This window comes from Nitrospirillum amazonense (assembly GCF_007828045.1).
Taxonomy (GTDB): Bacteria; Pseudomonadota; Alphaproteobacteria; order Azospirillales; family Azospirillaceae; genus Nitrospirillum; species Nitrospirillum amazonense_C.
The window spans coordinates 1-57,129 of sequence record NZ_VITN01000025.1; the positions used below are offsets into that span (position 1 = coordinate 1).

At 67.3% G+C, this 57,129-nt stretch carries 49 protein-coding genes and 1 tRNA gene (1 of these 50 only partly in view); 16 read left to right on the forward strand and 34 right to left on the reverse strand.

From position 1 onward, the window contains the following. From FBZ89_RS25900 to rpsL, 4 genes are all read right to left on the reverse strand, one after another. Nucleotides 1-149 (reverse strand): GTP-binding protein (locus tag FBZ89_RS25900; protein ID WP_246172597.1); only part of this gene is annotated, 149 nt, incomplete at its 3' end. Nucleotides 150-181: 32 nt separating this feature from the next. Next, complete coding sequence (gene fusA, locus FBZ89_RS25905) at nt 182-2,251, reverse strand: elongation factor G (protein ID WP_145753482.1); 2,070 nt, start codon at nt 2,249-2,251, stop codon at nt 182-184. A gap of 30 nt (nt 2,252-2,281) precedes the next feature. Beyond that, a complete protein-coding gene (gene rpsG / locus FBZ89_RS25910; protein WP_088871760.1) occupies nt 2,282-2,752 on the reverse strand; it encodes a 30S ribosomal protein S7 in 471 nt (156 codons plus the stop codon). 11 nt (nt 2,753-2,763) lie between these two features. After that, nucleotides 2,764-3,135: a 30S ribosomal protein S12 gene (gene rpsL, locus FBZ89_RS25915; RefSeq protein ID WP_004274236.1), complete on the reverse strand. Its 372-nt coding sequence runs from the start codon at nt 3,133-3,135 to the stop codon at nt 2,764-2,766. Nucleotides 3,136-3,673: 538 nt separating this feature from the next. Between rpsL and rimO the strand changes: the two genes are divergently transcribed. From rimO to FBZ89_RS25930, 3 genes are all read left to right on the forward strand, one after another. Continuing rightward, nucleotides 3,674-5,029: a 30S ribosomal protein S12 methylthiotransferase RimO gene (rimO, locus tag FBZ89_RS25920; protein ID WP_145753493.1), complete on the forward strand. Its 1,356-nt coding sequence runs from the start codon at nt 3,674-3,676 to the stop codon at nt 5,027-5,029. A gap of 252 nt (nt 5,030-5,281) precedes the next feature. Then, nucleotides 5,282-6,958 (forward strand): M28 family peptidase, encoded by a 1,677-nt coding sequence (locus FBZ89_RS25925; RefSeq protein ID WP_145753495.1) that lies wholly within the window; start codon nt 5,282-5,284, stop codon nt 6,956-6,958. Nucleotides 6,959-7,131: 173 nt separating this feature from the next. After that, nucleotides 7,132-8,808, forward strand: a complete 1,677-nt coding sequence (locus FBZ89_RS25930) for a M28 family metallopeptidase (protein ID WP_246172587.1) — start codon at nt 7,132-7,134, stop codon at nt 8,806-8,808. Nucleotides 8,809-8,888: 80 nt separating this feature from the next. On the opposite strand, the gene FBZ89_RS25935 is transcribed toward FBZ89_RS25930, so the two are convergent. The 4 genes from FBZ89_RS25935 to FBZ89_RS25950 all read right to left on the reverse strand — a co-directional run bounded on the left by FBZ89_RS25935 (nt 8,889) and on the right by FBZ89_RS25950 (nt 13,212). Next, entirely contained in the window at nt 8,889-9,893 is a 1,005-nt protein-coding gene (locus FBZ89_RS25935) for an LLM class flavin-dependent oxidoreductase (protein ID WP_145753497.1), read from the reverse strand. A gap of 110 nt (nt 9,894-10,003) precedes the next feature. Beyond that, entirely contained in the window at nt 10,004-10,936 is a 933-nt protein-coding gene (locus tag FBZ89_RS25940) for a phosphorylase family protein (RefSeq protein ID WP_145753499.1), read from the reverse strand. Between the two features lie 105 nt (nt 10,937-11,041). Continuing rightward, the gene (locus tag FBZ89_RS25945; protein WP_186457590.1) at nt 11,042-11,809 is read right to left on the reverse strand and encodes a class I SAM-dependent methyltransferase; all 768 of its coding nucleotides are present in this window, start codon (nt 11,807-11,809) and stop codon (nt 11,042-11,044) included. Between the two features lie 149 nt (nt 11,810-11,958). Further along, entirely contained in the window at nt 11,959-13,212 is a 1,254-nt protein-coding gene (locus FBZ89_RS25950; protein ID WP_145753501.1) for an MFS transporter, read from the reverse strand. Nucleotides 13,213-13,304: 92 nt separating this feature from the next. On the opposite strand from FBZ89_RS25950, the gene FBZ89_RS25955 reads away from it, so the two are divergent. Continuing rightward, nucleotides 13,305-14,228, forward strand: a complete 924-nt coding sequence (locus FBZ89_RS25955; RefSeq protein WP_145753502.1) for a LysR family transcriptional regulator — start codon at nt 13,305-13,307, stop codon at nt 14,226-14,228. 15 nt (nt 14,229-14,243) lie between these two features. On the opposite strand, the gene FBZ89_RS25960 is transcribed toward FBZ89_RS25955, so the two are convergent. Beyond that, nucleotides 14,244-15,461: an FAD-dependent oxidoreductase gene (locus FBZ89_RS25960; protein ID WP_246172588.1), complete on the reverse strand. Its 1,218-nt coding sequence runs from the start codon at nt 15,459-15,461 to the stop codon at nt 14,244-14,246. A 195-nt stretch (nt 15,462-15,656) separates the two neighbouring features. Beyond that, nucleotides 15,657-15,732, reverse strand: a tRNA-Ile gene (locus FBZ89_RS25965). Between the two features lie 611 nt (nt 15,733-16,343). On the opposite strand from FBZ89_RS25965, the gene FBZ89_RS25970 reads away from it, so the two are divergent. Next, nucleotides 16,344-18,014 carry an MFS transporter gene (locus FBZ89_RS25970; protein ID WP_145753504.1) on the forward strand — a complete coding sequence of 557 codons (1,671 nt, stop codon included), beginning with the start codon at nt 16,344-16,346 and terminating at the stop codon, nt 18,012-18,014. Between the two features lie 117 nt (nt 18,015-18,131). On the opposite strand, the gene FBZ89_RS25975 is transcribed toward FBZ89_RS25970, so the two are convergent. Together FBZ89_RS25975 and def are read right to left on the reverse strand one after the other, a co-directional pair. Beyond that, nucleotides 18,132-18,845 (reverse strand): COQ9 family protein, encoded by a 714-nt coding sequence (locus tag FBZ89_RS25975; protein ID WP_145753505.1) that lies wholly within the window; start codon nt 18,843-18,845, stop codon nt 18,132-18,134. A gap of 111 nt (nt 18,846-18,956) precedes the next feature. Beyond that, nucleotides 18,957-19,496 carry a peptide deformylase gene (gene def, locus FBZ89_RS25980; RefSeq protein WP_145753507.1) on the reverse strand — a complete coding sequence of 180 codons (540 nt, stop codon included), beginning with the start codon at nt 19,494-19,496 and terminating at the stop codon, nt 18,957-18,959. 330 nt (nt 19,497-19,826) lie between these two features. On the opposite strand from def, the gene rpsU reads away from it, so the two are divergent. Beyond that, entirely contained in the window at nt 19,827-20,030 is a 204-nt protein-coding gene (gene rpsU, locus FBZ89_RS25985) for a 30S ribosomal protein S21 (RefSeq protein ID WP_012567245.1), read from the forward strand. A 105-nt stretch (nt 20,031-20,135) separates the two neighbouring features. Here rpsU and FBZ89_RS25990 read toward each other — a convergent pair whose 3' ends face one another. Next, the gene (locus FBZ89_RS25990; RefSeq protein ID WP_145753509.1) at nt 20,136-20,459 is read right to left on the reverse strand and encodes an HNH endonuclease signature motif containing protein; all 324 of its coding nucleotides are present in this window, start codon (nt 20,457-20,459) and stop codon (nt 20,136-20,138) included. 63 nt (nt 20,460-20,522) lie between these two features. Further along, on the reverse strand, nt 20,523-20,723 hold the full coding sequence (locus FBZ89_RS25995; protein WP_244909245.1) for a hypothetical protein: 201 nt from the start codon (nt 20,721-20,723) through the stop codon (nt 20,523-20,525). A 522-nt stretch (nt 20,724-21,245) separates the two neighbouring features. Here FBZ89_RS25995 and FBZ89_RS26000 point away from each other — a divergent pair. Genes FBZ89_RS26000 through FBZ89_RS26010 form a run of 3 tightly spaced genes read left to right on the forward strand, consistent with a single transcriptional unit; the run spans nt 21,246 to nt 24,334 of the window. After that, nucleotides 21,246-22,475: a Re/Si-specific NAD(P)(+) transhydrogenase subunit alpha gene (locus FBZ89_RS26000; protein ID WP_145753510.1), complete on the forward strand. Its 1,230-nt coding sequence runs from the start codon at nt 21,246-21,248 to the stop codon at nt 22,473-22,475. A 5-nt stretch (nt 22,476-22,480) separates the two neighbouring features. Beyond that, the gene (locus FBZ89_RS26005; RefSeq protein ID WP_040848625.1) at nt 22,481-22,909 is read left to right on the forward strand and encodes an NAD(P) transhydrogenase subunit alpha part 2; all 429 of its coding nucleotides are present in this window, start codon (nt 22,481-22,483) and stop codon (nt 22,907-22,909) included. A gap of 15 nt (nt 22,910-22,924) precedes the next feature. Continuing rightward, nucleotides 22,925-24,334 carry an NAD(P)(+) transhydrogenase (Re/Si-specific) subunit beta gene (locus FBZ89_RS26010; RefSeq protein WP_145753512.1) on the forward strand — a complete coding sequence of 470 codons (1,410 nt, stop codon included), beginning with the start codon at nt 22,925-22,927 and terminating at the stop codon, nt 24,332-24,334. Nucleotides 24,335-24,444: 110 nt separating this feature from the next. Here FBZ89_RS26010 and FBZ89_RS26015 read toward each other — a convergent pair whose 3' ends face one another. From FBZ89_RS26015 to FBZ89_RS26025, 3 genes are all read right to left on the reverse strand, one after another. Then, entirely contained in the window at nt 24,445-24,900 is a 456-nt protein-coding gene (locus FBZ89_RS26015; RefSeq protein WP_145753514.1) for a DUF29 domain-containing protein, read from the reverse strand. A 78-nt stretch (nt 24,901-24,978) separates the two neighbouring features. Beyond that, nucleotides 24,979-26,007 carry a S66 peptidase family protein gene (locus FBZ89_RS26020; RefSeq protein ID WP_246172589.1) on the reverse strand — a complete coding sequence of 343 codons (1,029 nt, stop codon included), beginning with the start codon at nt 26,005-26,007 and terminating at the stop codon, nt 24,979-24,981. Nucleotides 26,008-26,020: 13 nt separating this feature from the next. Next, on the reverse strand, nt 26,021-27,085 hold the full coding sequence (locus tag FBZ89_RS26025) for a LysR family transcriptional regulator (RefSeq protein WP_246172590.1): 1,065 nt from the start codon (nt 27,083-27,085) through the stop codon (nt 26,021-26,023). A gap of 41 nt (nt 27,086-27,126) precedes the next feature. On the opposite strand from FBZ89_RS26025, the gene FBZ89_RS26030 reads away from it, so the two are divergent. From FBZ89_RS26030 to FBZ89_RS26040, 3 genes are all read left to right on the forward strand, one after another. Further along, nucleotides 27,127-27,897 (forward strand): SDR family oxidoreductase, encoded by a 771-nt coding sequence (locus FBZ89_RS26030; RefSeq protein ID WP_145753515.1) that lies wholly within the window; start codon nt 27,127-27,129, stop codon nt 27,895-27,897. A gap of 131 nt (nt 27,898-28,028) precedes the next feature. Next, nucleotides 28,029-28,409, forward strand: coding sequence for a nuclear transport factor 2 family protein (locus FBZ89_RS26035; RefSeq protein WP_145753517.1), 381 nt, complete (start codon nt 28,029-28,031; stop codon nt 28,407-28,409). 6 nt (nt 28,410-28,415) lie between these two features. Beyond that, nucleotides 28,416-29,516 (forward strand): alkene reductase, encoded by a 1,101-nt coding sequence (locus FBZ89_RS26040; protein WP_145753519.1) that lies wholly within the window; start codon nt 28,416-28,418, stop codon nt 29,514-29,516. A gap of 526 nt (nt 29,517-30,042) precedes the next feature. Here the strand turns inward: FBZ89_RS26040 and FBZ89_RS26050 are convergent. The 6 genes from FBZ89_RS26050 to pepF all read right to left on the reverse strand — a co-directional run bounded on the left by FBZ89_RS26050 (nt 30,043) and on the right by pepF (nt 38,155). Next, on the reverse strand, nt 30,043-30,597 hold the full coding sequence (locus tag FBZ89_RS26050; RefSeq protein WP_145753521.1) for a helix-turn-helix domain-containing protein: 555 nt from the start codon (nt 30,595-30,597) through the stop codon (nt 30,043-30,045). A gap of 26 nt (nt 30,598-30,623) precedes the next feature. Further along, a complete protein-coding gene (locus tag FBZ89_RS26055; RefSeq protein ID WP_145753523.1) occupies nt 30,624-31,451 on the reverse strand; it encodes an alpha/beta fold hydrolase in 828 nt (275 codons plus the stop codon). 906 nt (nt 31,452-32,357) lie between these two features. Continuing rightward, nucleotides 32,358-32,555 (reverse strand): hypothetical protein, encoded by a 198-nt coding sequence (locus FBZ89_RS26060; RefSeq protein ID WP_145753525.1) that lies wholly within the window; start codon nt 32,553-32,555, stop codon nt 32,358-32,360. A 45-nt stretch (nt 32,556-32,600) separates the two neighbouring features. Next, nucleotides 32,601-34,646, reverse strand: a complete 2,046-nt coding sequence (locus tag FBZ89_RS26065; RefSeq protein ID WP_145753527.1) for an aminopeptidase P family protein — start codon at nt 34,644-34,646, stop codon at nt 32,601-32,603. 507 nt (nt 34,647-35,153) lie between these two features. Further along, complete coding sequence (locus FBZ89_RS26070) at nt 35,154-36,014, reverse strand: 50S ribosomal protein L11 methyltransferase (protein ID WP_246172591.1); 861 nt, start codon at nt 36,012-36,014, stop codon at nt 35,154-35,156. A gap of 254 nt (nt 36,015-36,268) precedes the next feature. After that, the gene (pepF, locus tag FBZ89_RS26075) at nt 36,269-38,155 is read right to left on the reverse strand and encodes an oligoendopeptidase F (protein ID WP_145753531.1); all 1,887 of its coding nucleotides are present in this window, start codon (nt 38,153-38,155) and stop codon (nt 36,269-36,271) included. Between the two features lie 213 nt (nt 38,156-38,368). Here pepF and FBZ89_RS26080 point away from each other — a divergent pair, with 213 nt between their 5' ends. Continuing rightward, the gene (locus FBZ89_RS26080) at nt 38,369-39,964 is read left to right on the forward strand and encodes a tetratricopeptide repeat protein (RefSeq protein ID WP_145753532.1); all 1,596 of its coding nucleotides are present in this window, start codon (nt 38,369-38,371) and stop codon (nt 39,962-39,964) included. On the opposite strand, the gene FBZ89_RS26085 is transcribed toward FBZ89_RS26080, so the two are convergent. Beyond that, complete coding sequence (locus tag FBZ89_RS26085) at nt 39,961-41,061, reverse strand: 2OG-Fe(II) oxygenase family protein (RefSeq protein ID WP_145753534.1); 1,101 nt, start codon at nt 41,059-41,061, stop codon at nt 39,961-39,963. The two genes, FBZ89_RS26080 and FBZ89_RS26085, sit on opposite strands and share 4 nt — an antisense overlap. 96 nt (nt 41,062-41,157) lie before the next feature. After that, the gene (locus tag FBZ89_RS26090; protein WP_145753536.1) at nt 41,158-41,802 is read right to left on the reverse strand and encodes a TetR/AcrR family transcriptional regulator; all 645 of its coding nucleotides are present in this window, start codon (nt 41,800-41,802) and stop codon (nt 41,158-41,160) included. Nucleotides 41,803-41,958: 156 nt separating this feature from the next. Between FBZ89_RS26090 and FBZ89_RS26095 the strand changes: the two genes are divergently transcribed. Further along, on the forward strand, nt 41,959-42,600 hold the full coding sequence (locus FBZ89_RS26095) for a YbhB/YbcL family Raf kinase inhibitor-like protein (RefSeq protein WP_211115361.1): 642 nt from the start codon (nt 41,959-41,961) through the stop codon (nt 42,598-42,600). Nucleotides 42,601-42,618: 18 nt separating this feature from the next. Here FBZ89_RS26095 and FBZ89_RS26100 read toward each other — a convergent pair whose 3' ends face one another. Then, nucleotides 42,619-44,949 carry an ATP-dependent helicase gene (locus tag FBZ89_RS26100; protein ID WP_145753608.1) on the reverse strand — a complete coding sequence of 777 codons (2,331 nt, stop codon included), beginning with the start codon at nt 44,947-44,949 and terminating at the stop codon, nt 42,619-42,621. A gap of 316 nt (nt 44,950-45,265) precedes the next feature. Here FBZ89_RS26100 and FBZ89_RS26105 point away from each other — a divergent pair, with 316 nt between their 5' ends. Next, nucleotides 45,266-45,622: a hypothetical protein gene (locus FBZ89_RS26105; protein ID WP_050898563.1), complete on the forward strand. Its 357-nt coding sequence runs from the start codon at nt 45,266-45,268 to the stop codon at nt 45,620-45,622. A 185-nt stretch (nt 45,623-45,807) separates the two neighbouring features. Here the strand turns inward: FBZ89_RS26105 and FBZ89_RS26110 are convergent, their stop codons facing one another. From FBZ89_RS26110 to FBZ89_RS26135, 6 genes are all read right to left on the reverse strand, one after another. Next, nucleotides 45,808-46,854, reverse strand: a complete 1,047-nt coding sequence (locus FBZ89_RS26110; RefSeq protein WP_145753538.1) for a GGDEF domain-containing protein — start codon at nt 46,852-46,854, stop codon at nt 45,808-45,810. Nucleotides 46,855-47,196: 342 nt separating this feature from the next. Then, nucleotides 47,197-47,544: a methyl-accepting chemotaxis protein gene (locus FBZ89_RS31985; RefSeq protein ID WP_004273812.1), complete on the reverse strand. Its 348-nt coding sequence runs from the start codon at nt 47,542-47,544 to the stop codon at nt 47,197-47,199. A gap of 265 nt (nt 47,545-47,809) precedes the next feature. Then, nucleotides 47,810-49,393 carry a phosphoglycerate dehydrogenase gene (gene serA, locus FBZ89_RS26120; RefSeq protein ID WP_145753540.1) on the reverse strand — a complete coding sequence of 528 codons (1,584 nt, stop codon included), beginning with the start codon at nt 49,391-49,393 and terminating at the stop codon, nt 47,810-47,812. A 114-nt stretch (nt 49,394-49,507) separates the two neighbouring features. Next, nucleotides 49,508-50,677, reverse strand: coding sequence for a phosphoserine transaminase (locus tag FBZ89_RS26125; protein ID WP_145753541.1), 1,170 nt, complete (start codon nt 50,675-50,677; stop codon nt 49,508-49,510). A gap of 305 nt (nt 50,678-50,982) precedes the next feature. Further along, nucleotides 50,983-52,689 (reverse strand): hypothetical protein, encoded by a 1,707-nt coding sequence (locus FBZ89_RS26130; RefSeq protein WP_246172592.1) that lies wholly within the window; start codon nt 52,687-52,689, stop codon nt 50,983-50,985. Between the two features lie 385 nt (nt 52,690-53,074). Further along, a complete protein-coding gene (locus FBZ89_RS26135; RefSeq protein ID WP_145753544.1) occupies nt 53,075-53,881 on the reverse strand; it encodes a PhzF family phenazine biosynthesis protein in 807 nt (268 codons plus the stop codon). A 118-nt stretch (nt 53,882-53,999) separates the two neighbouring features. On the opposite strand from FBZ89_RS26135, the gene FBZ89_RS26140 reads away from it, so the two are divergent. Next, on the forward strand, nt 54,000-55,388 hold the full coding sequence (locus FBZ89_RS26140; protein WP_145753545.1) for an aminotransferase-like domain-containing protein: 1,389 nt from the start codon (nt 54,000-54,002) through the stop codon (nt 55,386-55,388). Here FBZ89_RS26140 and thiD read toward each other — a convergent pair. Together thiD and glmM are read right to left on the reverse strand one after the other, a co-directional pair. Next, nucleotides 55,385-56,197, reverse strand: coding sequence for a bifunctional hydroxymethylpyrimidine kinase/phosphomethylpyrimidine kinase (gene thiD / locus FBZ89_RS26145; protein WP_145753547.1), 813 nt, complete (start codon nt 56,195-56,197; stop codon nt 55,385-55,387). The two genes, FBZ89_RS26140 and thiD, sit on opposite strands and share 4 nt — an antisense overlap. A 4-nt stretch (nt 56,198-56,201) precedes the next feature. Beyond that, nucleotides 56,202-57,129 carry the 3' portion of a phosphoglucosamine mutase gene (gene glmM / locus FBZ89_RS26150; RefSeq protein ID WP_145753549.1) on the reverse strand. It continues 452 nt past the right edge of the window, so the window shows 928 of its 1,380 coding nt (coding positions 453-1,380); the start codon falls outside the window, past its right edge; it ends in the stop codon at nt 56,202-56,204.

The window sequence follows — 57,129 nt, forward strand, 5'->3', positions numbered from 1 at the left end:
ATCTGGTCGTACGCGGTGAACGTCGCGCCACCGGTCTCAGCCAGCACCTTCGTGATCGCAGCCGTCAGCGACGTCTTGCCATGGTCAACGTGACCAATGGTGCCGATGTTGCAGTGCGGCTTGGTGCGCTCGAATTTCGCCTTCGCCATGGTTACTCTTCCTTCTCTTGACTTCTGCCTGATCAGGCCATCTTGGCGCGAACGACATTCGCGATGGCAGCCGGCACCGGCTCATAATGGTCAAATTGCATCGAGTACTGCGCCCGGCCCTGGCTCATCGAGCGCAGGTTGTTCACATACCCAAACATGTTGGCCAGCGGGACCCTGGCAATGATGACGCGCGCATTGCCCCGCTGATCCATTCCTGTCACCTGTCCCCGGCGGCTGTTCAGGTCGCCGATGACATCACCCATGTAGTCGTCGGGGGTGACTACCTCGACCGCCATCACCGGCTCCAGGAGAACGGGCTTGGCTTTCGCCATCCCTTCCTTGAACGCGGCGCGAGCGGCCTGCTCGAACACCTCGACGGAGCTGTCGACATCGTGGAAGCCACCGTCGACCAGCTCTACCTTCAGATCGATCACCGGGAACCCGGCGATCACCCCACTGTCCTTGGCGGCATCGACGCCGTTCTGGACCCCGTGGGCGAATTCCTTGGGCAGATGGCTGCCCGCCTTGTTCTCGAACCGGAACCCGCTGCCGGGCTCTGACGGCTCGAAGGACAGCGTCACCTGGGCGTACTGCCCCATGGCGCCGACCTGCCGCTTCAGCGTGTGGGCCGCCTCCGCCTTCTGGGCGATGGTCTCCCGGTACGCCACCTGCGGCGCGCCGACGTCGGCTTCCACCCGGTATTCCCGGCGCATGCGATCGACGATGATCTCCAGGTGCAGCTCGCCCATGCCGCCGATGACGGTTTGCCCCGTCTCGGAGTCACGGCCGACGCGGAAGGACGGATCCTCCGACGCCAGTCGCTGCAACGCCATCGCCATCCGGTCGTGGTCCGCCTGGGTCTTAGGCTCGACCACCACCTCGATCACCGGCTCCGGGAACTCCATGCGTTCCAGCACCAGGGGCGCTTCCGGATCGCATAGGGTTTCACCCGTCGTCGTGTTCCGCAGCCCCGCCAGGGCGACGATGTCGCCCGCGCAGGCCGCCTCGATCTCTTCCCGGGTGTTGGCGTGCATCAGCAACATCTTGCCGACGCTCTCCTTCTCACCCTTGCTCGCGTTCAGCACGCGATCGCCGACCGCCATCCGCCCCGAATAAATCCGGACGAAGGTGAGCGCGCCGACGAAAGGATCGTTCATCACCTTGAACGCCAAGCCGGCGAAGGGCGCCGCGTCGTCCGTCCGCCGGCTGGCCGGTTCCCCGTCCAGCGTCACGCCGGCGACATCGGCGATGTCGAGCGGCGAGGGCAGAAAGTCGACAACGGCGTCCAGCATCGGCTGAACGCCCTTGTTCTTGAAGGCCGAGCCGCACAGCACCGGAACCAGGCGCAGCGCGATCGTCCCCTTACGGATCAGCGCCTTGAGCGCCGCCTCGTCGGGTTCCTCACCCTCGAGGTAGCGCTCCGTGGCATCCTCATCCATTTCCACCGCCTGCTCGACCAGGCGGGCGCGGTATTCGCTCGCCTGTGCGGCCAGGGCGGCCGGAATTTCCATCTCGAAGAACTCGGCGCCCAGCGTCTCTTCTTTCCAGACGATGGCCTTGTTCTTCACCAGGTCGACGACGCCGGAGAAGCCGGCTTCCGTCTTGATGGGAAGCTGCAGGACCGCCGCATTGGCGCCCAGCCGCTCCCGGATCATCTGGACGGTGCCGAAGAAGTCGGCGCCGACCCGGTCCATCTTGTTCACGAAACACATGCGCGGCACGCGGTACTTGTCCGCCTGCCGCCACACGGTTTCCGACTGGGGCTCGACCCCGGCCACAGCGTCAAACAGCGCCACCGCACCATCCAGAACCCGCAAGGACCGCTCGACCTCAATGGTGAAGTCGACATGCCCCGGGGTGTCGATGATGTTCACCCGGTGGTCACGCCAAAAACAGGTCGTGGCCGCCGAAGTGATGGTGATGCCGCGCTCCTGCTCCTGCTCCATCCAATCCATCGCGGCGGTGCCCTCGTGGACCTCGCCCATGCGATAGGATTTGCCGGTGTAGTACAGGATCCGCTCGGTCGTCGTCGTCTTGCCGGCATCAATGTGGGCACAGATGCCGATGTTCCGGTAACGATCGAGAGGATGGGAGCGCGCCATGATTCTTTAAGGCCTAAGCTGGTCCCAACCTTACCACCGGTAGTGCGAGAAGGCCTTGTTGGCCTCCGCCATACGGTGGGTGTCTTCACGCTTCTTCACGGCAACGCCGCGCTGGTTGGCCGCGTCCAGCAGCTCACCCGACAGGCGCTCGGTCATCGTGTTCTCCGACCGGCCGCGGGCGGCGGCGATCAGCCAACGGATGGCCAGGGCCTGGGCGCGGTCCTGACGGACCTCAACCGGCACCTGGTAGGTCGCACCGCCGACGCGGCGGGAACGCACTTCCAGGTAGGGACGGACGTTGTTCAGGGCATCGTGGAACAGCTGAATGGGATCAGCCTTCACCTTGCCCTCGATACGCTCCAAAGCGCCGTACACGATCTGCTCGGCGACGGACTTCTTACCGTCGTACATCAGGCAGTTCATGAACTTCGTCAGCACGGTATCGCCGTACTTGGCATCCGGCAGGACTTCACGCTTCTCGGCGCGACGACGACGGGACATGAGATAACTCCTTACTTCGGACGCTTGGCGCCGTACTTGGACCGACGCTGGCGACGGTCCTTCACGCCCTGGGTATCCAACGAACCGCGGATGATGTGATAGCGCACGCCGGGAAGGTCCTTCACACGGCCGCCGCGGATCATCACCACGGAGTGTTCCTGCAGGTTGTGACCCTCGCCGGGGATGTAGCTGATGACCTCGTGGCCGTTGGTCAGCCGCACGCGGGCGACCTTACGCAGCGCCGAGTTCGGCTTCTTCGGGGTGGTCGTGTAGACGCGCGTGCAGACACCGCGCTTCTGGGGGCATTCCTGCAACGCCGGGACCTTGTCCCGCTCCGGCACGCCCTCACGGGACTTGCGGATCAACTGGTTGATCGTCGGCATCTACCGCTCTCGGTTCACAGTTCCAACAACAAGGCACCCAAACGCATGCCCAGAACGACGAAAGTCCCGTCACGAAGCACCAACTGGCTCCGCGCGGGCCTTGCAAACGCCGTCCGAACAAGGACTCGGGTGCGGCTATACAGATTTTCGAGGGGGTCTTTTTGAGAGACAGCGTCTAGCCCGCAAGGGCGGCCTACAGCCTGCCCCTCGAAAAATGTGGGCGGACTATATGGAGGTCGGCCCCGCCCGTCAAGCGCCCTGGACTCAAAAATCCAGGGTAAGCCGTGCGTCCAGGACAGGGGGCGGCCCCACAATTGCGGGCCCCTCCCCTGCGTGCCTGGCACGCGCTCCGGACAGCGCGGGGGATGGGCAAACGGCCCCGGTGCCGCTATATACCCGGCCAGACGGGCGGCGGCACCACCAAGGTCGGACGCTCACCTTATAGTATAGTGTAAGCGCGCTTTCGAGAGTGACCCGGCCGACCGCATGCGGCACAGGGTTCCCCTGCTGGCGCCCTTTTGGATTCCCGAGCGCCGCCATGAGCAAGCCCACCCTCATCACCAACACCCCGTCCCCCACTGGTGCGCCGAAGGTCGGCATCGTCAGCCTGGGCTGCCCCAAGGCGCTGGTGGACAGCGAGCGCATCCTGACCAAGCTGCGCTCGGAAGGGTATGAGGTGTCGCCCAGCTATGACGACGCCGATGTGGTGCTGGTCAACACCTGCGGCTTCCTGGACAGCGCCAAGCAGGAAAGCCTGGACGCCATCGGCGAGGCCATGCGCGAGAACGGCCGCGTCATCGTCACCGGCTGCATGGGCGTGGAAGAGGGCCGCATCCGCGAGATGTACCCCAATGTGCTGGCCGTCACCGGCCCCCACCAGTATGAGCAGGTGGTGTCGGCGGTGCATGACCATCTGCCGCCGGTGCACAACCCCTACACCGACCTGGTGCCGCCCGAGGGCCTGCGCCTAACGCCGCGCCATTACGCCTATCTGAAGATTTCCGAGGGCTGCAACCACCGCTGCAGCTTCTGTATCATCCCCTCGCTGCGCGGCGACCTGGCCAGCCGGCCGGCCGGCAACGTGCTGCGCGAGGCGGAGCGGCTGGTGAACGCCGGCGTGCGCGAACTGATGGTCATCTCGCAGGACACCAGCGCCTACGGCCTGGACCTGCGCCACGCCGAGAGCGAGTTCAAGGGCCGCAAGGTCCGCGCCCACATGACCGACCTGGCCCGCGAGCTGGGCGGTCTGGGCGCCTGGGTGCGCCTGCATTACGTCTACCCCTACCCGCATGTCGACGAGGTCATCCCCCTGATGGCGGAAGGCCTGGTGCTGCCCTATCTGGACATCCCCTTCCAGCACGCCAGCCCCAACGTGCTGAAGGCCATGAAGCGGCCGGCCAACCAGGAGAAGGTGCTGGACCGGATTCGGGGCTGGCGCGACATCTGCCCCGACCTCACCATCCGCTCCACCTTCATCGTCGGTTTCCCCGGCGAGACCGAGCAGGATTTCCAGTTCCTGCTGGACTGGCTGTCAGAGGCCAAGATCGACCGGCTGGGCTGCTTCAAGTATGAGGCCGTGGACGGCGCCCCCGCCAACGCCCTGGACGGCGCCGTGCCGGAGGAGGTGAAGGAGGAGCGCTGGAACCGCCTGATGGCCCACCAGCAGGCCATCAGCGAGGAGCGCATGCAGGCCAAGGTGGGCCGTACCATCGATGTCATCATCGACGAGGTCGACGAGGAAGGCGCCATCGGCCGGTCCGCCGCCGACGCGCCGGAGATCGACGGCAGCGTCTTCCTGAACGGCGACACCAGCGTGGCGGTGGGCGACATCGTCCAGGTGACGGTGGAACACGCCGAGGAATACGACCTGTGGGGCACCCGCGTGGACGCCTAAGTCCCCTCCCCTATTCCGTCCCCACCATAAAGGGTTCGGCCAGCGATGGCCGGGCCCTTTTGTCTTGGGATGGGCCGGAGCCGACGGCAACCTGCCAGCCACCCGACGCCCCATATCCAATATCCAACTTTCGTAAACCTCCCCACCCGGGGCTTGGATTCCCAGCCGCTGCCCCCGTATGCTCTCGCCCCAAGCGGCGCTATCGCGGGGTAACCGCCGGCGACACGACCAAGACAATGGGGATTCGCACTTATGGGAGCCAGACTACGCACAGGGACCACGGCGCTGATCGCCGCGGCCCTCGCGCTTGATGTCGGGGCCGCGGCGGTGGGGCAGGCCAAGGACGCCGCCCCGGTAACGCCCGAGGCCTTGTCGGCCCACGTCAAGATCCTCGCCTCCGACGACTTCCAGGGCCGCAAGCCCGGAACCGTGGGCGAGGAGAAGACCATCGCCTACATCCAGGAACAGTTCAAAAAGGTCGGGCTGAAGCCCGCGGCCGGCGCCAAGGACTACCTGCAGGACGTGCCCATGACCGAGGTCACCAGCACGGCCGATGGCCCCATGGTGTTCACGGCCACGGGCAAGGACGGCCAGGCCAAGAGCCTGTCGTACGAGTACTTCAGCCAGATGATCGTCTGGAACCGGCAGCGCACCACCCATGCCGAGGTGAAGGACAGCGACCTGGTCTTCGTCGGCTACGGCATCACGGCGCCGGAATTCGGCTGGGACGACTATGCCGGCGTGGACGTGAAGGGCAAGACGGTGGTCATCCTGGTGAACGACCCGGGTTTCGCCACCGGCGACCCCGCCCTGTTCGGCGGCGGCGCCATGACCTGGTACGGCCGCTGGCCCTACAAGTATGAGGAAGCGGCCCGCCATGGCGCCGCCGCCGCCATCATCGTGCATGAGACGCGCGCCGCCGGTTACCCCTGGGGCGTGGTCGCCAACAGCAACAGCGTGCCCAAGCTGACCCTGATGCCCGCCGATGGCGGGCTGCAGAGCCGGTCGGCCGTGGAAGGCTGGGTGCAGCTGGACGTGGCCAAGGAGCTGTTCGCAGCCGCCGGCCTGGACTACGGCACGCTGAAGGACAGCGCCGCCCGGCGCGGCTTCAAGGCCGTGCCCATGAACGCCAGGATGTCGGTGGGCATCACCCCCGTTGTGCGCGACGTCGTCTCGCACAACGTGGTCGGCATCGTCCCCGGCACCAAGCACCCGGACGAGGTGGTGCTGGTGGGCGCGCACTGGGACCACCTGGGCGTGGGCCCGACGGTCAACGGCGACACCATCTACAACGGCGCGCTGGACAACGCCACGGGCGTCGCCGGCCTGATCGAGATGGCCAAGCGCTACACCCACGGTCCCAAGCCGGACCGCACCCTGATGTTTATCGCCTACACGGCCGAGGAACAGGGCCTGCTGGGCTCGGAGTACTATGCCCAGCACCCGCTGTACCCGGCGGGCAAGACGGTGGCCGGCTTCAACATGGACGGCCTGGGCGTGCTGGGCCCCGTGCATGACGTCGTGCTGGTCGGCGGCAAGAAGTCCGACCTGGAGGAACGACTGAAGGCCTGGACCGATGCCCACGGCATGGTCGTGAACCCAGAACCCTTCCCCGAGCGCGGCTATTACTACCGCTCCGACCACTTCAACCTGGCCAAAGTCGGCATCCCCGTCATCGACGCCGGCATGGGCATCGACAGCGTGGAGCACGGCGCTGAATGGGGCAAGGCGAAGGAGGAGGAGTACACGCGCCTGCACTACCATCAGCCGTCCGACGAATGGTCGCCGGCCATGGACCTGCGCGGCGGCGCCCTTCAGGTCAACATGTGGTACGACATCAGCCGCGACCTGGCGTCCAGCGACGCCTGGCCCCAGTGGTACGATAAGGCCGAGTTCAAGGCCGCCCGGGACAAGTCCCAGGGCAAATGAACGCGCGGGCCGCCGGCCCCTGGCAGAAGGGGATCCGGCGGCCTTTTTTCAGTCGGGAACGCGGCCGCCCGGTCGCAACCCCGCCGACACCCATGACCCCAGGCAGGGGGCATGGGCGGTTTGAGGGGCGCCAATGGACGCACCCCGGAAAAGATAAGGAACGCAAGAACCCCATGCGAACCCACAACAGACGCGCCCGTCTGCTGAAAGGCACGGCGGCGCTGGCTCTCGCAGTGGCCATGGCCCTGCCGGCGGTGGCGGCCGACACGGTCACCAAGGACGTGGCCCCGGTGACGGCCCAAGCCCTGTCCGAGCATATCCGCATCCTGGCGTCCGACGAATTCCAGGGCCGCAAGCCCGGCACAGCGGGCGAGGACAAGGCCATCGCCTACATCCAGGACCAGTTCAAGAAGATCGGGCTGAAGCCGGCGGTGGACGGCAGCTACCTGCAGGACGTGCCGCTGACGGAGATCGTCAGCAAGGCCGACGGCCCCATGGTCATCACCGGCCCCAAGGCCGCGCCGCTGTCGCTGAACTATTTCAGCGATATGATCGTCTGGACCCGCCAGCGCACGCCCCATGTCCAGGTCAAGGACAACGACATGGTGTTCGTGGGCTATGGCATCACGGCGCCGGAATTCGGCTGGGACGACTATGCCGGCATCGATGTGCGCGGCAAGACGGTGGTCATCCTGGTGAACGACCCCGGCTACGCCACTGGTGACCCCGCCCTGTTCGGCGGCGGCGCCATGACCTGGTACGGCCGCTGGATCTACAAGTTCGAGGAGGCAGCCCGCCACGGCGCCACCGCCGCCATCATCGTGCATGAGACGCGCGCCGCCGGCTATCCCTGGGGCGTGGTCGCCAACGGCGGCAGCATCCCCAAGCTGAACCTGATGCCGGCCGACGGCGGGCTGAAGACCCGTTCCGCCGTGGAAGGCTGGATGCAACTGGACCAGGCCAAGGCCGTGTTCCAAGCCGCCGGCCTGGATTTCAACACGCTGAAGGACAGCGCCGCGCGGCGCGGCTTCAAGGCCGTGCCCCTGCCCCTGAAGATGTCGGTCGGCATCACGCCGACGGAGCGCGACGTCATTTCCCATAACGTCATCGGCACCATCCCGGGCGCCAAGCACCCGGACGAAATGGTCCTGGTCGGCGCGCACTGGGACCACCTGGGCATCGGTCCGGCCATCAACGGCGACACCATCTACCACGGCGCCATGGACAACGCGTCCGGCGTCGCCGGCCTGATCGAGCTGGCCAAGCGCTACACCAAGGGGCCCAAGCCCGACCGCACCCTGCTGTTCATCGCCTACACGGCGGAGGAGCAAGGTCTGCTGGGGTCCGAGTACTATGCCCAGCATCCCCTGTTCGCGCCCAACAAGACGGTCGCGGGCTTCAACATGGACATGCTGAGCAGCGTGGGGCTGACCCGCGACATCGTGCTGGTGGGCGGGCGCAAGTCCGACCTGGAGGACAGGCTGAAGGCCTGGACCGACGCCCACATGATGGCCCTGAACCAGGAGCCCTTCCCCGAGCGCGGCTACTACTACCGTTCCGACCATTTCAACCTGGCCAAGATCGGCATCCCGGTGATCTACGCCCACAGCGGCATCGACAGCGTGGCCAACGGCGCCGAGTGGGGCAAGACCAAGGAGGACGAGTTCACCCGCCTCCACTACCACCAGCCCTCCGACAAATGGTCGCCGGACCTGGACCTCAGCGGCGGCGCCATGGAGGTCAACATGATCTATGACCTCAGCCGCCCGCTGGCCTTCGGCACCGACTGGCCGAAATGGTACGACAAGGCGGAGTTCAAGGCCGCCCGCGACAAGTCCATGGGCAAGTAAGACAAAAGGCCGCCTCTCACCCGGCGGCCTTTTTCTCTGCGCACTTGCCCACGCCAGGCGCGGGCCAGGCTTCCTCGGCTTCAATCCAGGCGGGGCGCCAGCCCGGCCACCTGGGCCGTGATCTGGAAGGATCGCCGCCGGGCAGCATGGTCGTGGATGGCGGCGGTCACCATGATCTCATCCGCGCCGGTCTGTTGCAGGATGGCGCCGAGGCCATGGCGCACCGTCTCCGGCCCGCCCACAACGGAGTAGCGCAGCGCCCGGTCGGCCCAGGCGCGTTCCTCCGGGCTCCACTGCACATCCGGCTGCGGCGGGCGCAAGGGGCCGGGATTGCCGCGGGCCAAAGCCACGAACCGGTCCTGCAGAGAGGTGAACAGCACCTCCGCCTCCTGATCGGTCTCGGCGGCGAAGACGTTGACGCCCACCATGGCGTGGGGCTTGGGATTGGCGGCGGTGGGCTTGTAGTACTGGCGGTAGACGTGCAGCGCCTCCAGCAGCTGGTCGGGCGCGAAGTGGGAGGCGAAGGCGTAGGGCAGCCCCAGCTCCGCCGCCAGCCGGGCGCCGAAGGTGCTGGACCCCAGAATCCAGAGCGGCACGTCCAGGCCGGCGCCGGGCACGGCCCGCACCACCTGCCCCGGCTGGGCCGGGCGGAAATAGGCCTGCAGTTCCTGCACGTCGCGGGGGAAGTCGTCGCCGTTGTCCGAGCGGTCGCGCCGCAGCGCCCAGGCGGTGCGCTGGTCGCTGCCAGGCGCGCGGCCCAGGCCCAGGTCGATACGGCCGGGGTAGAGGGATTCCAGCGTGCCGAACTGTTCCGCGATCACCAGCGGGGCATGGTTGGGCAGCATGATGCCGCCGGCGCCCACGCGGATGCTTCGGGTGCCGCTGGCGATGTAGCCGATGACTACCGAGGTGGCGGCGCTGGCGATACCGGTCATGTTGTGATGCTCCGCCACCCAGAAGCGGCGGTAGCCCAGCGCCTCGGCATGGCGGGCGAGGTCCAGCGTGTTGCGCAGGGCCTGGGCGGCGGTGCCGCCCTCGACGATGGGGGAAAGGTCCAGGACGGACAGGGGAATGGGAAGCGACACGGGGGGACCGGCCTTTCTTGAACCGCGACGGAACTGCCAAGGGTTACCTAAGCACGCCCGCGCGGCTTTTTGAGATGAGGCCGATCACAGGCGCCCTGCCCCCAGTACGCTCAAGGGGTGGTCACCGCCGCCACCGCCACCTTGAACGCCGCCAGTTCCAGGGCGTCCAGGTCGCCGTCCCATAGCGACTGGTGCAGGCGCCCGCCGTCGTCGACCAGGCGGTCGGACCCCACGACCACGCTGGCCGCCTTCAGACCCATCAGGGTGGCCAGCGTGAAGAACGGCCCCTCCTCCATCTCCACGAAGGTGGGCTTGTCCGGGCCCTTGATGGCCAGCAGGTCGCGCAGGATGCTGCCCGGCTGGAAATAATAGATGGGCATGGTGTAGCCGATGCCCCGGGCGCTGGGCAGGCCGGAGCGGGCGGCGGCGGCGCGCACCCGGGCGGTGAAGTCCCGGTCCGGCCGCGCCACCTGTTCCCGCGCGTCGGGCGCCAGCAAGAAGGCGCCGCCATCGCGGTAGGAACCGTCCGACACGATGATCTGCCCATAGGGCACGTCCGGCGACAGCAGGCCCGCCGTGCCGACATGGATGATTCGGCGTGCCCCCAGGGCCTGCAACTCCGCCACCTGGGTGGTGATGCCGCCGGCGCCGGGCAGGCCGCGCGCCACGACGAAGGGCGCGGCGCCGGCCTTGCGCACCACCCACAGGTCGGTGGGGTCGGTGAAGCCGTAGGACAGGTGGGTGTAGCTGCCCTGGAAGCCCGCCTGGTCCAGGTAGGTTTCCACGTCCACCCGGTGCAGCACGATGGCGTCGGCGGGGAAATCGTCCAGTTCGCCATGCACGAAGCGGTTCTTGCGCAGCCAGTCGACCTCATCGGCCGGGGTGTTCAGCCGTTCCTGGTGGCCGTGGCGGGCATAGCCGTCCAGCACCCGGTAGGGGGCCTCGGCCGTGCCGGCCAGCGCCAGGCCCGTCATGCCCGCACCGGTCATCCCAATGGCGGCCATCACCAGACCAACGGCCAATGCCGCGATTCCCTTCGCCATGCCCCGTCCCCCTTCGTGGTCTTGATGGCCAAAGGGTCCGCAAAAACAAAGGGCTGCGCAATGGCCAAAACGGCCCTGGCGCAGCCCTTGTCACGGATGGCGCTTCTACTTCGGCTTGCGGAACCTGAAGACGAACTGGTCGGTGTGGCCACGCAGCGCCGGATCGAAGACCTTGAGCGTGTGGTTGTCCGCCGTGTTGCGCAGGGCGTCGTCCTGGCCGTCGAACACGAAGCCCGCCGCCTCCACCTCCTTCTTCACCGTTTCGGGATCGATACGGTGCAAGGTGTCCGTGTCGCGCAGGCCCGAACCCGCCTCGCCGGCATGGTCCAGCACGATATAGACGCCGCCGGGCTTCAGCGCGCTGAAGATAGCCTTGTTGAAGGCCGCCACGTCCGCCGGGCCCAGGAAGGCGTCATGTAGGTCGTGGTAGTTCTGCGAGGTCCAGACCACATCGACCTTTTCCGGGATGGACGGGGCGTTCACCGCCTGGATCAGCGGAACGATGTTGCCGTAGGCCTTGTCCTGGGCCAGGGCCTTCTGCCCATCCACCGCCTTTTGCGAGCGGGTGGCCAGCTCACCGGGCAACAGGCTGTAGACCCGCCCCTTGGGGCCGACCGCCTTGGCGAACAGACGGGTGAAGTAGCCGGCGCCCGGCATGAAATCCACCACCTTGTCGCCCGCCTTCACCCCGGCGAAGGCCAGCATCTCGGCCGGCTTGCGGTCGGCGTCGCGATCCTTGTCCGCCTGGGGCCGGTTGCTGTCGGCGACGGCGGCGGTGATCGCGGGTGACGGTGCGGTGGCGGCGCTGGCGGCAAGTGCCAGGCTGGACGCGGCCAGCCCCAGGGCCAGCGCGATGACGGAGACGCGAGACATTGTTCCCTTCCCTCCCTGGATGTCAGCCTTTGGCCAAGGATGGGTCCCCGATCAGGTCCCTTGCGGCCGGCTGCCGCTAGAAAGTGCGGAGCCGGCGCCATAAATCAATCCCGCGTCTCTGAAAAAACGACGGAATTGCAACCGCCGGGTCATCGCGCCGCAGGGCAGGCGGCCGGGGGTTGGACAGTCCTGGTGGCGCGTGCCTCGGCGCCTGAAGCGCTCGCCACGGCGCGCCGCCGCCGGGTGGCGGCCAGCAGACCCAGGCCCACGGCCATAAGACCAGCCGACACCAGGGGCAGCATGCCCACGCCGGCCAGGGGCTCCACCGCGCCGGCGGTGAAGGAGCCGGCGGCCATGCCCACATAAAGGGCCGACGAATTCAGGGCCAGCACCAGGCCGCGCGCGTCCGGCGCCAGTTCCACCATGCGCCGCTGCTGCGAAGGCATGAACAAGTCGTTGGCCAGCGCCCACAGCACCAGCAGGGCCAGGGCGGCCCACAGCCGGGCCGGGGCGCCGGCCATGGCCAGGAACATGGCGGTCAGGCCGCCCAGGCTGACGGCCACCAGCCGGTCGGCGGACCACAGATCGGCCAGCCAGCGGGCGAGATAGTTGCCGGCCAGCCCCGACAGGCCCAGCACCATGAGGGCCAGCGAGGTCTCCGCTGTATCAGCACCGAAACGATCCCGCAGCAGCGGGTTGATCAGGGTGACGGTGGTGAACAGCCCCGCCATCTGGCAGACCATGAGGGCGACGCCCCCCGCCACGCCCGGCCGCCGCAGGACGGCCACCAGTTGCCCCAGGCGCACGGCATGGCCCCGCCCCCGGTCCTTGACCCCGAGCGCCACGGCCAGCGCCACGCCCCAGGTCCACACACCCAGGCCGACGAACAGGGGCCGCCAGCCGATCTGTTCCCCCAGCCAGGCGGACAGCGGCAGGCCGACGACTGACGCCATGGTCATGCCGCTGAAGACGATGGCCAGGGCCCGGCCCTGCCGCTGGGGCGGCACCAGGGTGCTGCCCAGGGCCGACACCACCGGCCCGACGCAAGCGGCCCCCACGCCCGAGAGGATGCGCAAGATCAACAGCAGGGGGTAGCTGCCCACCCCGGCCGACAGCAGGGTGCAGGCGCCCAGGATGCCCAGGCCGGCCAGCAACAGGGTGCGGCGCGGCAGGTGCCCCGCCACCATCTGCACCACCGGGGCGGCGACGGCGAAGGTGGCGGCGAAGGCGGACACCATCAGCGCCACCGCACTGGGGGACAAGGACAGCGAGGCGGCGATGGGGGGCAGCGCCCCGACCACCGCCAGGGTGCCGGTGCCCATGGTGAAATAAGCCAGCGCCAGCAGGCGCAGGGGCCAGGCGGGCCAAGCGGCGGCGGCATCCGGAGAGCGGGATGGGGACATGATTGCTCACTAACAGGGTTAGGCGATGCCCTGGTGAGATAGTTCCCGCTTGGCTATAATTGAAATCGATCATCAATATTAGACCCATAACCATGATCGATCTCAGGGGTGTGGACCTGAACCTGCTGGTCTCGCTGGACGCGCTGCTGGACCAGGCCAACGTCACCCGCGCGGCAGCACGCTTGGGCATCAGCCAGCCGGCCCTGTCGGCGCAGCTGGCCCGGCTGCGCGACCTGTTCCACGACCCCCTGTTCGTGCCCTCGGAAACCGGGCGGGGCATGGTGCCCACCCATCGCGCCCTGGAACTGCAGGCGCCCTTGCGCGCCGCCTTGCAGGAGCTGGAGACGGTGGTGCGCCGGCCGCCGGCCTTCGACCCCCTGACGGCCACGCGCGATTTCGCCATCGCCGCCAGCGACAACAGCACGGTGGCGGTGGGGTTGGGCTTGATGGAGCGCTTGCGCGCCGTGGCGGGCGCGGGCATCCGCCTGTCCTTCCGCGCGCCCAGCGCGGAACGCATCCTGGGCCAGATGCAGCGGGGCGAGGTCGATTTGCTGATCGGCTCGCAGAACATGGTCCAGACCGGCATGACGGTGCGCCGCCTGGCGGGGGAGCGCTATCTGGTGGCCCAGCGCAAGGGCCATCCGCGCGGCGCCGGGCCCCTGGACCTGGACGGCTATTGCGCCCAGGAACACATCCTGGTGTCCACCAACGGCGGCGGCTTCGTCGGTTTCGTGGATGAGGATCTGGAGCGGCTGGGACGGCAGCGGCGGGTGGCCCTGTCCATCCACCAGTTCATGCTGGCCGTGCCCATCCTGCTGGCCACCGACTATCTCTGCGTCCTGCCCAGCCGCCTGGCCCGCCGCTATGCCGAGAAGCTGGACCTGTTCGACCTGCCCCTGCCCAACCGGCGCAGCTATGATTTCATGGCCGCCTGGCACCCCCGCCACCAGGCCGATCCGGGCCATATCTGGCTGCGCCAGCAGGTGGCGGCGGTGGCGGAGGGGATGGGCTGCTGAGGCCTGGCTGCCGCCTTAGCCAAACGCCGGCGGCGGAAACAGGCCGGCGATGATGCGCACTGACTGTTCCGCCAGCGGGCGGTCGGGCTCGATGCTGTCGTCGTTGTAGCCGTAATAGTCGTCCGGCCCCACCGCCTGGAAGACGAAGCCGTCACGCCGCGGCACGAAGGACACGCCGTTATAGAACAGGCCGTAGTGCACGTCCTCCTGCGGGATCATGCGCGCCAGCTGGCCCCGCACCGGGATGATGGAGGTGTCGCCCATCAGGGCGCGGGCGCCATAGCCGGTGCAGTTCACCAGCACCTTCTGGGCCACGCCGGCGAAATCCGCCGGGGTGTGGAACTCCCGCACCTCGATGCGGCCGCCATTGGCGTGGAACTCATCCAGCAGCAGGCGGGCATAGCTGGAGATGTTGAACACCATGTTGGTGTTGCGCCGGACCAGGCGCGCGCCGAAGGGGTGCAGGCCCGCCGGCACCTCGGCGGAATGGGGCGTCAGGTCAGGCAGCAGGTCGTGGCGCAGACTATCAGCGAAGGGCGGGCGATTGTCGGGCTTCTCCTCCTCCTCGTGGTCCTTCCGATCCGCCACATTGTAGTTGTCCACCCACTCGATAGGCGTGCCGGGCAGGCCCAGCAGGCTCTGGTAGGCCTGGAAGGACGTCAGGCACATGCGCGCCCACAGGGCCTTGAACGCCGGCGTCGCGTACTGTTCCAGGCAGATGCGCGAATCCGGCGACCAGACGCCGGTGGCGAAGCTGGACCGGGTGTCGGGCGGCAGATCCTTGGCATAGATGGTGACCTTGGCGCCGGCGCGCTGCAACTGCAGCGCCGTGGTCAGGCCGATGGCACCGCAGCCGATGACGGCGACGTCGCGCTCACCCAGGGCCATGGCCTTCTCCGTGGCCACCAGGCCCGTGCCCCAGGACAAGGACCAGCCGCTGCCGCCATGGCCGTAATGGTGGACTACCAGCTTCTGGCCGATGCGCTCCACCTCCAGCCGGGGGCCCTGGGCGCGGAAGGGGCGCGTACAGACGGTGATGCGGGTGATGCGGTCGGGCGTGGCCCGGATGGGCGTCAGCGCCAGGGGCGACCGCGCCGCCTCCGGCGCGCCGCCGTGCCGGCCCCCCTCCCCATTGACCGCGCACCCGGCCAGCATCAGCGCGGCGCCCGCACCAGCCAACAGATCGCGGCGGCCCACGCCCACGGCCAGACCCTTCCTCCGCTCCACCGCCATGCCATCCCCCTTGTTGATTGCGGGGCGCTCCTTGAGGCGCCAGCGCCAGGAAACGATAGGGTAAAAGATTATCCTGAGAAACCAGGAGTTTGGCCACGTAGAGAGAACCACGGGGCAGCGGGCGCCCCACCAGCCGCACTTTGCCAAGCACGGATTGGCGGCACCTTGGAACAAGGCGGGACGCTGGAGGGAGAATGGTGGGCCCGGCAGGACTCGAACCTGCAACCAGACCGTTATGAGCGGCCGGCTCTAACCGTTGAGCTACAGGCCCACGCGGGGCGCACTTTGCCGGGTGAGGCGGCGGGTTGCAACACTCTTCATAAATTTTTTGCGACACCGTCCAAACCGTTGGAAATGCGCCGCTATCCTTTTGATTCGGCGTATGTTGGCGGGTGAATGCCATGTTGCCGGCTCAGGACTGAGGTGCTACCTTTGCAAGGCTTGGGACGGTACCGGTATCCTTTGTCCAGGCGGCAAATGGCCGCGCTGTCACTTTGGGTAGCGGTAACAGGCACCAGGCGAACGCGGGCCCCCGCATCAGGGTGACCCGCATGAGGTTCCGGCCAACGGGGCCCGCCAAAGCGGTTGAGTGTCGGGTTCGGGGCCATTGCGTGCCTCGGCACCAGGGGGACGAACGCGAAGGGGGGGCCAGCGGCAGCAATCCGACATACATGCCTGGTTCGGGCAAGCCTGGTTCGAGCAGGCTTGGTTTGAGATGTCCCGCAGGTGGACCGCCCGGTTGGCCCTGTCCATCACCAGGCCCACGGGGGCCGTTCATGGCACGACGCGTCCGCCCGCCCCGGAGACCCTCCGGCAACGGCGGAAGCGCCCGTACCGCCCCCGCCGCAGTCAATACCAGAACATCCATGGGAGGAAGTCACGATGGCGAACATCGCCAGCAGCAGTACCAAGGGGGCCTCGACCGGCATGACGAAGGAGGAGCGCAAGGTCATCTTCGCCTCGTCCCTCGGCACCGTGTTCGAGTGGTATGATTTCTATCTGTACGGTTCCTTGGCCGCCATCATCAGCGCCCGCTTCTTCTCGGGCTTGCCGACGCAGGGCGCCAAGGACGTGTTCACGCTGCTGGGCTTCGCGGCCGGCTTCTTCGTCCGCCCCTTCGGCGCCCTGGTCTTCGGCCGGCTGGGCGACCTGGTGGGCCGCAAGTACACCTTCCTCGTCACCATCGTCATCATGGGCCTGTCGACGGCCGTCATCGGCTTCCTGCCCAGCTATGACTCGGTGGGCGTCCTGTCGCCCATCCTGCTGATCTCCCTGCGCCTGCTGCAAGGCCTGGCGCTGGGCGGCGAGTATGGCGGTGCCGCCACCTATGTGGCGGAGCACGCGCCCCACGGCAAGCGCGGCGCTTACACTGCCTGGATCCAGATCACCGCCACCGGCGGCCTGTTCCTGTCGCTGCTGGTCATCCTGGCCTGCCGCACCAGCCTGCCGGAAGCGGACTTCAAGGAATGGGGCTGGCGCATCCCCTTCCTGGTGTCCCTGGCCCTGCTGGCGGTATCCCTGTGGATCCGCCTGCAACTGGACGAATCGCCGCTGTTCAAGAAGATGAAGGCGGAGGGCAAGACCTCGTCCTCCCCCATCCTGGAAAGCTTCGGCAACCTCTATAATCTGAAGTTCGTGCTGCTGGCCCTGTTCGGCGTCGTCGCCGGCCAGGCCGTCGTCTGGTACTGCGGCCAGTTCTATGCCCAGATCTTCCTGAAGAGCACGCTGAAGATCGACCCCAACACCGCCGACACCCTGGCGGCCGTCGCCCTGCTGTTCGCCACCCCCTTCTTCGTGGTGTTCGGCGCCCTGTCGGACCGCATCGGCCGCAAGAAGGTCATCCTGGCCGGCCTGGCCCTGGCCATCCTGACCTACTTCCCCATCTTCCGGGGCATCACCCACTTCGGCAATCCGGCCCTGGAGGCCGCCATGGCCGCCAGCCCGGCCACGGTCACCGCCGACCCGGCGGAATGCACCTGGCAGCTGAACGTGGCCGGCACGTCCAAGTTCACGTCCAGCTGCGACGTGGCCAAGGCGGCGCTGGTGGGCAAGAGCGTGCCCTACAGCTCGGTCGACGGCGGCGCCGGTTCCGTGGCGCAGATCAAGATCGGCGACACCGTCATCGACAGCTATAACGCCAAGGCGCCGGACGCCAAGGAGAAGAAGGCCGCCTTCGATAAGGCGGTGGCGGACGCGGTCAAGGCCGCCGGCTATCCGGCCAAGGCCGATGACGCCGCCATCAACAAGCCGGCGCTGACCTTCCTGCTGTGGGTCCTGGTCATCTACGTGACCCTGGTCTACGGCCCCATCGCCGCCATGCTGGTGGAGATGTTCCCGTCGCGCATCCGCTACACCTCCATGTCCCTGCCCTATCACATCGGCAACGGCTGGTTCGGCGGCTTCCTGCCCGCCATCTCCCTGGCCATCGTGGTCACCACCGGCCAGATGTACGCCGGCCTGTGGTACCCGATCATCGTGGCCGCCATCACCTTCGTGATCGGCCTGCTGTTCGTGCGGGAAACCAAGGACACGGAAATCAGCCACGACAAGTAAGCGCGGCTTTGCGGCGCTGAATGGCGAAGGGCCCGGACATCCGTCCGGGCCCTTTCTTCATGGGGCAGCCGAGGCGATCACACGGAACCGGTCACGCCCGCCCCTCACGCCCGCCCCTCACGCCCGCTGGCGCAGATGGCGGGAGAAGCGCAGGGGTGAGGGCATCAAGCCACCCCAGCCTTTCAGCGACGACAGCTTCGGAAGCGACAGGGTGGCCATGCCCTTGCCGACCGCCATGACGTTCTCGATCCGGCGGTCGAGGAAGGCCCAGGTGTCGGCATGGTCGGGCGAACGGTCGCTCAGCCAGTACAGCACGGTGGCGGTCTGCACGGCGGCCAGCAGGGCCCGCTTGGTGTAATAGTTAAAGTCGGTCGACTGGTCGCCGGCGGCATACCAGGCGGCATCCACCGTGCGGTACAGCAGACGGGCGGCCAGGCCGGCATGGGTGGGCAGCGCCAGGAAGGAGCTGGCGCGCTGCACCGCCTCCGCCCACGGCGCCAGCAGTTCCAGGCGCACGCGCACGGCCAGGGTGACTCGCGCCCGCACCTTCATCGTGGTCAGGTCCCGGCCCGCCAGCTGCGCCAGCACGGCGCGGTCGGCCCAGTCGCTGAACTGCGCCACCACATCGGCCACACCGTCGGGGAACAGGGCCGCCAGCTGGGCCTGCCCCATGCCCGCATCGGCTGCGCCCTGGCGCAGCGCCGCGGTCGACCAACCGTCGAAGGCCACGTGCGGCAGGACGGCCAGCATCAGCCGGTCGCGCAAAACCAGCCGCTCATCCTGGGGCAAAGCAGCGGCGGCGGTGTCGGTGTCGGTGTCGGGGGCGACCATGGGAACCATCCCTTGCAACGAGGGCGACCGACCGGCGGCCGCGGGGTTGGCGCGAGTATAGGCCCGCGTCCTCGCCGTCTCTACCCCCTCGAACGAAAGCGACGGTCCAGGTCAACCGGGCAGCCTGGGCACCGACTCGGTGCCGAAATACTTCATTTCCTCCGTGAAGCTGAGGAAGCGAAGGTCGTTCATGCGATCCAGGTACAGTACCCCGTCCAGGTGGTCGCACTCATGCTGCACCACGCGGGCATGGAAGCCCCGCGCCTCGCGTTCCACCACCGACCCGTCCAGGGCCAGGCCGCGATACCGGATGTGGTTATGGCGGGGCACGGCGCCGCGCAGGCCGGGGATGGACAGGCACCCTTCCCAGCCGAACTGCATCTCCTCCGACAGGGGCTCCACCACCGGGTTGACCAGCACCTGGACATCGACGGTCTCCCCGCCCGCCCGCTCCGCCGGGACGCGGAAGACGATGACGCGCCAGCCGACATGCACCTGGGGGGCCGCCAAGCCCACGCCCGAGGAATCGACCATGGTTTCAATCATGTCCTGGGCCAGTTGGCGGACCACCGCGGGTATCGGCTCTTCCACCGGCACGGCCGGACGGCGCAGCACCGGATGGCCCATGCGGGCGATCTTCAGAATGGCCAACGTTCCCCCTTCCCCGGATCTTCGATCAAGTGCCGCCAAGCCCCGCGCCGGCGCGCCCTTACTCCGATATAGGTGGTACCCTGTTAGTTTCCACGGGTTGGGGCGTCCTGTCACCCCGGAGGCCGCCGCCTGTCCTTTGGATAAGCGATCATGGCCCCATCCCGGCCCATCCCCGGAATGCATGGGGGCCCCGCGCGGCCATGGCGGGATTCACTTCACAGGGCGGGGGGCCTGTGTTATACCACCGGCCTCCGATCGGGCTGCCTGCGCGACCGTGCGTCTTGGCTATTACCCGTTAACCTTTTACTCTGTTTGGAGTGGTGACGTCCCGTGCAAGTGCTGGTTCGTGACAACAACGTCGATCAGGCCCTCCGCGCTCTCAAGAAGAAGATGCAGCGCGAAGGCATTTTCCGCGAGATGAAGCTGCGTCGCAACTACGAGAAGCCCTCGGAGAAGCGCGCCCGTGAGAAGGCCGAGGCCATTCGCCGCGCCCGCAAGCTGCTGCGCAAGCGTCTGGAGCGCGAGGGCTACTAAGCCTCTCACGCGCTGTCAGACGCACGGACGGAGCCGCCCCTGAAGCTCAGTGGGCGGCTTTTGTCATGCCTGCGATTTGCGTGAAATGCCAAGGCACGCCGCCGGTCATATCCGGCGCCTTGGTTCCGTCCGGGTCACGAATTCCGGTGGCTTGTTCGCCACCCAGCGGATGAAGGCGGCGATGGCGGGATGGGCGCGCAAGGCGTCCACCGTGGCGTAGGGCCCGGCCAGTTCCCGCTCCGTCAATTCAGCATGGACTTTGCGGTGGCAGACCCGGTGCAGCGGCACCGTCACCCGTCCGCCTTCGCTGCGCGGCACCAGGTGATGCTGTTCCACCGAGGGACCGGGCACCAGGGGCCGGCCGCACAGGGCGCAGGGGCCCGATGGCACGTCAAGGGCCGCCCCTTCCGGCGCCCCACCGATTCTCATGGATTTCCGGCCCATGTCCCCTTCCCGGTCCTGATGCGTCAGGGCCGGGGGAGTATAGCGCCCTTAATGGCGGCGCGCGCCGTCCTCACCGAACACCACGACCGGATAGCCGTTGTAGTTCTCCGGCGCGCCGTGGTCCGGCGCCGTGACGCGCAGATAGATCAGGCCCTCGCCAATACCCACGCCCACCACGGGGCGGCCGGCTTCCGTCAGTTCCTTGAACAGGGCGCGCCCGGCCGCGGCCAGCGCATGGGAATCGGTCATCACGAACTCTCTCGTCCACATGGGCGTCACCCGCATCCTGTAAGGCCGTTGCTGTCTGATGACGGTTCAACGCCCGACGGGGGAACACCGGGCGCAGTTTAACGGCGCGATTTGGACCAAACCACCCCAATGTCCCGCATAGGCCTTTTTCGCCCCTGGCCTCGCACCGCATCCTCGCCCACCCTATCTCCTCCCGAGGCACCCATTTCGACGGGGGCCGTCCCGGCGCACCGCATGGCTGGCCCTTATGGTAACCGGTGGACAATTCGACTTGTGCCTGTACACCCTGGCAATGAGGAGGGGGATGAACGGATGGCATTAATCACTTTTGCTGCGAAGCCTTGCGCATATCGTGACGGTTCCATGCGCATGACCCTCCGCTTCTTCACAAAGATTACCGGATAGGTCATGGTGGCCCAGCGTCATCACCCTTCCGCGATAAAGACCTTCTCGCGGCCAAATTGAATCAAGCTGGCCCAAACCCAGCATCATGGGGTCCAGCGATCATGGGGAGCGTAACCAATGAAAATCGGCGTACTTAAAGAACGTCGACCGGGGGAGCTGCGCGTCGCCGCCTCGCCCGAGACGGTACGGAAATTCGTCGGGCTCGGATTCGACGTCACCATCGAGACGGGTGCCGGCGTCGGCGCCGCCATCACCGATGACGCGTTCGCCGCCGCCGGCGCCACCATCGCGGCCGACGCCGCCGCCACCCTGGCCGACGCCGACGTGGTGCTGAAGGTGCAGCGGCCGGAACCGGAAGAGCTGGCGCTGATCAAGCGCGGCGCCAAGCTGGCCGCCATCCTCAGCCCCTATGGCGACGCGGACCGGGTGAAGAGCTACGCCGACGCCGGCGTCGATGCCTTCGCCATGGAGTTCATTCCCCGCATCACCCGCGCGCAAAGCATGGACGTGCTGTCCAGCCAGGCCAACCTGGCCGGATACCGCGCCGTGCTGGACGCGGCGTACGAGTTCGGCCGCGCCTTCCCCATGATGATGACGGCCGCCGGCACCGTGCCGCCGGCCCGAGCCTTCATCATGGGCGTGGGCGTGGCGGGCCTGCAGGCCATCGCCACCGCCCGCCGCCTGGGCGCCATCGTCTCGGCCACCGACGTACGCCCGGCCACCAAGGAACAGGTGCAGTCGCTGGGCGCCACCTTCGTCGCGGTGGAGGATGAGGAGTTCCAGCAGGCGCAGACCGCCGGCGGCTACGCCAAGGAGATGAGCGCCGACTACCGGGCCAAGCAGGCGGCCCTGGTGGCCGAAACCATCAAGAAGCAGGACATTGTCATCACCACGGCGCTGATCCCCGGCCGCAAGGCCCCGGTGCTGGTGACCGACGCCATGCTGCGGACCATGAAGACCGGCGCCGTGGTCGTGGACCTGGCGGTGGAACAGGGCGGCAATGTCGAAGGCAGCGAGCCCGGAAAGATCGTCGAGAAGTACGGCGTGAAGATCGTGGGCCACACCAACGTGCCCAGCCGCATCGCCGTGGACAGCAGCGCGCTCTACGCCAAGAACCTGCTGAACTTCCTCACCCCCCTGGTGGACAAGGAAACCAAGGCGCTGAAGATCGACTGGAACGACGACATCATCAAGGGCACGGCCCTGACGCGCGACGGCGCCGTCGTCCACCCGACCTTCGCCCCGGCCGCCGCGCCGCCGCCACCGCCACAGCCCGTGGCGGCCACGCCCGAGCCCGCCCCCACCCCGGCCGCCGAACCGGCCGCCGCGCCTGAGAAAGCGGAGTAAGCCCCATGGACGCGCAAAACTACGCCAAGAACGCGGCCGACCTCGCCACGAACGCGCAGAAGCTGGCCGAGCAGGCCGCCAACGTGGCCAACCAGGCGACGCAGATCGCCACCGACCAGGCCCAGCAGGGCATGCCCTTCATCGTCACCGGCCTGACGGTCTTCGTCCTGGCGGTGTTCGTCGGCTACTACGTCGTCTGGCGGGTGACGCCGGCCCTGCACAGCCCGCTGATGAGCGTCACCAACGCGGTGTCGTCGGTCATCATCGTCGGGGCCCTGATCGCCACCGGCGCCCACCACTTCGGCTTCTCCATGGTGATGGGCTTCCTGGCCGTCATCCTGGCGTCGGTGAACATCTTCGGGGGCTTCATGGTCACCCAGCGCATGCTGGCCATGTACAAGAAAAAGGCCCCTGCCCAGGGCGCCAAGAAGTAAGGGGGCCGGACCATCATGCTGATCGCGACTTCGCTCGCCTATCTCGCGGCCGCCGTGTGCTTCATCATGGCGCTGCGCGGGCTGTCCAGCCCGGAAACGGCCCGCACCGGCAACGCCTACGGCATCGCCGGCATGGCCATCGCCATCATCACCAGCCTGTTCGTGCTGCCGCAGTTCTCCTTCCTGGCGGCGGTGCTGATCATCGTCGGCATCGCCATCGGCGGTGCGGCGGGCGCCCACATCGCCCGCACCATCAAGATGACCTCGCTGCCCCAGCTGGTGGCGGCCTTCCACAGCCTGGTGGGCCTGGCCGCCGTGTTCATCGCGGCGGCCGCCTTCTACGCGCCGGAGGAATACCGCATCGGCACCGATGGCGACATCCATGTCGGCTCCCTCATCGAAATGAGCCTGGGCATCGCCATCGGCGCCATCACCTTCACCGGCTCCCTGGTCGCCTTCCTGAAACTGGACGGCCGCATGAGCGGCAAGCCCCTGGTCTTCCCCATGCAGCACCCGCTGAACGCCGCCTTGGCCGCCAGCCTGGTGCTGCTGATCCTGCTGCTGTGCACGACGCAGAGCGCCTTCTTCTTCTGGCTGATCATCCTGGTGTCGCTGGGCCTGGGCTTCCTGCTGATCCTGCCCATCGGCGGCGCCGACATGCCGGTGGTCGTGTCCATGCTGAACAGCTATTCCGGCTGGGCGGCCTGCGGCATCGGCTTCACCCTGCAGAACCCGCTGCTGATCATCACCGGCGCGCTGGTCGGCTCCTCCGGCGCCATCCTCAGCTACATCATGTGCAAGGGGATGAACCGGTCCATCTTCAACGTCATCCTGGGCGGCTTCGGCGGTGACGCCGCCGCCGGCGCCGCGGCGGGCCCGGCGGGCGACCGCAGCTTCAAGTCCGGCTCCGCCGACGACGCCGCCTTCATCATGAAGAACGCGTCCAGCGTCATCGTCGTGCCCGGCTACGGCATGGCGGTGGCCCAGGCCCAGCACGCCGTGCGCGAAATGGCGGACATCCTGAAGAAGGAAGGCGTGGACGTGAAGTACGCCATCCACCCGGTGGCGGGCCGCATGCCCGGGCACATGAACGTGCTGCTGGCCGAGGCCAACGTGCCCTATGACGAGGTGTTCGAACTGGACGAGATCAACCGCGATTTCGGCCAGGCGGACGTCGCCTACGTCATCGGCGCCAACGACGTCACCAACCCCGCCGCCAAGACCGACCCCAGCAGCCCCATCTACGGCATGCCCATCCTGGACGTGGAGAAGGCCAAGACGGTGCTGTTCATCAAGCGGTCCATGGGCGCGGGCTATGCCGGCGTGGAGAACGAACTGTTCTTCCGCCCCAACACCATGATGCTGTTCGGCGACGCCAAGAAGGTCACCGAGGAGATCGTGAAGGCCATGTCCGGAGGACATTGAGAAATATCCACCGGAGGACATTGATCCCTTCCGGTCCGGCACGAATGACAAGGCCCGGCGGAGCGATCCGCCGGGCCTTTTCCTTGACCGCTATCGTCGCATGGCCACCGTCAATGCGCACCGCCCTCCGGCCAAAACGCCTCGTCCATGATGTCCCCGAAGGCCCACGGACAAGAGCTGGGGAAGATGTTTTCCGGCAGGTTGGTTTCCGCGGAGGCGGCGATGATGGCGCGCTCGTACGCGGCCGCCACGGCATCCGCGAGCTGGGCCTTCAGGCTCGGGTTGTCGGCCAGATGGTCACGCACCTCGAGACGTTGCGTGCGGATGGTGGCTTCCCAGGACCGGCCCCGACGCTCCGGCTGATATCCCCACTTGAGCAGGTGCGAAAGCAGGACGGCAAGACGGCTTATCAGCTCCCGCTTTTCAGTTTTGCCCATACTCTCGATTTCCTCGGCAATATGCGCGATATCGGCCGCCGCCAACTTGCCGGCACGAAGCAAGGCCGCCTGCTCATTGGCCCAGGCGTAGAAGTCTCGTTCATAAAGCGACGGAGTGTAACCCGACATAATGACCTCCAGGCTCACCACACGCCTTACAATAGTCACTCGACCCGTGTTCCGCCATAGCCCCGCCCCGGTGCGTGTCTACCCCACCACCCCGCTCTCCAGCACCGTCAGGGTGCGGGCCGTGGCGTCGAGGTGGACCTGGACGCCCAGCGGCAGGGTCAGGGTCTCATCGGTGTGGCCCAGGGCCAATCCGGAGAAGACCGGGATGCCCAGGTCACCCAGCACCAGGTCGAACACCTCGTTCAGGCCGTAGGGCGAGGCGTCGGAGGGCTTGTCGCAACCGGCGCAGGCGCCGACGACGACGCCGGACGCGGCCTGGAGCTTTCCGGCGTGGCGCAGGGTCCACAGCATGCGGGCGATGGCGTAGGGCGCCTCATCCACGTCCTCGACCATGAGGATGGCGCCGCGCGTGTCGATCTCCCCCGGCGTGCCCATGGCCGCCATGATCATGGACAGGTTGCCGCCCACCAGCCGGCCGCCGGCCTGGCCGGGCGTGATGGTGCGCAGCGGGTAGTTGGGGCGGAGCGGATTGCCCTCCTCCGGATTGGGGAGGGCGCCCAGGGGTGCCGGCGCGCAGACGGCACGGCGCAACGCCTCCAGCGAAAAGGGCGTGAACTTGGCCAGGCCCGGCATGCGGCCATGGAAGGTGACCAAGCCCACCTTGCGCGCGATGGCCAGATGCAGCAGCGTCGGGTCGCTGAACCCTAAGAACACCTTGGGGTTACGGCGGATAAGATCGTAGTCCACGCGGTCCACGATCTCACTGATGCCATAGCCGCCGCGCGCGCAGAAGACACCGCGGATGGCGGGGTCATTGATGAAGCCGTGCAGGTCGGACAGCCGCTCCTGGACGGAAGCCTTGAAGGCCCGCGACCGGTCGAAGAGATGCGGGGACAGCACCGGCACCAGGCCCAGGGCCTGGATGACGACCGCCACCCGGTCGGCGACGGCGGGGTCATAGACGGCGGTGCTGAGGTCCAGCACGCCCACCTTGTCGCCCGCCCGCAACATCGGGGGCTTGACCGGGGATCCACCCGCCGCCGCCGGAGCCGAAGACGCGATGACGGCGGCGGTGCCCGCCGTCGCCAGGAATGAACGCCGATCCACTGCCGCCCCCCTGTCACAAGGACGGCAGCTTAAAGGATGCTGGCGGGTCCGCAAACCCGCCAGCCGTGGCGACAGGAGCCCCGAAAATCAACGCGTCCCAAGGCGTCGGTGAGGGAAACACCTCCGCGAGGTAGCCTAAGAACGCCTTAACATTTGGATTTCCGCGCCGGCTCTCAGGCCAAAGAGCGGTTATGTGCGACCTGGGAACAATGAATTCACGGAGCACGGGAATCAATTCCTGTCGCCTGACATACGGCGCTGCGGCGAAAGTCGGCGAAATGCCTATTCCGCCGCCTGCCGCCACGATGGACACAACGGCATCGCTGACATCCGCAACGACTCCAGCATCCGGTAAGATATCTCGGGTGCGATCCCCCATCACAAAAGACCATCGAAAAGTTTGCCCGGAACTCTGAAAGCGGAAGTTGACGCAATCATGATGCCGGAGGTCGTCGGGATGATGCGGTATTCCGCGTCGGGCGAGGTAACCCGGCGATGCAAAGGCGCAGAGCCCGTGTGGCGCCAATTGACGACCGATCAGCCGAGAGTCGGAGAGATCACCCACTCGGATGGCGACGTCCACGCCTTCCTCAATCAGATCGACGAATTGATCTCCCAAACGGAGATCAACAGACAGTCTTGGATAGCGGTCTCGGAAACGTGGCAGCGCGGGTCCGATCACATGGACGCCGATCGGAAGCGGCGCAGTCACCTTCAGGATGCCGACCGGCTCCGTGCGCGCCGCCGCCGCCGCCTGTTCTATCGCTTCTGCTTCTTGCAGCAGTCTTAGGGCGCGCTCATGGAGGTCACGTCCCTCGGGTGTCAGGGTCAGAGATCGGGTTGTGCGCGTGAACAGAGAAAGCCCTAACTGCTGTTCCAATCGCTGAACGCTCTTGCTGACAGCCGATGGCGAGACGGAGAGTGCCCTTGCCGCCGCCGTATAACTGCCGAGCGAGGCGGCGCGCGCGAACGCGATCAATCCAGTCAAGCGCTCGAAATTTATTTGTGCCATAGAGGCATAAATAAACCGAAACCGGACCCAATTATCAAGGAAACTTCGCGCGGCTACCTTCTTCATCACTGGCGCCCATGGGCGCCTCCAAGGGAGGGAGCCCAGTCATGAGCGCGAATACCGAAGTCACCGCCCCCAAGCCAATCAAGGGCATCGTTTCAAGTCAGTTGGAAGGGCGCACCGTCGTCATTTTCGGCGGTACCTCGGGGATCGGCCTTTCGTCCGCGAAACAGGCGAACGCCGCCGGGGCCAAGGTGATCGTCATCGGCTTCGACCGAGCCGGCGCAGAACGAGTTGCCCAGGAAAGCGGCTTCGCCGGTTGGCGCGCGGCCGATGTCACGAAGCCGGATACCATCACCGCAGCCCTCGCCGATATCCCGCACGTCGACCACCTTGTCCTGCTTGCAGGCACATTCGTGGCCGGCAAGATCCTGGAGACTGATGTCGACCATCTACGCCGGGCGTTTGATGAGCGTATCTGGGCGGCTGTCCATACGATCCGCGCTCTCGGGGACCGTCTCGCCGCCGAGGGCTCGATCACCTTCATTTCAGGCGCCCTCGCCGATCGCCCGAATGCCTATGGGACGGCGGTGCTCGCCGCCGCTTCCGCAGCGATGGAGGCTCTTGCCCGAGGGCTGGTGTTGGAACTGGCCCCACGCCGTGTCAACACCCTTTCGCCCGGCACCACCGACACGCCGCTGCTGGGCCGGACCCTTGGTGACGGCCGCGACGCTTACGTGGCGGCGCTGAAGGAGAAGCTGCCGCTGCATCGTCTCGGCACGCCCGACGAGGTCGGGGCCGCTGTGGTCTTCCTGATGAGCAATGGCTTCATGAACGGCGAGACGCTGCACGTGGATGGCGGTTCGCGGCTCGTCTAACGCTCTCGTCACCCGTGCTCGCGCCTCTTGGCCACGCGAACCGCGCCGCCGGCTGACGAGGAACCGCGACGCCAACCCGGGCACCCTCGTCAACATGGCCTGACCACAACTCATCACGAAAGCAGACATTCATGTCCACGCAGGAACCCAACTACGACGCCCTGCTCCGTGCCAATCTCGAGCGCGTCTTCAATGAGCGGGACGCCGCAAAGCGGGCGGAGGCCATTGACGAGATATATGCCACCGATCCTGTGATGTACGAGCCGGACAACATCGTGCAGGGCTGCGCCGCTATTTCCGATATTGCAGGCAATCTGCTGGATCAGTTCGGACCCACCTTCCGCTTCACCCCCACGGGCCGCGCGGTCGGCCATCACGGGCTCGCCGTGTTGCATTGGGAGGCCGGCCCCGAAGGGGCTCCGATCACCGTTACCGGCTCCGATGCCGCGCAGATCGTCGATGGACGGATTGCACGGCTCTGGGTGCTGTTGAATACCCCGGCCGGGCAGTAAGGCATCATGCCAACCTTGTTCGAGCCCATTCGTCTCGGTGCCCTTTGTGCACCCAATCGCATCTTTATGGCGCCGATGACCCGGGCGCGCGGGACGCGCGAGCACATTCCGACGCCTATCATGGCCACTTATTACGCCCAACGGGCCTCGGCCGGGCTGATCATCAGCGAAGCGATCGGAATCTCCCGCGAGGGCCTTGGTTGGCCCTATGCCACAGGTCTGTGGCTGCCCGAGCAGATCGCCGGCTGGCGGCGCGTGACCGACGCGGTCCATGGAGCAGGTGGCCGGATCATCGCCCAGCTTTGGCACATGGGCCGTGTCGTCCATCCGAACTTTCTTGCCGGGGCGGAGCCGGTTTCCGCCTCGGTGACCACCGCACCTGGACATGCTCATACCTACGGTGGTCGGCAGCCCTATACGGCGGCGCGCGCCCTTCGCCTTGACGAAATCCCGAGCCTCCTCGCCGATTTCGGGCGGGCGGCGCGCAATGCGATGGAAGCGGGATTCGATGGCGTACAACTCCACGCGTCCAACGGCTATCTGATCGACCAATTCCTGCGTGACAGCAGCAATTTCCGTGACGATGCCTATGGCGGCCCGATCTCCCACCGCATCCGCCTGCTGCGCGAAGTGACCCAGGCAGTCGCCGATGCCATCGGCGCGGACCGCACGGGGGTTCGCCTATCGCCCAACGGCGAAACCCAAGGGGTGCGCGACAGCGACCCCCTGCCGCTGTTCATCGCCGCGGCTGAAGCGCTTTCGGCGATCGGCATAGCTCATCTCGAACTCAGGGAACCCCCGCTCGATGGGACGTTCGGCGTCGGCTACCTGGACCCGCTCGCGGCGCAACTCCGGCCCGCCTTCAAAGGACCGCTGATTCTGAACTCGGACTTCGATGCCCAGCGAGCGCAGGCCGCTTTAAATGCGGACATCGGTGACGTCGTAGCTTTCGGGCGCCCGTTCATCTCGAACCCTGATTTCCCCCGCCGGCTAGCCGAAGGTCTGCCGCTGACGCCAGGTGATCGGGAGACGTGGTTCACGCAAAGCCCGGACGGGTACATCGACTACCCGCTTGCCGAACCACCACTGCACATGCACCGCACCTGAAGCTCGATAACTCGGGGAAATAGAAGAATGACTGACAACCCAGCCAGCGAGGTGGCTTTCGTGGAAGGCGGTGCGTATGTCTCGGTGCAATCCAATTGCCAAACCGGCTGACCACGTGCCGGTCTGCGTGGCCTGATGATGTCAGGCCGCGAGGAATGCGCTTGGCTATTGTGGCCACCCAGCATTCGCAGCCTTCGGCAAGCCGCTGGAGCACTTAACGTTCGGCGGTCGACGCTCAGTCGCTGCCTGCGCAATCTTGAGAACCCCAACCGGCAGCGGACTCGTCATACTTCCCGACGCCGTCCGGCCGCCCCTTCGCCATATACTTCTCCAGACCTGCGCGGCGCCGAGATCCGGCATCGATCATGCCCCCCGTGCTCCAACGCATGGATTGCCTTTCCTTCATACGGATACGCGAACCTTGCCGCCGCCACCAGCGGCCCGGCGGTCAGGGTCGAGGATGGGCTGCTGCAGATGTCCGGCCAAATCGAAACGCGGCCTTCACCCAGGGGTCGCCGTCGTTCCGTCACGCGGCTGCGAGTGCGTCGTGGGAAATAGTGTCCATGGCGTAGCGACGGCGCCAAGCGCCCGGGCTGATCCCGGTTGCACTGCGGAAGTAGCGGCAGAAATGCGACTGGTCGGCCAGCCCGCAGGCAAAGGCGATCTCGCTCAGGCTGTGTGATGTTGTCAGCATCAGTACCCGCGCGCGCTCGATCCGCGCTGCGATGACGTAGGCGTGGGGTGTCCTGCCGAAGCTAGCCTTGAAGGCACGGCAGAAATGGCTGGTGCTGAGCGAGCAAAGGCCTGCCAAGTCGCCGGTGGAGATCGCCCGGTCGAGATGCTCGTCGATATATTTTTTCACTTTCAGCCCCTGCCACGGTGCCAGCCCGCCGCGCCGGGACAGGAGGCGCTCGCCAGGCGCCTTCATCGCGAGAAGCGCCGAGAGGCGGGCGGTGGCCTGTATCGCGGCGTCCAGATCGCGGTCCAGCGCGATCTTGATGTAATCGAGCAGCCTGCCTGCCTCCGCCGCGATGAGCTGGTCGGATCGGATCGATCTGGCGGTGGCCTGTGCAGTGAGCATGGTTCTTATCCCTCATCTCATTGCGTTCAGCTCCGCGCGAAAGTGAGAAGATCGGCATTTAATTTGTCCTGGTGCGTCGAAGCCAACCCGTGCGGTGCTCCCGAATAGACCTTGAGCACAGCATTCGGCACTATTTTGGCGGTCAGCACGCCCGCGTGGCCGATCGGCACGATTTGATCGTCGTCGCCATGAATCACCAACGTCGGCACGTCGATCTTCTTGAGATCCGCCGTGTAGTCCACTTCGGAAAACTCGTGGATGCAGGCATATTGGCCGACAATCGAACCCGTCATGCCTTGGTTCCAGAAAGTCTGCTTCAGGCCGTCGTTTATCTCAGCGCCCTCGCGGTTCATGCCGAAGAACGGCACCGCCAGATCGAGGTAGAATTGCGAGCGGTTGTCGAAGACGCCCTTTCGTAGGCCGTCGAACACGGAGATGTCGAGACCGCCCGGCCATTGATCGCTCGAAGCCATGATTGGGGGCACCGCACCGACTAGAACAACCTTCGCCACTCGAAAGGTGCCGTGCCGTCCGATGTAGCGCGCTACTTCGCCGCCACCGGTCGAGTGACCAACCATCACGGCCTTGCTTACGTCGAGCGCATTCATGACCGCAGCGAGATCGTCGGCATACGTGTCCATGTCGTTGCCGATGCCAGGTTGGTCCGAACGGCCGTGGCCACGGCGATCATGCGCGATCACGCGGAAACCGTTCTGAAGCAGGAACAGCATTTGTCCGTCCCAGGCATCCGAACAGAGCGGCCAGCCGTGTGAAAATACGAATGGCTTTGCGCCCTTGTCCCCCCAGTCCTTATAAAAGATTTTGGTGCCGTCCCCGGCGGTCACGAAACTCATCGTGGGTCCTTCCTATATTGCAGAAATGCTGAAATAGCGGCACCCTCCGGTCCCACATGCGTGATCGATTGATATTTTGATGAGCGCTTTGCTAGCCGCCTTGGGCTGACTTACCGCCTAGATTCACTCATCGAATGCTTTGCGAAGGTGGTCGCCTTCTTCGAGCGTCGACCCCGTGCCGAAGCTGCCAGTGGTCAGGAGGAGATGGTCAAAATGCGGGATATCGGCAGTCGATTGCGCGATGAGATGCCCACAAACATCCATCGCTCGCCGAGCAATCGAGATCATTTGAGTATACGGCTATTCCGCGCGAATAACGTCGAGTCTGACGTCTTTAACCTTTGCTCTCGGCGACTTTGCCCAGATTCCCCCCCAACAGGCCGATGCCCAATATGCCAGTGAAGTGAGGGCGGCGTTTCTTCTTGAAGCCGGAAGCGAAGCAAGCGCGGCGATGAGCATCCACTCTCCAAGTCACGCGGTTGTCGAAATCCAGACGAGGTTATAATCTCAACACATGACCGATAAGGGGCGCAGGGCTCTCATCACAAATTCCATCAAGGCACAAATTATCGACTGGTGCTTTCTCGATTCGATACGTTTCAACCTACGGATTAAGGTGTCACCCGACCTCTGAACTCGACGGCGACCAACGAGGTCACGTCCCGCCGAGTTCTCTAATCTGGACTGTCAATGCCCATGTGGGTTGATTGGCCTTATGGGGAGACATCGCCGCCGGGCTCACGGTTCTCTTCGTGGCCGCTGAGCGCCACACCATGGCCTTGGATGGCTGGAGCGGGTCAATGTGGTGTCCGCCATTCCTTTGCCGGCGGTAGGCGCGGGAACGACCTTGCTCTGGCCTTCGTCCCGGCGGGGACGAACCCTTGTGGCTGACCTGTTCCGGGGCGGTCAGGCGACCGCGTCTGGTTCTGGCATCCACCGGAACTCCGATCCATCGCACCACATGCTGTGCAGAATGACGGCCAGTTTGCGGGCGACGGCGACTTTGGCCTTTTTGAAGCCCGAACGCTTGGCGATGCGCAGCCCCCAGGTCTGAAGCGCGGAGGGCTTCTTGATCCGGGTGAGGAGCACGTTGGGTCGCTTCATAGAGATGGGGCCAGACCTCCTGGTCCCCGCATTTCGAGAGTTCTCTCAGATGGGCGCCGTCGCGGTGGCCAGCCAGGCGGCGGCGTCCGCCTCCAGCTGCGGCCCCACCTTTTCCGCCACGCGGGCGTGATAGGCGTTCAGCCAAGCCTTCTCCGTCTCCGTCAGCAGCGACGGCTCGATCAGATTGCGGTCGATGGGCGCCAGGGTCAGGGTCTCGAACGCCATCATGGGATGGTCGCCGCCGGGAATGTCCGCCGCCGGCCGCACCAGCACCAGGTTCTCGATACGGATGCCGTACTGGCCCGTGCGGTAATAGCCGGGCTCGTTCGACAGGATCATGCCCGGCACCATGGCCACGGTGTTGGGCGCCTTGGCGATGCGGGCCGATTCCTCATGCACCGACAGGAAGCTGCCCACGCCATGGCCGGTGCCGTGGTCATAGTCCAGGCCCTGGGCCCACAGGAACTGCCGGGCCAGGATGTCGATCTGCGAGCCGGTGGTGCCCTTGGGGAAGCGCAGGGTGGCTAACGCGATGTGCCCCTTCAGCACTAGGGTGAAGTGGCGCTTGGCCTCGGCCGGCGGGGTGCCGACGGCCACCGTGCGGGTGATGTCGGTGGTGCCGTCCAGGTACTGCCCACCGCTGTCGATCAGGTAGACGCTGTCCTTCTCCAGCACCCGGTTGGTCTCCGGCGCCGCGCGGTAGTGGACGATGGCGCCATTGGGCCCGGCGCCGGAAATGCTGTCGAAGCTGGTGCCCCGGAACAGCGGCTGTTCCTTGCGGAACTCGAACAGCCGGTCCGACGCCTCGATCTCCGTCAGGGTGCCGGCCGCCGCCGCACCGCTCAGCCAGTGCAGGAAACGGGTGACGGCGACGCCGTCGCGGGCATGGGCGGCGCGGGTGCCGGCGATCTCCACGGTGTTTTTGGCGGCCTTGCGGAAGACGGTGGGGTCGCGTTCCTTCACCACACGGGCGCCGGCCTCGGTCAGGCGGTCGAACACCCAGGACGCGGTCCAGACGGGATCGACCCGCACCTTGCCGCCGGTGGCGCCAATGGCCTCCAGCGCGCCGCGCAGCTCTTCCGGCTTGCGGACGGAGACCTGATTGCCCAGGTGGACCTCCAGCCCCGGCACCAGCTTGCGGCTGTCGATGAACAGGTCGACGTCGCCGTCATTGGTCAGCAGGGCGTAGGACAGCGGCAGGGGCGTGTTGGGCACGTCGCCGCCACGGATATTCAACAGCCAGGCGATGCCGTCCGGCTGGGTCAGCACGGCCGCCAGTTCCCCATTGCGCTTCAGCTCGGCCGCGATCTCCGCCCGCTTGTCGGCGGAGGACTGGCCGGCCTGGGCCAGGGCCTGGGCTACCACCGGCCCCAGCGGGGCGGAGGGGCGGTCATGCCAGATGGCGTCCAGCGGGTTGGTCTCCACCGCCACCAGATCCGCGCCGGCGCGGCCCAAGGCCGTCTTCATGCGGTCGATCCAGCCCACGGTGTGCAGCCACGGGTCATAGCCGACACGGCCGCCCTTCCTCACGATGCCGGCGATCCAGTCGCCGTGGAAGGCCTCGGTCAGGTGATGGCGCTCATAGAGGTTGGCCGACACCTGGGCCTCGGCCTGCAGGGTGTAGCGGCCATCGACGAAGACGGCGGCGCGATCGCGCAGCACCACGGCGATACCGGCCGAGCCGGTAAAGCCCGTGATCCAGGCCAGACGCTCCGACCGGGCGGGCACGTACTCACCCTGGAATTCATCGGCGCGGGGAATGACGAACCCGTCCAAATCCATGCGCGCCAGTTCCGCGCGCAGCGCCGCCACGCGGGCGGCGATGTCGCCCACCTGCGGCGGGGGCGGCGCCTCGATCAAGGACTTCAAGGCGGCCAGCTGGGCCGCCAGTTCCTCCGGCAGGTCGCGGCCGAACAGGGACAGGAAATGGCCCGGGTCCACATCCTCCGGCGCCGCCCGCACCCCGCGCAACAGGTCCCGCACCCCGGCCACATCACGGTCGATGCCAGCGGCCTTCAGCAAGCGGGCCAGCTCGGCATCGCCCCGGTAGGGTTCAACGGCGGGGTGCGGGGTATGATGGGTGCTATCCACGGATAAGACGCCTCTCTCAAGGCCGCGAGGATCGGCGGCCGATTGATTTGGGGGACGAAGCTAGGACGCGGCACGCATGCGCGCAAGGACATGCGCCCGATGGCATCCCGGATGTCGCGGGCCGTACCCGTGACCACCCTAAAGCCCCCTTGCCGCCAGTGTAGGCGAGGCTTTTGACGTCATCAAATTTTTTGGTGGGAAAGCCCTCATGCGAGGGGGAGGGAAGCGTCGCGGCGGGGACCAACGCGGGGAGAAGACCCCCGCCGCGACTTACCGGCGCCGGTCGCCCGATGCCGTATCCGTCGGGCCGTCCGTCCGGGTGGACGGCGGTGCCCGAGGCCTTTGTGATACGCCCACGCCGCCGCCCCTGTCTGCCGCGTTTACACATGCGTTACATGAATTTACAGGCCTGAAAACGCCCCCGGAAACGACGAACGCCGGCCCTGGAGGGGACCGGCGTTCAACACCCTGAAATTTTTGGATCCTGAGACTTTTGGACTCGGGGGCTCAGCCCTTCATCACCAGCGTGTTCCACTCGCCGATCTGGTAGCGGCGCACCAGCTTGAGACCCTGGCGGCGGTGGGCGGCGATGACCAGCTTCTCCTGCCGGGCCAACAGGCCGGACAGCACGGCGACACCGCCCGGGCGCAGGTTGCGGCGCAGCTGCGGCGCCATGCGGGCCAGCGGCCGGGCCAGGATGTTGGCCACGATCAGGTCATAGGGGCCCTCCTGCCGCACGATGGGGGTGCGGTAGCCGTCGCCGCCGCGGCAGGTCACCAGCTTGTTCACCTTGTTCAGGCGGGCGTTCTCGGCGGCGATCATGATGGACAGGGCGTCGATGTCCACCGCCGCCACCGGGGCGTGCCACAGCTTGGCGATGGCGAAGGCCAGGATGCCGGAGCCGCAGCCCATGTCCAGCGCCCGGGTGACGGGCATGGACTTGTTGAGGTCGCTCAGCGCGCGCAGGCAGCCCTGGGTGGTGGCGTGCTCACCGGAGCCGAAGGCCATGGCGGCCTCGATCAGCAAGCCGATGGCACCGGCGGGCACCGGCTTCTTGTGGTGGCTGCCGTGGACGAAGAAGCGGCCGGCGCGGATGGGCGGGAAGCTGAGATAGGTCTGGGTCACCCAGTCGATGGGGGCCAGCGGCTCCACCTCGATCTGCGGCTGCGGCACGCCCAGGGCCATGGCCAGCACGGTGACGCGGGCCACCAGGCGGGACTGGTCGGGCTCGCCATGGCTGGTGCCCTCGATCAGCCAGTTGCCGCCCTCTTCCAGCTCGAAAGTGGACACGGCGTCGACATGGCTCTCCAGCACCTGGGCGAAGTTCTGCACCACATCCTCATGCACCGTCAGTGCGACCCGCCACATGCCCGACATCACCTACACTCCCGCACAATCATGAAAGCCCATGGCAAAAGGTTCCGGCGGGCTGCCCCGCCGGAACCTGCGCATTCTCTATAAACGGTGCTGATTCGCCTGTGAAGAACTTCATACTGGCCCCCTCAGTCGCCGGGCGCCCCCATCCGGGGGCTTGGGGTTCCTCAGTTTCCAGTCCACCACGTTCCCGGGAAACTTCCGGCGGACGCAGTCGCGTCCCACAGCGGCATATGCTGCCGCTGTTATCAGTCCTTCTGATCCAGCAACCGTTCCATCTCGGTGATGACGGCGTCCATGCGCCGCACCAGCGCCTGGTAGGGCGCGGGTGAGGCCATGTCCAGGCCGGCCTTCCTCAGCACGTTGACCGGATAGTCCGACCCGCCGGCCTTCAGCGCCGCCAGGTAGGTGTCGCGCGCCGCCGGACCGCCATCGCGGATCTTCTCCGTGAAGTAGGCGGAAGCCGAGATGGAGGTGGCGTACTGGTAGACGTAGAAGGGCCGGTAGAAATGGGGGATGAAGGCCCATTCCGCCGCGTACACCGGATCGATCTGCATCACGCCCTGGTCGGCGCCGTGGTACTTGCGCAGCAGGCCCAGATAGATCTCCGTCATGCGCTTGCCCGACATGGGCTCGCCCTTCTCCACCGCGTCATGCACCTGCAACTCGAACTCGGCGAACATGGTCTGGCGGAAGAAGGTGCCGCGGATGGTCTCCAGCTCATTGCCCAGATAGAGCAACTTTTCCTGCTTGGTCTTGGCGTTGGCCAGCATGTAGTCGGACAGCAGGAATTCGTTCGCCGTGGACGCGATCTCCGCCATGAACAGGGAATAACCCGCCAGCTCATAGGGCTGGGTGCGGTTGGCGAAAGTGGTGTGCATGGCGTGGCCCCATTCATGGGCCAGCGTGGAGACGGAGTTGTAGTTGTCCTGGTAATTCAGGAAGACCACGGGGTGCAGGCCGTAGACGCCCGTCTGATAGGCGCCGGACTGCTTGCCCTCCTGCGGGTAGGCATGCATCCATCGGTGACCGAAGCCATCGGCCAGCGCCTTCTGGTAATCGTCGCCCAGCGGCTTCACCGCCGCCAGCACCAGCTTCTCGCCCTCCTCGACGGGGAACTTGGCGTCGGACGACACCAGGGGCGGATAGATGTCGTAATAGTGCAGGTCAGGCAGGTTCAGCATGCGCTGCCGCAACTTGAAATAGCGGTGCAGCGTGGGCAGGCCCTTGTTGGCCTCCGCCGCCAGGGTGCGATAGACGCCCTCGGGAATATCATTGTTGGACAGCGAGGCCGCCACCGCCGACGGGTAATGGCGCAGCTTGGACTGGATGACGTCGCCCTGCACCGTGTTGCCCAGGGTGGAGCCCATGGTGTTGGAATATTGGCCGAACTTGGTCCAGAAGGCGTCGAACACGGCCTTGCGCACGGCGCGGTCCGGATCCTCGCGATACTTCTGGTAATTGGCCTGGGTCAGCTTCACCGACTGCCCGTTGGGAAGGGTGATGGTAGGCCAGTCGATGTCGGCGTTGGACAGCAGGTTGTAGGTGGTGCTGCTGCCGCCCAGCGCGGGGCTCAGCGCCGCCAGGACCCCTTCGGCCTCCGCCCCCAGGGTATGCGGCTTCAGGCGCAGCGCGTCATGCAGGGCGAAGCCGAACTTGGCCAGCTTGGGCTCGGCCTTCAGGTAGGCATCGACCTTGGCAACGCCCAGCGCCTGGATCTCCGGCGACAGCCAGGCGGTCGCGGCCGAGACCTCACCCGACAGGTCCTGGGCCAGGCCGTCCCGCTCCTGCGCCGGCGCGTCGCGCGTGTCGGTGCTGGCGATGGTGCTGGCGTAGGTGCCCACCTGCTCCAGCTCATGATAGACGCCATAGATGGCCTCCAGCGCCACCAGCGTGGCGGCCGGCCCCTTGGCCAGCGTGCCCTTGTACTTGGCCAGGCCCGGCAGTTCGGCCTTGATCTTGGCACGCGCCGCATCCCAGTCCGCCGGCGACTTGTAATAGTCGCTCAGGTCCCAGATGTATTTGGGATCGATCTTGGGATCGTCGGCGGCGCGCGCCGGCAGGGTCAGCGCCAGCAGGGAAACGGTGGACGCCGCCGCCAGGACGGCGCGGCGTAGAGTGATCTTGCCCGACATTAAGCAAAGCCCCCGATGTTCATGGGCGGAAGCCGGCGACACGGGCTTCCGCAGGTTGGCCCTTTATATCAGGCACTTGCGGCCAAGGCGCGGGATGGTTTGTAACACGGGCGTAACGGCGACGTCCCGCGCGCCTCGCATCCAATTGCCTTGAATTGCCGCCGGGCAGCCGGTCTTATCACGGCACGCCACGGCACGGACCCGGCCCCAGAGATGAGCACCCCCGCAGCCCTGTTCCGAGAAGCGTTGATCGCGCACCGCGCAGGTGACCTGTCCCGCGCGGCGGCGGCCTATCAGCGGCTGATCGAGCAGACGGGGCCGGAGCGGCAAGAGCACCGCGACGCGCTCGGCAACCTGGGCGCCCTGCGCCTGGCCCAAGGTGATGCCGCCGAGGCCGACCGCCTGTTCCAGGCGGGCTTGGTCCTGGCACCCCTCGACGCCGCCCTGCTGGACAACCGGGGCATCGCGCTGAAGGCCCTGGACCGGCTGGCCGAGGCGGCGGACCACCACCGCCAGGCCATCGCCGCCAACCCCAGCCATACCAACGCCTACGGCAATCTGGGCGTCTGCCTGACGGAACAGGGCGACCTGCAGGGTGCCCGGCGCTGCCTGGAACGGGCGGTGGCGCTGGCCCCGGGCGGCGCCGATTCCTGGCACAATCTGGGCAAGGTGCATGAGGGACTGGGCGATAGCCCCGCCGCCATCCAAGCCTACCGCCACGCGGTGGCGGCGGACGCGGCCCACCGGCCCGCCTGGATCAATTTGGGCACGATCCTGGATCACACCGGCGACAGCATGGGCGCGCTCGCCGCCTATGATGCTGGCCTGGCGCTGGCTCCCACCGACCCCAAGATCCGATGGAACCGGTCGCAAGTCCTGCTGAAACTGGGCCGCCTGGCCGAGGGCTGGGCCGAAGCCGAATGGCGCTGGACGGGCAATGCGGGCCTGGCGGCGCAGCGCCGTCCCTTCACCATACCCCTGTGGGCAGGTGAGGATTTGGGCGGCGGCACCTTGCTGATCCATTCCGAACAGGGCTGGGGCGACACCTTGCAGATGCTGCGCTTCCTGGCGCCCGCGGCGCGGGCCGCCAATGCGCGCCTGGTGGTGGAGACGCGGGCGGAACTGATCCGGCTGATCGAGGCCAGCTGGGATTTGCTGGGCCTGGCCGAAGCTGCCCCTGTCCTGTTGCCCCTGGCGGCGGATTTTCCCGGCGTCGGCGGCCTGCCTCCGGCCGACGCCCACCTGCCGATGATGAGCCTGCCCGGACGCCTGGGCGTCACGCTCGATACTCTGCCCGGCGGGCCGGTCCCCTATTTGCGGGCACCGGAAGACAGCCGCCGGCGATGGGCCCCGCGCATCGCGGAGGGCCGGAACGGCCGGCGCCTGACCGCCGGGCTGGTCTGGCAGGGCAATCCCGGCCACTGGAACGACCGCCGCCGGTCCTTGCCGCCGGAAACGCTGGCGCCGCTGCTGCGCCGCGCGGACATCGCCTGGCACAGCCTGCAGAAGGATGGGGCGCCGGTGGCAGGGCTCATCCCCCTGGGACCGCACCTGACCGACTTCGCCGAGACGGCGGCGGCCGTCAACGCCCTAGACCTGGTCATCACCGTGGACACCGCCGTGGCCCACCTGGCGGGGGCCCTGGGGCGGCCCGCCTGGCTGCTGCTGCCCCACGTCGCGGAATGGCGCTGGATGGACGATCGCACGGACAGCCCCTGGTACCCGTCCATGCGCCTGTTCCGCCAGCCCGCGCCGGGCGATTGGCCGACCGTGGTGGCGGCGGTGGGGACGGCGCTGGATGCGCTTTAGTCGGTGGATCGGGCGTCGGCCTGGGCCGCCCATTCCCGGTATTCGCGCTGCTGCCGCTCCCCCGCCTCATCAAACAGGAAGGGCAGGTAGGCATAGCGGCGGCCCCGGGTGACCGGCAGGGCCTCATGCAGCAGGCTGCAGGAGAAGACCACGGCGCTGCCGGTGGGCGCGCGATAGGTGCGGGGGCCGAATTCGGGGAAACGCAATTCCCCGCCCTCATAATCTTCCGTGTTCAGGTTCAGGGTGACAGCGAAGCGGCGATGGGCGGTGCCGGCGGAGGTGTTGTCGCGGTGCGGCTTGAAATGGCCGCCCTCCTCCGCATCGTAACAGGCGACCACATGGCGTTCCATGCGCGTGGCCTCGAAGGCGAAGGCCTGGCGCACCTGGGGCAATAGACGACGGGCGACGCGTTGGGTCGCCGCCTGGCACAGCGCCTCCTCCTCCATGAAATAGTCGCGGCGGCGCTTGCGGCTATAGTCGTAGACACCCACCAGCCGGCCATCGACCTCGTTCATCACGCCGGAATCCAGGCCGCCGCGATCCTGATGCAGGGCGATCAGCAGGCGGCAGAAGTCGGGCTCGAACACCCGGGGCACTATCAGCACGGGCGCCTGCACCGCCATGCCGGCGTGCAGATCCGGGGGCGGCAGGGCCGCCACCGCTGACATCACCCGGTCCGCCTCTGCCGCCGGGGCCGCCATCAGGACCCGCAGGGTGGGATCCAGCAGCAGCCAGAAGCCGATGTGGCCGCCATCCGCGCCGACGGCCCCGTAGCCCCGGCTGAGGCTGGAATCATAATCCAGGAAATAGCGGATGCCCGGCAGCTGTGGCGTGACGCGGCCGGCGGCATCGTCGCCGGCGTCGGTGGTGACGCCGAAAAAGCAGACCCGGTCGTCATCGAACAGGGCGCGGTTCGCGGCGACCGCGCGCAGCATGCCGACACCCGCCGCCTCCCCGGCCGACGCGAAGAAGCCCAACAGCACGTGGCGGCCGGCCACCGTGTCCAGCGCGAACCGGGGATGCGCATGGGTGGGGCCGTTGAACCACGGCACGGGCTCGCCGCAGACGAAACGCTCCCAAGGACCTGATGCCGACATCGTTGAGCTGACTTCCTAACAGCGCCTCTGGATGGCCACCATAGCAGCAACCCGCCCCCCAGCCGCCAGGGACGTTCCGTCGCTGGCCGCCATACCTCAACCGCCGGCCATGGCCGCCGTCAGGTAAGCCCGCAAAACCAGCCGCATCTCCGCGATCAGGGCCGCCGCCTCGCCCTCCTCCGCCAATTCCGGGATGGCCTTCATCAGGTGCAGCAGCATGACGGAAACGACGGCCACCCGGTCCGCCGGCAAGGCCGGGGCGTAAGCCAACAGCACGCCGGCGATGTGGCCCCGAACGACACCGCGCAGGTATTGGCGCCGGTTATCGCAATCCACCCGGGCGTCCATCAGCACCTTCAGCGCCGTGCGTTCGCTTTTCAGCACCATCATCAGGTCCAGCAGGGCATCGACCAGGTCGCCCGCCGTCAGGTCGGGCGCCCGGGCGGCGATGGCGTCCAGGCCCGCCCCCGCCCGCTCGCCATAGCGGCGCAGCACCCCCTCGGCCAGCGCCTCCTTGGACGGGAAGAAACGGTAGAGCGACCCGATGGCCGTGCTGGATCGCGCCGCGATCTCCGTCATCGTGGCGGCGTCATAGCCTTTTTCCGCGAACACCACGGTGGCGGCGTCCAGCAGGGCGGCCACGCGCTGCCGCCCGCGCGCCCGCTTGGGCGCCCGCCCAGTCCCGTCGGGGGCGACATCCGGGGTGGCATCCGCCGCGGCTGTTGACTTTTGCGAGGACATCCTCAACTATCCGTTATGCGAGACCATCCTCGCATAACACGGGCCGCCGCCGCCGTCACCTCCTCACCTGGGCGCGCCCACTCGGGCACCCCCACTTGGGCACCCCCACTTGGGCACCACGTTGCCCCCTCACCACCCTGACGCGGGAGGAACCGCATGAGGACCACCCTGGACAGCGGCCTGCCCCCCTTGATCCTGGAGCGCGGCCACGGCATGCGCCCCGCCGCCCCGAAGCGCCATTGGCTGGGCCGCCTGCTGCGCGGCTTGCGGGCCGGGGATGCCCGCCTGGTCGTCAACCATCCCCTGGTGAAGGATGCGCCGGCCAGCCTGTGCCTCAGCAGCCCCGCCTTCGCCGAAGGCGCGGCCATTCCCCGGCACCATGCCGGCGGCGGCGTGGGCGAGAACCTGTCCCCGACGCTCACCTGGACGGGCGTGCCCGCCGGCACGGCGGCCTTGGCCCTGGTGATGCAGGACCCGGACGCGCCCTTGCCCCGGCCGGTGACCCACCTGCTGGCCACGGCCATCGCCCCCAAGCGCAAGGGTTTCGAAGAGGGGGAGCTGTGCCCCCAGGTGGGCAACGGCGTCATCCTGGGCCGGGGCCTGTTCGGCCGCGTCGGCTATGCCGGGCCGCGTCCGGTGCGCGGCCACGGCCCCCATCGCTACGTCTTCCAGCTGCTGGCCCTGGAACACCCGCTGGCCCTGCCGGATCTGCCCAGCCTGGCCGACCTGCTGGCGGCCCTGACGCCCCAGACCGTGCTGGCCTGGGGCACCCTGACCGGAACGTACGAGCGGGTGTGAGGCGCTGGTCCGCCGCCCTTATTTCCCTGCCTGGTCCGCCGGCACGACGAAGCTGTCCATGACCTTCTTCGTGCCGGAGTGTTCGAAGTAGATTTCCAGCTTGTCGTTCTCCACCGCCTTCACCACGCCGTAGCCGAACTTCTGGTGGAAGACGCGGGCGCCGGGGCGGAAGGGGGCGTCGGGGCGGGCGCGCGGGGTGACGTCCAGGGCCGTGCCCTCGATCAGGCGGCTGGTGCGGTTGCCGGCGGGCGCCTGGCGTCCCATGCGGTTGAAGCTGTCGCTGAAACTGTCGCCGCGGGCGCCCCAGGACGACCCGCCCCGGCTGTAGCCGCCGTCGGTGCCGCCGCCCATGCCCTGGCCCCAATGGCCGGAGGTGAGCCCGGGGTCGTTCTCCACCGTGATGTGGTCGTCCGGCAATTCGCCGATAAAGCGTGACGGCAGGCTGGTGGACCAGGTGCCGTGGATGCGGCGGTTGGCGGCGTGGCTGATGTAGACGCGCTTGCGGCCCCGGGTGATGCCGACATAGGCCAGCCGCCGCTCTTCCTCCAACCCCGCGATGCCGTTCTCATCCAGGGTGCGTTGGCTGGGGAACACCCCCTCCTCCCACCCGGGCAGGAAGACCACGTCGAACTCCAGGCCCTTGGCGCCGTGCAGGGTCATGATCGAGACCTGGGCGGAATCCACCGTCTCCGCATTCTCCATCACCAGGCTGACATGCTCGAGGAAGCCCAGCAGGTTTTCGAACTCGCCCATGGCGTTGACGAGTTCCTTGAGGTTTTCCAGGCGGCCCGGCGCCTCCGGCGTCTTGTCCTCCTGCCACATGCGGGTATAGCCGCTCTCATCCAGGATGGACTGGGCCAGGTCGGTGTGACGCACGGTGTCCATCTGCGCCCGCCACCGCGCGAAATCCTCCACCAAGCCGCGCAGGGTGCCGCGAACCTTGGGCTTCAGCTCATCCGTCTCGGTCAGGCGCCAGGTGGCCTCCAGCAACGGCACGCCCAGCACCCGGCTGGTCTGGTACAGCTGCTGGATGGTGGCGGGGCCGATGCCGCGCTTGGGCGTGTTGATGATGCGCTCGAACGCCAAATCGTCCGCCGGCTGCGCCACGACCCGCAGATAGGCCATGGCGTCGCGGATTTCCAGGCGCTCATAGAAGCGCTGGCCGCCCACCACGCGATAGGGCAGGCCGAGGGTGATGAAGCGCTCTTCGAACTCGCGGGTCTGGAAGCCGGCGCGCACCAGCACGGCCATCTGGTCCAGGCTGGTGCCCTTGCGCTGCAGCGCCTCCACCTCGTCACCCACCCAGCGCGCCTCGCTGTCGGCATCCCACAGGCCGCGCAGGCGCACCTTCTCCCCGCCCTCGGCCTCGGTCCACAGGGTCTTGCCCAGGCGGCCCTGGTTGTGGGCGATGACGCCGGCGGCAGCCCCCAGGATATGGCCGGTGGAGCGGTAGTTCTGTTCCAGGCGAATGACCTTGGCGCCGGGAAAATCCTGCTCGAACCGCAGGATGTTGCCCACCTCCGCCCCGCGCCAGCCGTAGATGGACTGGTCGTCGTCGCCGACGCAGCAGATGTTGTGATGCCCCTGGGCCAGCAGGCGCAGCCACAAATACTGCGCCACATTGGTGTCCTGGTACTCATCCACCAGGATGTAGCGGAACCGCCGATGGTAATCCGCCAGCACGTCCGGATGCGCCTGGAACAGGGTGATGTTGTGCATCAAGAGGTCGCCGAAGTCGCAGGCGTTCAGCGTGCGCAGGCGGTCCTGGTATTGGCGGTACAGGGTCAGCACCTTGCCGCCGGCGGCCTCCCCCGCGTCCTCGGGACGCAGGCGGTCGGGCGGCAGGGCCCGGTCCTTCCAGCGCTCGATGACCGACAGCAGCAGGCGGGCCGGCCACTTCTTGGCGTCCACGCCCTCCGCCTCCATCAGCTGCTTCAGCAGACGCAGCTGGTCGTCGGTGTCCAGGATGGTGAAGCTGGAGGTCAGGCCCACCAGCTCGGCATGGCGGCGCAGGATGCGGGCGGCCAGGGCGTGGAAGGTGCCCATCCACCAGCCCTCGGTGTCCATGCCCATCAACGCGCCCACGCGTTCCCGCATCTCGCGCGCCGCCTTGTTGGTGAAGGTGACGGCCAGGATGTTCCAGGGGCTGACGCGCCGGGTCATCAGCAGGTGGGCCAGGCGTGTGGTCAGGGCGCGGGTTTTCCCCGTGCCGGCGCCGGCCAGCACCAGGACGGGGCCGTCCAGCGTCTCCACCGCCTCGCGCTGCGCCGGGTTCAGCGCGTCGAGATAGGCGGGCGACCAGCCGGCGGGCAGAGGGGGGGGCGGAGCCGGGGCGGGGCGGGGCGTCATCACGGGAGTAGCGGCAGGCGGCACCGGCTCCGCCTTCTGCGGCTCGGCGGGCTTGGGGGCGGGCGGGTCCAGACGGGAAAACAGATCGGTCATGATGGGAACATATATAGCACAAGGCGCCGCTCGTCTGCCCCCGCGGTGACCTTTCCCCTGTTCTCTCCCTCTTTCGCCAGGGGTCCCCTCCCCTAAAGGCCGGGCACCTATCCCGTTGCACAAGAGGTTCATATGGTGGAAAGATAATGATCAACGTGATGAAGCCGTTCGTACGGTTCCGCAGCCCCTTCGGGCGGCGGCCGCCGAAGCGGGGAGTGAACCGATGAACCTGCGCTTGAACGACACCAAGACGCTGCAAGCGATCGGCATCCTGGCCGATGTCCTGGACGACCTGTCCGGGCCGGAGCGGCTGGAATGCCTGATGGCGGCCAATGCCCTGCGCCAGGTTCTGGAAACCCGGTCTGAGAATGCGTTGGTCTTCGCCCGCGAGGCGTTCGAGTCGCTGGAATCGGACGTGCGGCACCAGATCCACACTGACGCCACCGAGGCCGCCATCAAGGTGGTGGCCGCCACCCGGGCCCAGGGCACCCTGCGCGCCACCCGGGACCGCAAGTCGACCGGCAGCCCCTTCCTGGACGCCATCAACGCCGGCGGCATGAAGACCGAGCGCAAGTGGTGATCCAAATGGTGAGCGGGGCCGCCCGCCCCGTCCCCACCACCATATCGTCCTGATGTCGAAGGCTCCAACGGAGCGAAGCGACTAGGCCGCGACGGCGGCCGCCGGAGCCTTTCGGGAAGCGTCAGCGGACTGAAAGGTGAGGATAAGGTAAGCGGGCGGATGCCCGCGCCCGCCGTCTGAGGGCATCAAACAAAAGCCGCTTCGGTATCCACGTGGGCGCGCACTTGGTTACGGCCTTCGTGCTTGGCCATATAAAGCGCCTCGTCCGCGCGCTGGACGAAACGGCTCAGCGACTCCCCCGGCTCATACAGCGCCACGCCCACCGACAGGGTGATGTTGCCGATGGCAGCACCCGAGGTGCGCTTGACGATGCGGCGGTTGGCGATGGTGGCCCGCGTCTTCTCCGCGAAGGCCAGCGCCTCGTCCAGGGTGCATTCCGGCATGATGATAGCGAATTCCTCACCCCCGAAGCGGGCGGCGGTATCGCGGCCGCGCACGGAGTCCTTCAACGTGCGCCCCACCAGCTTGAGCACCTGGTCGCCCACGACGTGGCCGTGGTTGTCGTTGAACTTCTTGAAGAAATCGATGTCGATCATCAGCAGGCACAGGGGCCGGCCATCCTCCATGGCGGTAGCGGCGGCCTCGCGCAGGGCCTGGTCGAACTGCTTGCGGTTGGCCAGGTCCGTCAGGGCATCGGTCATGGCCTCGCGCCGCACGGTGTCCAGGTCGCGGCGCATGGTTTCCAGCTGCTGCGCGCTGTCGCTCAGCTGGGTCTGCAGGAACTGGTTGCGCACGGCCACGCGTTGCGCCTGTTCCGTCATGGCACGGATGACGCCGCGCAATTGATCCAGGGTGTCGGACAGGTCGACCTGGCCCTGGAACACCTTCAGGGCCGCGCCGAAATTGCCCACATCATTGCCGGCGGACGCGACGGCGCCGGTGACGCCGGCCAAGGCCTCGGTCAATTTCACGCCGATTTCCTGGATGGCCTGGATCTCGTCATCGGCGGCGAAGAACTTGTGATAGAGGTCGGCGCAGCGCGCCTCGGTGAAGGGGAGGCCGTTGCTGGCGATGATGTCCACCGCCCGGGTCAGGTCGGGATAACGGCCGCTACAGTAGGCGTACCAGACGGTGAAGTTGTGCGGGTGCGGGGCCACCGCCTCGGCGCGCATGCGCTCCATCGCCCGTTGGGCGAGGTGGCTGGCAGCCTGTGGTCCCTCCGCGAAAAGCACGTGCTCTCCCTACGCCATCTGGTCCGGGGCGCGTTCCACAGCCCCCCATGCGGGCTGGGCGGTTCTCGGTTCGCTACCCCTAAAGGTAGCCTTTTTCAGGACGGCCGCCCGCCGCCCCTACCCCGTAAGAATAAGTCACAAACAGCGGAGATGGAAACGACGGAAAATCGGAAAGAGTCGCCATATCCGAAATTGTTCGTTGCCTCCGAAGCGGCATCCCCCAAGGGCGCACTCAAAAAAGCGTGTGGCGCCCGCAAACAAACAGGCCCGCGCCTGAGGGTGCATCCCCCGCGCGGGCCCGCGAATACAAGGGCGACTCTTGACCGAGCCGCCGCAACCTTATCAGGCGGAGGTGATCGCCCGCTCGACCAGCTGGCCCAGGTGCTGGGTGCGCTTGGTCAGGCTCTGCAGCACGGCGGAGATTTCCGCGGTGGCGGCGGCGGTCTGGCCCGACAGGTTCTTCACTTCGCCGGCGACGACGGCGAAGCCCTTGCCCGCCTCGCCCGCGCGGGCGGCTTCGATGGTGGCGTTCAGGGCCAGCAGGTTGGTCTGCTTGGCGATGGCATCAATCTGCTGGGCGACGGTGCCCACCTTTTCGATCTCGGCGCGCAGGCCTTCCAGTTCCCGGCTGATTTCCTGGAGGGCGGAGGACAACTCGGTCTTCGACAGACTGGTGGGCGTGGAGCTCATCGATGGCACCTGAGGTTGATTAGGGTGTCGCTGGATCGGTGGCCGGGAATGATGGCCGGGTGTCCCCTGCCGGGACGGCCCCACCCGGTGCCTTCTAATACCACAGAAGAACAGGGGCCGGGACGCACAAAATCAACCCTTGCGCATATCGCCGGATTTATTTGGTTCGGTTCCGAAACAATCCTGACGCGAAGCTGTGGGCATAAGAAAAGGCCACCCCTGGTCCCCCGGGGGTGGCCTTCCTGATCATGACGCGGGTTCGGCCTCAGGCTTGGAAGCGCAGGGCCTTGGCGCGGACCACGCTGGGCAGGCTTTGGATGCGTTCCAGCAGCCCGTCCGCCACCTCCTGGTCCACCGACACCAGGGCGATGGCGTTGGCGCCGGCCTCGGTGCGGCCCAGGTGGAAGGTGGCGATGTTGACGCCGGCGTCGCCCAGGGTGGTGCCCAGCTTGCCGATGAAGCCGGGCTTGTCCTCGTTGCGGATGAACAGCATGTGCTCGCTCAGTTCCGCCTCGACCGGCACTTCCTCGATCTGCACGATGCGGGGCTTCTCGCCGCCGAACAGGGTGCCGGCCACGGTGCGGGTCGCCCGCTCGGTCTGCACCACCACGCGGATCAAGGTCTGATAGTCGGCGGCGTCATCCCGCTTGGTCTCCGCCACCTTGATGTCCCGCTCACGGGCGATGACGGGGGCGTTGACCATATTGACCGACGCCAGCAGGGGCGACAGCAGGCCCATGAGGACGATGGCGGTCAGCGGACGGGTGTTCAGGTCGGCGACCTGGCCCTCATACTCCACCGTCACCGACTTCAGGCCGGTCTCGGTGATCTGGCCGGCAAAGCCGCCCAGCTGCTCGGCCAGCTTCATGTAGGGCTTCAGCTTGGGCGCGTCCTCGGCCGAGACCGAGGGCATGTTCAGCGCGTTGACCACGGCACCGGTGACCAGGAAGTCGGACATCTGCTCGGCCACCTGCAGGGCCACGTTCTCCTGCGCCTCGGTGGTGGAGGCGCCCAGGTGCGGCGTGCAGATGATCTTCTCGTTGCCGAACAGGATGCTTTCCTTGGCCGGCTCTTCCGCGAACACGTCCAGGGCGGCGCCGGCGACATGGCCGCTGTCCAGCGCCGCCTTCAGGTCGGCCTCGACGATCAGGCCGCCGCGGGCGCAGTTGATGATGCGCACGCCCGGCTTGGTCTTGGCCAGGGCCTTGGCGTCCAGGACGTTGCGGGTGGCGTCGGTCAGCGGCGTGTGCAGGGTGATGAAGTCGGCGCGGCGCAGCAGTTCGTCCAGCTCCACCTTCTCCACGCCCAAATCCTGGGCGCGCTCGGCCGACAGGAAGGGGTCGAAGGCGACGACGCGCATCTTCAGGCCCACGGCGCGGTCGGCGACGATGGAGCCGATGTTGCCGCAGCCGATGACACCCAGGGTCTTGCCGTACAGCTCGACACCCATGAAGCGGTTCTTTTCCCACTTGCCGGCATGGGTGGAGGTGTTGGCGGCCGGGATTTCACGGGCCAGCGCGAACATCATGGCGATGGCGTGCTCGGCGGTGGTGATGGAATTGCCGAACGGGGTGTTCATGACCACCACGCCGCTGGCGGTGGCGGCGGGCACGTCCACGTTGTCGACGCCGATGCCGGCGCGGCCGACCACCTTCAGGTTGGTGGCGACGGCCAGCACTTCCTTGGTGACCTTGGTGGATGAGCGGATGGCCAGGCCATCGTACTTGCCGATGATGGCCTTCAGCTCATCGGGCTTCAGGCCGGTGATGACATCGACCTCGACGCCGCGCTCCTTGAAAATCTCGACGGCGCGGGGGCTCAGGCTGTCCGAAATGAGAACCTTGGGCATGGCTCTGCGATCCTTCTGCAGGATGGGCCGGCGCCGCCCCCGGATGGACTCCGGGTGTTCAGGGCGGCGCCAGGCCGTATGTCGGGAAAGGCGTGTAAGACGCTAAGGCTCGGCTCAGGCGACCAGTTCGGCCGCGACCGTGGCGTAGGCCCAATCGATCCAGGGCAGCAGCGCCTGGACGTCGGACCGCTCCACCGTGGCGCCGCCCCAAATGCGCAGGCCGGGCGGGGCGTCGCGGTAGGCGCCGGCGTCCAGCGCCACGCCTTCCTTTTCCAGCAGGGACGCCACCTTCTTCGCCACCTCAGCCTGGACTTCCGGCGTCTGGCCGGCCAGCTTCGGGTCGGCGAACTTCAGACAGATGGAGGTGCAGGAGCGGGTGGCGGGCACCTCGGCCAGGAAGGCCGCGGTGGTGCCGGCGGCAACCCAATCGGCCACGGCGGCCAGGTTGCTTTCGGACCGTTCGATCAGGCCCTTCAGGCCGCCCACGGACTCGGCCCAGCGCAGGCCGTCCAGAGCATCTTCCACCGCCAGCATGGACGGGGTGTTGATGGTCTCGCCCTTGAAGATGCCTTCGACGATCTTGCCGTCCTTGGTCATGCGGAAGATCTTGGGCAGCGGCCAGGCCGGCTTGTAGCTTTCCAGGCGGGCGACGGCGCGAGGGCTCAGCACCAGCATGCCGTGGGCCGCCTCACCACCCAGCACCTTCTGCCAGGACCAGGTGACGACATCCAGCTTGTCCCAGGGCAGGTCCATGGCAAACGCGGCGGAGGTCGCGTCGCAGATGGCCAGGCCTTCGCGGTCGGCCGCGATCCAGTCACCATCGGGCACGCGCACGCCGGAGGTGGTGCCGTTCCAGGTGAAGACCACGTCGTTCTTGAAGTCGACCTGCGCCAGGTCGGGCAGCTTGCCGTAGCCGGCGGTGAAGGTGCGGGCGTCGGCCAGCTTCAGCTGCTTCACGACGTCGGTCACCCAATCCTTGCCGAAGCTTTCCCAGGCGACCATGTCGACGCCCCGGGCGCCCAGCAGCGACCACAGGGCCATTTCCACGGCGCCGGTGTCGGAGGCCGGGACGATACCGATGCGGTAGTCGGCCGGGATGTTCAGCAGGGCACGGCTGCGGTCGATGACCTCTTGCAGCTTGGCCTTGCCGGGCTTGGACCGGTGCGAGCGGCCCACCAGGGCACCCTTCAAGGCTTCCAGCGTCCAACCCGGACGCTTGGCGCAAGGACCAGAGGAGAAATTCGGATTCGACGGCCGGCTCTCGGGCTTCGGCGGTACGGTCATGATGCTATTCCTTGCAGAATAGTTGCGCCTCGTTGGGGAGGCGTGTCCCGCCGCGGACCTTATGGGCGCCGCGCAAGAACGTCAATCATGACGGCATGGCGGCGACACATTGCTGCCATGCCAGAACGCATCGCGAAACATCCTTTCGAATAAGATGCCCGACCTACCAGCAGCATGGGCTGCACCCAGGCCGCCATAGGACGCGACCGCGTCCGCCGGACCTTTTCGGGGGACACAGTGGACCGAAAAGGGAGGATCAGCCAAGCCGCCGGATGGCGGCGCCCGGCGCCTGAGGGACCAGGAAACTAAGCCGCCGCGTGGGGAATCAGGGCCGGGGGAACCAGCCGGCTCGCCGCCAAATTCTCACACAGCTTGAAATAGTTGTCCCGCCGCTCCGTGGCGCTCTCGAATCGCTCCAGGTAGTTCAGGATGAACTCCGGCCGGCGCAGGGCGGTGGTCAGCGTCTCGCTGGCGAAGGTGCGGGCCCTACCCTCCGGCAGGCCGCCACAGGTGTTGATCAGGGCCAGCATGCGGTCGGCGAAGCCCATGGCCTGGTTGCCGACGATCTCCGTCCGCACCGTCTCGAACAGGGCGCTGTCCAGGATGTCCAGCATCTCCCGCTTGGAGGTTTCCGGCAGGCCGGCGTTCTGGATGCGGTCGGACAGTTCGCTCAGCGGCTGGATGATGTCCATGCGCCGATTCTGGCAGCCCATGTCCCAGACGATGTCGTCCGGCACGATGAGGGAGCGCAGGTAGGGCGCCAGCTTGGCCTTGGCCTGGCGGCCCGGCGCCATGTTCACCAGGCTCAGGATCAGGTTGATCTTGGAATAGGTGCCGCGGGCCAGGGCCATGACATCCGACATGGCTTCCGGCTGGATCAGCTTGTCGGCGCGCAGCGCGATGGCTTCCTGGATTTCCTCGTCATTCACCAGGGCGGGTGCCGTGACCTTCAGATGGTCCTGGATGCGCACCAGGGCGCGCAATTCGTCCTGAATGTTGCGCTCGCCATGGAACGGCAGGCGGGCGTGCAGGTGGCGCAGCAGGCCCAGGCGCAGCTCCGCCAGCGTGCGCGGCAGCACACCCTGCGCCAGCAGTTCCGACAGGGTGATGACGCCCGGCAGGTGGCTGCCGGCGGCGTCCATCTCCACCTTGCCCAGCTTGCCGACGTACAGGTTGATGGCGTTCAGCACCAGTTCGATGCGGTCGGCCTCCTTCCCCACCAGCTCCCGCAAAGCCAGGGAGGAGCCCATGATCTCGGCGGCGATGCTGTCGATGATGCGCATCTCGCGCACCGTCAGCTCGGGGCTGAACAGGCGGAACAGCCGGTCCAGCTTTTCCATCCACGTCTTGCAGCCGGCAAGATAGGCGGCGGTGGCGCGATAGAGGCCGGGGATGGGGTCCGCCCCGCCGGCGGCCAGCTTGTCCGACAACGCCTTCAGGCCGCCCGGCACCAGCGGCGGCACGGGGTTGCCCTTGGCCTTGGCCAACAGACGGCTGAGGCCGTCGTCCACCATGGCCATCAGTTCCTTCATGCGCGACACGGCGCTTTGCTGGCTGCCGCGCACCTGCTGGCTGGCCAGGCGTTGCAGCGCGCCCTGGACCAGCGTGCCGGCGTTGTCCAGCGCGCGGGCCGCCACCTCGTAATACAGCACTTCCAGCGGGGTCACGCGCACATCGTCCAGATAGCGGGCGAACAGGCCACGGATGACCTGCCGCTGGACGTCGCCGGTGAAATCCTCCGGCTTGTCGCACCAGGAGGCGTCGCGACCGGGGTTGGCGATCTGCAGCGGGTCGGTTTCCGCCACACCGGGACGCAAGCGCTTGCGCACGGTGATGTGGTTCTTGAAGTCGTGATCCAGATAATCACGGCGGCGCACGATGCGCACGCCATCGACCTCCTTGCGGTCGATCAGCAGGGCCGCCGCCGGCTCAATCTGCCGCAGGTCAGGCCCTTCCTTGACCAGAAGCCACTGGTCATTGTGCAGGCTGTGCAGCTCGAACGCGGTTTTCACCGTTCCGACCAGTTGCTGATGCCTTTCCACCGGGACCCTGGCTCCAACGAATAGCTGGGCTCGGCCGTAGTGTTAATACAGCTTGAACGCCCGGTTTTATGAATGCGTCGCGCATCATCCCGCATCCACAGGGCCGGGTAAACGGCTATGTCGGCAACCACCCCTTCCGTAACCGGCATGCCGGCGAAAAACGGAGGAATTTCGCACCCTGTGGTCGGGGTCACCCGGAGCGGAAGGGTCAAACCATCGGTTGGGGGCAGACCGACCGATGCCATACCCCTTCCGACTCCGAAGCATTCGGGCATCCTCCCCAAAAGGTGGGGGCCGGATCAATCGGCTGAATGGCATAGGCCGCTTCCCCGCGCAGTGAGAAGCGGACCCACGGTCAGATGTGGATGTGCCCCTCCAGGAACAGGACCGCGTCGCCGCCGATGCGCACACGGTCGCCGTCCAGCCGGCAGCTAAGCGTTCCGCCCCGCCGCGATACCTGGCGGGCGGACAGCCGGTCGGCACCCAGGCGATGCGCCCAATAGGGGATGAGGGTGCAATGGGCCGACCCCGTCACCGGGTCTTCCGGCACGCCCTTGGCCGGCGCGAAGAAGCGGGAGACGAAATCCACGCCCGGCTCGTCCCCCGGCGCGGTGACGATGACGGCGAAACGGTCGATGCCCAGCAGGCCGGCCATGTCGGGGGTCAAGGCGCGCACGGCGGCGGCATCGTCGTAGACCACCAGGTAATCCCGTGCCGCCAGGATGGCGGCGGGCGCCGGCCCGCCCAGGGCCGCGACCAGGCCCTCATGCACCCTGTCCGGGGTCTGAGGCGGGCGGGCGGGAAAGTCCAGGGTCAACCGCCCCTCCTCCCGCGCCACGGTCAGCAAGCCGGCCTTCTGGGTGCGGAACACCACGCGCTCCGTGCCCGGGTGCAGGATGTTCATCATCAGGTGGGCGGTGGCCAGGGTGGCGTGGCCGCACAAATCCACCTCCACCGCCGGGGTGAACCAGCGCAGGCCCCAGGCGCCGTCGTCCTGCGGCCCCGGCGGCACGAAGAAGGCCGTCTCCGACAGGTTGTTCTCCATGGCGATGGCCTGCAGCGCCGCATCCGGGAGCCAGGCGTCCAGCGGCACCACGGCGGCGGGGTTGCCGCCGAACGCGGCGCTGGTGAAGGCGTCGATCTGATAGATGGGCAGGCGCATGGCGGAACCTCCTCCGGCAGGGCGGCAATGACAGTGTCGACGCGTGAAGGCGGATGACAATGGGGACAATTCCGGAATAGAACAGAGACACTTCTTCATCAATGCCGATATTGTCGCCATGACAATGACCGAAAAGCAGCCGCATTGGCTGCCCGACATCACCCACCGCCCGGGCCCGCGCTATCGCGCCATCGCCGCCGCCCTGCAGGACGACATCGGTAGTGGCGCCCTGCCCATTGGCGCCAAGCTGCCCACCCACCGGGATCTGGCCTGGCGCCTGGGCGTCACCGTGGGCACGGTCACCCGCGCCTACGCGGAAGCCGAGCGCAGCGGCCTAATCGGAGGGGAGGTCGGGCGCGGCACCTTCGTGCGCGATCCCCGGCCGGCGGAGGCGCCGGTGGACAACACCGGCATCATCGACTTGTCGGTCAATGCGCTGGCGCAGCACCCCAACGAGGACCGTCTGCGCCAGGCGCTGCTGGGTCTGGCGTCGCGTAACGACCTGTCGGGCCTCATGCATTATCCCCCCGTGAACGGCAGCGCCCGCCACCGCCAAGCGGGGGCGGCGTGGATTGCCCAGACCACGGGCCTGACGGTGGACCCGGCCCTGGTGCTGCCCACGGCCGGGGGGCAGAACGCCATGCACCTGGCCCTGGCCGCCATCACCCGGCCCGGCGATAGTCTGCTGGTGGAGCAATTGTCCTATCCGGCGGTGAAGCCCCTGGCCGGGCTGCTGGACCTGCGGCTGGTGCCGGTGGCCATGGATGGCGGGGGCCTGCTGCCCGACGCGCTGGAGCAGGCGGCCCGCGCCCACGGCGCCCACGCCCTCTACTGCATGCCGCGCCTGCACAACCCCACCACGGTGACGCAAGGGCCCGACCGCCGCGAGGCGGTGATGGCCGTTTGCCGGCAGGCCGGCATCCGGGTGGTGGAGGATGATGTCTACGGCTTCCTGGCCGACGATCCCGGCCCGCCACCCTTGGCGGCGCTGGATCCGGAGCGGGTGCTGTTCCTGACCAGCCTGTCCAAGAACCTGATGCCCGGGCTGCGCACCGGTTTCCTGCTGTGCCCGCCGGCCCTGATGGATCGGGTGCGCACCCTGCTGCGCGCCACCCTGCTGGGCGTCAACCCGCTGGGGGCGGAGTTGTCGGCCGAGTTCATCCTGTCCGGTGCCGCGCTGGAGAGCGCCACCCAGCGCCGCGCCCTGGTGGCGGACCGTCAGGCCCAGGCCCGCCGCCTGTTGCCCGGCGTCCCCTCCGACCCCGCCTGCCCGCACCTGTGGCTGACCCTGCCCGAGCCCTGGCGGCGCGAGGACTTCGCCCGCGCGCTGCTGAGCCGGAGCGTGCGCGTCACGCCGGCCGACGCCTTCGCCGTGGCGCGGGGCGACACGCCCCACGCCGTGCGCGTCTGCATCGGCGGGGTGGAGCGGGAGGAGGTGCTGGAACACGGCCTGCGCACGATCGCCGCCCTGCTGGCCGAGCCCGCGATGAGTGAGGTGTTGGTTTAGGGGAACGGCCGGACCGTGTGCATATGGTTCAACGGCCCGTGGCCGCCGCCGAAGCCGGGCGCGGTGCGGATGGCCTCTTGCACATAGGCGTGCGCCCGTTCCACCGCCTGGGGCGCGGCCAGCCCCTGGGCCAAACCGCAGGCGATGGCCGACGCCAGGGTGCAGCCGGTGCCGTGGGTGTGCACACTGTCGAAGCGGGGGGCGCTGTAGCTGTGTTCCCCACCGCGGGTGACCAGCAGGTCGGTCACCACCGGGCCGGCGCGGTGCCCGCCCTTGACCAGCACGGCCTGGGCGCCGAACTCCAGCAGGCGGTCGGCGGCGCGGCGCATCCCGTCCAGGCTGTCGCCCTCGAAACTTTCCGGGGGAAGGCCGGTCAGGGCCGCCGCCTCCACCGTGTTGGGGGTCAGCAGCGTGGTGATGGGCAGCAGTCGCGTGATCGCCACCGACATGGCGCGATCCTCCAGCAAGCGCTGGCCGCCCTTGGCCGCCATGACCGGATCGACCACCAGGGCGGGCACGCCCACCTCGCTCAGCACCTCGGCCACCGTCTCGATGACCTCGGCGGAGGCCAGCATGCCGGTCTTGACCGCGTCGGCGCCGATATCGGCCAGGCACAGCCGCATCTGCAGGGCAATGAATTCCGGCGGAACGGGCATCACCGCCTGGACGCCATGGGTGTCCTGCGCCGTCAGGGCCGTCACCGCCGTCATGGCGTAGCCGCCCAGCGCCGTCACCGCCTTGATGTCCGCCTGGATGCCGGCGCCACCGCCACTGTCGGACCCGGCGACGATCAGGATACGGCCGCGCATGCCCTTATTCCGCGACCTTGGAGGCCGGCGCCGGGGCGGCGTCCTTGATGGCGGCGACAATGTCGTCCACCACCGCCATCACCAGGCCCTGGTCGTCGCCCTCCGCCATGACGCGGATCAGCGGCTCGGTGCCCGACTTGCGGATCAGGACGCGGCCGGTGCCGCCCAGGCGGGACTCGCCGGCGCGGATGGCATCCTGAACGCTGGCGGCGGCCAGGGGCGTGGTGCCGCCCGCCGGCTCGAACCGCACGTTCTTCAGCACCTGCGGCAGGGCCTGGAAGACACGCAGGACTTCCGACGCCGGCTTGCCCGACTGCTGGATCACGGCCAGCACCTGCAAGGCCGCCACCAGGCCATCGCCCGTCGTGCCATGATCGGAGAGGACGATATGGCCGGACTGTTCGCCACCGACGTTGTAGCCATGCTCGCGCATATGCTCCACGACATAACGGTCACCCACCGGCGTGCGGGCCAAGCTCAGGCCCCGGCCCTTCAGGTGCAGCTCCAGGCCCAGGTTGGACATGACGGTGGCCACGACACCGCCGCCGCGCAGGGTGCCGGCGTCGGCGCAGGCGCAGCCGATCAGGGCCATGACCTGGTCGCCGTCGATCTGGGTGCCGGTCTCATCCGCCAGGATCAGGCGGTCGGCGTCGCCGTCCAGGGCGATGCCCAGGTGGGCGCCATGGGCCACCACGGCGTCGCGCATGGCCTTGGGCGCCGTGGCGCCGCAATCCTTGTTGATGTTGAATCCGTCGGGCGCCACCGCCACCGGGATGACCTCGGCCCCCAGTTCCCACAGCACCTTGGGCGCCACCTTGTAGGCGGCGCCGTTGGCGCAATCGACCACGATCTTCAGCCCATCCAGGCGAAGGCCGCGCGGGAAGGTGGCCTTCGCCTGCTCGATATAGCGGCCGATGGCGTCATCCAGGCGC

Bases quoted from the DNA above. Each gene is read 5' to 3' on its own strand.
- fusA (WP_145753482.1), bottom strand. From the start codon at position 2,251: ATGGCGCGCTCCCATCCTCTCGATCGTTACCGGAACATCGGCATCTGT.
- FBZ89_RS26125 (WP_145753541.1), bottom strand. From the start codon at position 50,677: ATGACCGTACCGCCGAAGCCCGAGAGCCGGCCGTCGAATCCGAATTTC.
- FBZ89_RS26035 (WP_145753517.1), top strand. From the start codon at position 28,029: ATGTCCACGCAGGAACCCAACTACGACGCCCTGCTCCGTGCCAATCTC.
- FBZ89_RS26090 (WP_145753536.1), bottom strand. From the start codon at position 41,802: ATGTCCTCGCAAAAGTCAACAGCCGCGGCGGATGCCACCCCGGATGTC.
- FBZ89_RS26080 (WP_145753532.1), top strand. From the start codon at position 38,369: ATGAGCACCCCCGCAGCCCTGTTCCGAGAAGCGTTGATCGCGCACCGC.
- thiD (WP_145753547.1), bottom strand. From the start codon at position 56,197: ATGCGCGGCCGTATCCTGATCGTCGCCGGGTCCGACAGTGGCGGTGGC.
- FBZ89_RS26085 (WP_145753534.1), bottom strand. From the start codon at position 41,061: ATGTCGGCATCAGGTCCTTGGGAGCGTTTCGTCTGCGGCGAGCCCGTG.
- FBZ89_RS31985 (WP_004273812.1), bottom strand. From the start codon at position 47,544: ATGAGCTCCACGCCCACCAGTCTGTCGAAGACCGAGTTGTCCTCCGCC.
- FBZ89_RS26040 (WP_145753519.1), top strand. From the start codon at position 28,416: ATGCCAACCTTGTTCGAGCCCATTCGTCTCGGTGCCCTTTGTGCACCC.
- FBZ89_RS26005 (WP_040848625.1), top strand. From the start codon at position 22,481: ATGGACGCGCAAAACTACGCCAAGAACGCGGCCGACCTCGCCACGAAC.
- FBZ89_RS25960 (WP_246172588.1), bottom strand. From the start codon at position 15,461: ATGGCGGTGGAGCGGAGGAAGGGTCTGGCCGTGGGCGTGGGCCGCCGC.
- FBZ89_RS25925 (WP_145753495.1), top strand. From the start codon at position 5,282: ATGGGAGCCAGACTACGCACAGGGACCACGGCGCTGATCGCCGCGGCC.
- FBZ89_RS26070 (WP_246172591.1), bottom strand. From the start codon at position 36,014: ATGTGGCGGGTCGCACTGACGGTGCATGAGGATGTGGTGCAGAACTTC.
- FBZ89_RS26095 (WP_211115361.1), top strand. From the start codon at position 41,959: ATGAGGACCACCCTGGACAGCGGCCTGCCCCCCTTGATCCTGGAGCGC.
- FBZ89_RS26060 (WP_145753525.1), bottom strand. From the start codon at position 32,555: ATGAAGCGACCCAACGTGCTCCTCACCCGGATCAAGAAGCCCTCCGCG.
- serA (WP_145753540.1), bottom strand. From the start codon at position 49,393: ATGCCCAAGGTTCTCATTTCGGACAGCCTGAGCCCCCGCGCCGTCGAG.
- FBZ89_RS26050 (WP_145753521.1), bottom strand. From the start codon at position 30,597: ATGCTCACTGCACAGGCCACCGCCAGATCGATCCGATCCGACCAGCTC.
- FBZ89_RS25990 (WP_145753509.1), bottom strand. From the start codon at position 20,459: ATGAGAATCGGTGGGGCGCCGGAAGGGGCGGCCCTTGACGTGCCATCG.
- FBZ89_RS25940 (WP_145753499.1), bottom strand. From the start codon at position 10,936: ATGGCGAAGGGAATCGCGGCATTGGCCGTTGGTCTGGTGATGGCCGCC.
- FBZ89_RS26030 (WP_145753515.1), top strand. From the start codon at position 27,127: ATGAGCGCGAATACCGAAGTCACCGCCCCCAAGCCAATCAAGGGCATC.
- FBZ89_RS25945 (WP_186457590.1), bottom strand. From the start codon at position 11,809: ATGTCTCGCGTCTCCGTCATCGCGCTGGCCCTGGGGCTGGCCGCGTCC.
- FBZ89_RS26135 (WP_145753544.1), bottom strand. From the start codon at position 53,881: ATGCGCCTGCCCATCTATCAGATCGACGCCTTCACCAGCGCCGCGTTC.
- FBZ89_RS25955 (WP_145753502.1), top strand. From the start codon at position 13,305: ATGATCGATCTCAGGGGTGTGGACCTGAACCTGCTGGTCTCGCTGGAC.
- pepF (WP_145753531.1), bottom strand. From the start codon at position 38,155: ATGTCGGGCAAGATCACTCTACGCCGCGCCGTCCTGGCGGCGGCGTCC.
- FBZ89_RS26105 (WP_050898563.1), top strand. From the start codon at position 45,266: ATGAACCTGCGCTTGAACGACACCAAGACGCTGCAAGCGATCGGCATC.
- FBZ89_RS26025 (WP_246172590.1), bottom strand. From the start codon at position 27,085: ATGAAGAAGGTAGCCGCGCGAAGTTTCCTTGATAATTGGGTCCGGTTT.
- FBZ89_RS26140 (WP_145753545.1), top strand. From the start codon at position 54,000: ATGACAATGACCGAAAAGCAGCCGCATTGGCTGCCCGACATCACCCAC.
- rpsG (WP_088871760.1), bottom strand. From the start codon at position 2,752: ATGTCCCGTCGTCGTCGCGCCGAGAAGCGTGAAGTCCTGCCGGATGCC.
- FBZ89_RS25930 (WP_246172587.1), top strand. From the start codon at position 7,132: ATGCGAACCCACAACAGACGCGCCCGTCTGCTGAAAGGCACGGCGGCG.
- FBZ89_RS26100 (WP_145753608.1), bottom strand. From the start codon at position 44,949: ATGACGCCCCGCCCCGCCCCGGCTCCGCCCCCCCCTCTGCCCGCCGGC.
- FBZ89_RS25950 (WP_145753501.1), bottom strand. From the start codon at position 13,212: ATGTCCCCATCCCGCTCTCCGGATGCCGCCGCCGCTTGGCCCGCCTGG.
- FBZ89_RS26000 (WP_145753510.1), top strand. From the start codon at position 21,246: ATGAAAATCGGCGTACTTAAAGAACGTCGACCGGGGGAGCTGCGCGTC.
- rimO (WP_145753493.1), top strand. From the start codon at position 3,674: ATGAGCAAGCCCACCCTCATCACCAACACCCCGTCCCCCACTGGTGCG.
- FBZ89_RS25970 (WP_145753504.1), top strand. From the start codon at position 16,344: ATGGCGAACATCGCCAGCAGCAGTACCAAGGGGGCCTCGACCGGCATG.
- FBZ89_RS26010 (WP_145753512.1), top strand. From the start codon at position 22,925: ATGCTGATCGCGACTTCGCTCGCCTATCTCGCGGCCGCCGTGTGCTTC.
- FBZ89_RS25995 (WP_244909245.1), bottom strand. From the start codon at position 20,723: ATGACCGATTCCCATGCGCTGGCCGCGGCCGGGCGCGCCCTGTTCAAG.
- rpsL (WP_004274236.1), bottom strand. From the start codon at position 3,135: ATGCCGACGATCAACCAGTTGATCCGCAAGTCCCGTGAGGGCGTGCCG.
- FBZ89_RS26055 (WP_145753523.1), bottom strand. From the start codon at position 31,451: ATGAGTTTCGTGACCGCCGGGGACGGCACCAAAATCTTTTATAAGGAC.
- FBZ89_RS25975 (WP_145753505.1), bottom strand. From the start codon at position 18,845: ATGGTCGCCCCCGACACCGACACCGACACCGCCGCCGCTGCTTTGCCC.
- FBZ89_RS26015 (WP_145753514.1), bottom strand. From the start codon at position 24,900: ATGTCGGGTTACACTCCGTCGCTTTATGAACGAGACTTCTACGCCTGG.